General features: G+C 42.3%; 36 protein-coding genes and 4 tRNA genes (1 of these 40 only partly in view). 11 read left to right on the top strand and 29 right to left on the bottom strand.

The features are described from left to right. The 4 genes from AC1EU2_RS12110 to AC1EU2_RS12125 form a co-directional block, all read right to left on the bottom strand. Positions 1–1604: the 5' portion of an ABC transporter permease gene (locus AC1EU2_RS12110; RefSeq protein WP_480298534.1), read on the bottom strand. 34 nt of this gene lie to the left of the window's left edge; only the first 1604 of its 1638 coding nucleotides appear in the window; it begins with the start codon at positions 1602–1604; its stop codon lies off the left edge, out of view. A 117-nt stretch (positions 1605–1721) separates the two neighbouring features. Then, positions 1722–2738 carry an extracellular solute-binding protein gene (locus tag AC1EU2_RS12115; RefSeq protein ID WP_480298535.1) on the bottom strand — a complete coding sequence of 339 codons (1017 nt, stop codon included), beginning with the start codon at positions 2736–2738 and terminating at the stop codon, positions 1722–1724. A gap of 154 nt (positions 2739–2892) precedes the next feature. Next, positions 2893–3471, bottom strand: coding sequence for a YceI family protein (locus AC1EU2_RS12120; RefSeq protein WP_480298537.1), 579 nt, complete (start codon positions 3469–3471; stop codon positions 2893–2895). 22 nt (positions 3472–3493) lie between these two features. After that, on the bottom strand, positions 3494–4036 hold the full coding sequence (locus AC1EU2_RS12125) for a cytochrome b (protein ID WP_480298538.1): 543 nt from the start codon (positions 4034–4036) through the stop codon (positions 3494–3496). A 113-nt stretch (positions 4037–4149) separates the two neighbouring features. On the opposite strand from AC1EU2_RS12125, the gene AC1EU2_RS12130 reads away from it, so the two are divergent. Then, a complete protein-coding gene (locus tag AC1EU2_RS12130) occupies positions 4150–5019 on the top strand; it encodes a LysR family transcriptional regulator (RefSeq protein ID WP_480298539.1) in 870 nt (289 codons plus the stop codon). On the opposite strand, the gene AC1EU2_RS12135 is transcribed toward AC1EU2_RS12130, so the two are convergent. After that, positions 5016–5693: an SDR family NAD(P)-dependent oxidoreductase gene (locus AC1EU2_RS12135; protein ID WP_480298540.1), complete on the bottom strand. Its 678-nt coding sequence runs from the start codon at positions 5691–5693 to the stop codon at positions 5016–5018. The two genes, AC1EU2_RS12130 and AC1EU2_RS12135, sit on opposite strands and share 4 nt — an antisense overlap. A 159-nt stretch (positions 5694–5852) precedes the next feature. On the opposite strand from AC1EU2_RS12135, the gene AC1EU2_RS12140 reads away from it, so the two are divergent. Next, positions 5853–7049: a hypothetical protein gene (locus AC1EU2_RS12140; protein ID WP_480298541.1), complete on the top strand. Its 1197-nt coding sequence runs from the start codon at positions 5853–5855 to the stop codon at positions 7047–7049. 312 nt (positions 7050–7361) lie between these two features. Here AC1EU2_RS12140 and tuf (AC1EU2_RS12145) read toward each other — a convergent pair whose 3' ends face one another. The 4 genes from tuf (AC1EU2_RS12145) to rpsL all read right to left on the bottom strand — a co-directional run bounded on the left by tuf (AC1EU2_RS12145) (position 7362) and on the right by rpsL (position 11742). Next, positions 7362–8546, bottom strand: coding sequence for an elongation factor Tu (gene tuf, locus AC1EU2_RS12145; protein ID WP_480298542.1), 1185 nt, complete (start codon positions 8544–8546; stop codon positions 7362–7364). Positions 8547–8642: 96 nt separating this feature from the next. Then, on the bottom strand, positions 8643–10739 hold the full coding sequence (fusA, locus tag AC1EU2_RS12150) for an elongation factor G (protein ID WP_480298543.1): 2097 nt from the start codon (positions 10737–10739) through the stop codon (positions 8643–8645). A 78-nt stretch (positions 10740–10817) separates the two neighbouring features. After that, entirely contained in the window at positions 10818–11288 is a 471-nt protein-coding gene (rpsG, locus tag AC1EU2_RS12155) for a 30S ribosomal protein S7 (protein WP_205000355.1), read from the bottom strand. Positions 11289–11367: 79 nt separating this feature from the next. Next, positions 11368–11742 (bottom strand): 30S ribosomal protein S12, encoded by a 375-nt coding sequence (gene rpsL / locus AC1EU2_RS12160; protein ID WP_129947986.1) that lies wholly within the window; start codon positions 11740–11742, stop codon positions 11368–11370. 313 nt (positions 11743–12055) lie between these two features. Here rpsL and AC1EU2_RS12165 point away from each other — a divergent pair, with 313 nt between their 5' ends. Further along, entirely contained in the window at positions 12056–12616 is a 561-nt protein-coding gene (locus AC1EU2_RS12165; RefSeq protein WP_480298544.1) for a hypothetical protein, read from the top strand. Between the two features lie 63 nt (positions 12617–12679). Here AC1EU2_RS12165 and rpoC read toward each other — a convergent pair whose 3' ends face one another. The 8 genes from rpoC to secE all read right to left on the bottom strand — a co-directional run bounded on the left by rpoC (position 12680) and on the right by secE (position 24757). Then, positions 12680–16891 carry a DNA-directed RNA polymerase subunit beta' gene (gene rpoC, locus AC1EU2_RS12170; protein ID WP_480298545.1) on the bottom strand — a complete coding sequence of 1404 codons (4212 nt, stop codon included), beginning with the start codon at positions 16889–16891 and terminating at the stop codon, positions 12680–12682. A gap of 77 nt (positions 16892–16968) precedes the next feature. Further along, positions 16969–20991, bottom strand: a complete 4023-nt coding sequence (rpoB, locus tag AC1EU2_RS12175; RefSeq protein ID WP_480298546.1) for a DNA-directed RNA polymerase subunit beta — start codon at positions 20989–20991, stop codon at positions 16969–16971. A gap of 264 nt (positions 20992–21255) precedes the next feature. Continuing rightward, a complete protein-coding gene (rplL, locus tag AC1EU2_RS12180; protein ID WP_480298547.1) occupies positions 21256–21621 on the bottom strand; it encodes a 50S ribosomal protein L7/L12 in 366 nt (121 codons plus the stop codon). 54 nt (positions 21622–21675) lie between these two features. Further along, positions 21676–22173, bottom strand: a complete 498-nt coding sequence (gene rplJ / locus AC1EU2_RS12185; protein WP_480298548.1) for a 50S ribosomal protein L10 — start codon at positions 22171–22173, stop codon at positions 21676–21678. Between the two features lie 372 nt (positions 22174–22545). Further along, positions 22546–23244 (bottom strand): 50S ribosomal protein L1, encoded by a 699-nt coding sequence (gene rplA / locus AC1EU2_RS12190; protein ID WP_480298549.1) that lies wholly within the window; start codon positions 23242–23244, stop codon positions 22546–22548. A gap of 4 nt (positions 23245–23248) precedes the next feature. After that, on the bottom strand, positions 23249–23677 hold the full coding sequence (gene rplK, locus AC1EU2_RS12195) for a 50S ribosomal protein L11 (protein WP_480298550.1): 429 nt from the start codon (positions 23675–23677) through the stop codon (positions 23249–23251). 147 nt (positions 23678–23824) lie between these two features. Next, positions 23825–24376: a transcription termination/antitermination protein NusG gene (gene nusG, locus AC1EU2_RS12200; RefSeq protein WP_480298551.1), complete on the bottom strand. Its 552-nt coding sequence runs from the start codon at positions 24374–24376 to the stop codon at positions 23825–23827. 9 nt (positions 24377–24385) lie between these two features. Continuing rightward, the gene (secE, locus tag AC1EU2_RS12205) at positions 24386–24757 is read right to left on the bottom strand and encodes a preprotein translocase subunit SecE (protein ID WP_480298552.1); all 372 of its coding nucleotides are present in this window, start codon (positions 24755–24757) and stop codon (positions 24386–24388) included. Positions 24758–25360: 603 nt separating this feature from the next. Between secE and AC1EU2_RS12210 the strand changes: the two genes are divergently transcribed. Further along, complete coding sequence (locus AC1EU2_RS12210) at positions 25361–26686, top strand: M28 family metallopeptidase (RefSeq protein WP_480298553.1); 1326 nt, start codon at positions 25361–25363, stop codon at positions 26684–26686. Positions 26687–26790: 104 nt separating this feature from the next. On the opposite strand, the gene AC1EU2_RS12215 is transcribed toward AC1EU2_RS12210, so the two are convergent. Beyond that, entirely contained in the window at positions 26791–28308 is a 1518-nt protein-coding gene (locus tag AC1EU2_RS12215) for a carotenoid oxygenase family protein (RefSeq protein ID WP_480298554.1), read from the bottom strand. A gap of 11 nt (positions 28309–28319) precedes the next feature. After that, on the bottom strand, positions 28320–28787 hold the full coding sequence (locus AC1EU2_RS12220) for a DUF2141 domain-containing protein (RefSeq protein WP_480298555.1): 468 nt from the start codon (positions 28785–28787) through the stop codon (positions 28320–28322). A 142-nt stretch (positions 28788–28929) separates the two neighbouring features. Between AC1EU2_RS12220 and AC1EU2_RS12225 the strand changes: the two genes are divergently transcribed. From AC1EU2_RS12225 to AC1EU2_RS12235, 3 genes are read left to right on the top strand one after another with little or no spacing between them, the layout of a single operon-like run. Continuing rightward, positions 28930–29736 (top strand): LytTR family DNA-binding domain-containing protein, encoded by an 807-nt coding sequence (locus tag AC1EU2_RS12225; protein WP_480298556.1) that lies wholly within the window; start codon positions 28930–28932, stop codon positions 29734–29736. Positions 29737–29753: 17 nt separating this feature from the next. Then, positions 29754–30824: a YjgN family protein gene (locus AC1EU2_RS12230; RefSeq protein WP_480298557.1), complete on the top strand. Its 1071-nt coding sequence runs from the start codon at positions 29754–29756 to the stop codon at positions 30822–30824. A 12-nt stretch (positions 30825–30836) separates the two neighbouring features. After that, entirely contained in the window at positions 30837–31889 is a 1053-nt protein-coding gene (locus AC1EU2_RS12235) for a M48 family metallopeptidase (protein WP_480298558.1), read from the top strand. Positions 31890–32326: 437 nt separating this feature from the next. On the opposite strand, the gene tuf (AC1EU2_RS12240) is transcribed toward AC1EU2_RS12235, so the two are convergent. The 5 genes from tuf (AC1EU2_RS12240) to AC1EU2_RS12260 all read right to left on the bottom strand — a co-directional run bounded on the left by tuf (AC1EU2_RS12240) (position 32327) and on the right by AC1EU2_RS12260 (position 34010). Then, positions 32327–33511 carry an elongation factor Tu gene (gene tuf, locus AC1EU2_RS12240; RefSeq protein WP_480298542.1) on the bottom strand — a complete coding sequence of 395 codons (1185 nt, stop codon included), beginning with the start codon at positions 33509–33511 and terminating at the stop codon, positions 32327–32329. A 131-nt stretch (positions 33512–33642) separates the two neighbouring features. Further along, positions 33643–33718, bottom strand: a tRNA-Thr gene (locus AC1EU2_RS12245). An 8-nt stretch (positions 33719–33726) separates the two neighbouring features. After that, positions 33727–33800: transfer RNA gene (locus tag AC1EU2_RS12250), tRNA-Gly, on the bottom strand. 42 nt (positions 33801–33842) lie between these two features. Further along, a tRNA-Tyr gene (locus tag AC1EU2_RS12255) sits at positions 33843–33927 on the bottom strand. A gap of 7 nt (positions 33928–33934) precedes the next feature. Further along, positions 33935–34010, bottom strand: a tRNA-Thr gene (locus AC1EU2_RS12260). 247 nt (positions 34011–34257) lie between these two features. Between AC1EU2_RS12260 and coaA the strand changes: the two genes are divergently transcribed. Then, on the top strand, positions 34258–35208 hold the full coding sequence (gene coaA / locus AC1EU2_RS12265; protein ID WP_480298559.1) for a type I pantothenate kinase: 951 nt from the start codon (positions 34258–34260) through the stop codon (positions 35206–35208). A gap of 17 nt (positions 35209–35225) precedes the next feature. Here coaA and birA read toward each other — a convergent pair whose 3' ends face one another. The 3 genes from birA to AC1EU2_RS12280 form a co-directional block, all read right to left on the bottom strand. Continuing rightward, the gene (gene birA / locus AC1EU2_RS12270) at positions 35226–36191 is read right to left on the bottom strand and encodes a bifunctional biotin--[acetyl-CoA-carboxylase] ligase/biotin operon repressor BirA (RefSeq protein WP_480298560.1); all 966 of its coding nucleotides are present in this window, start codon (positions 36189–36191) and stop codon (positions 35226–35228) included. Continuing rightward, positions 36184–37209 (bottom strand): UDP-N-acetylmuramate dehydrogenase, encoded by a 1026-nt coding sequence (murB, locus tag AC1EU2_RS12275; protein ID WP_480298562.1) that lies wholly within the window; start codon positions 37207–37209, stop codon positions 36184–36186. Before murB ends, birA begins: the two co-directional genes overlap by 8 nt. Positions 37210–37298: 89 nt before the next feature. After that, positions 37299–37526, bottom strand: coding sequence for a hypothetical protein (locus AC1EU2_RS12280; RefSeq protein WP_480298563.1), 228 nt, complete (start codon positions 37524–37526; stop codon positions 37299–37301). 219 nt (positions 37527–37745) lie between these two features. On the opposite strand from AC1EU2_RS12280, the gene AC1EU2_RS12285 reads away from it, so the two are divergent. Beyond that, entirely contained in the window at positions 37746–38717 is a 972-nt protein-coding gene (locus tag AC1EU2_RS12285; protein WP_480298564.1) for a LysR family transcriptional regulator, read from the top strand. Here AC1EU2_RS12285 and nfsB read toward each other — a convergent pair. Then, positions 38704–39357, bottom strand: coding sequence for an oxygen-insensitive NAD(P)H nitroreductase (gene nfsB, locus AC1EU2_RS12290; protein WP_480298565.1), 654 nt, complete (start codon positions 39355–39357; stop codon positions 38704–38706). The genes AC1EU2_RS12285 and nfsB overlap by 14 nt on opposite strands. 386 nt (positions 39358–39743) lie before the next feature. Here nfsB and AC1EU2_RS12295 point away from each other — a divergent pair, with 386 nt between their 5' ends. Next, the gene (locus AC1EU2_RS12295; RefSeq protein ID WP_480298567.1) at positions 39744–40817 is read left to right on the top strand and encodes a CNNM domain-containing protein; all 1074 of its coding nucleotides are present in this window, start codon (positions 39744–39746) and stop codon (positions 40815–40817) included. Further along, a complete protein-coding gene (locus tag AC1EU2_RS12300) occupies positions 40814–41332 on the top strand; it encodes a flavodoxin family protein (protein ID WP_480298568.1) in 519 nt (172 codons plus the stop codon). The genes AC1EU2_RS12295 and AC1EU2_RS12300 overlap by 4 nt, the downstream gene beginning before the upstream one ends. On the opposite strand, the gene AC1EU2_RS12305 is transcribed toward AC1EU2_RS12300, so the two are convergent. Next, entirely contained in the window at positions 41304–42080 is a 777-nt protein-coding gene (locus AC1EU2_RS12305; RefSeq protein WP_480298569.1) for an MBL fold metallo-hydrolase, read from the bottom strand. The two genes, AC1EU2_RS12300 and AC1EU2_RS12305, sit on opposite strands and share 29 nt — an antisense overlap. Between the last annotated feature and the right edge of the window lie 137 nt (positions 42081–42217).

Consider the following 42217-nt stretch of genomic DNA (forward strand, 5'->3'; position numbering starts at 1 on the left):
ACTGGGGTGAGACTCAATAAAATGATCATTAAGGCGCTTAAAGCTCCCATTTCAAGCTGCTCGTCTGATGCATGCTGATAAACATACGTAGCGAGAGTCTCAAAATCAAACGGCCTAAGCAGCAGTGATGCAGGTAATTCTTTAATACATTCGATAAATACCAATACTAACGCACTCAACAAAGCAGGCTTTAATATTGGCAATTGAATTTGAGTCCATGTCCGCCAGCGAGATGCGCCAAGCGTCATTGCCGCTTCATCAATATTGGTGGGCATTTGTTGATAAGCCGAACTGACTTGACCAATGCTAATTGCAGCAAATCGAATACTGTAAGCTAAAATCAATGCAAAAATGCTACCTGAAAACAATAATCCTAGACGTTCTTCGGTAAGTGAGTAAAACCAAGTATTGACCCACTTATCTAATCCCGTTAGTGGAATGAGCACTGCAATCGCTAACACAGTGCCCGGAACAGCATAACCCAATGAGCTGATATTAAGTAAACTGCGGCTTTGTGCACTTGGTTGAGTCCTGACACTGAAATTAACGATTAATGCCATGATCACTGTAACCACTGCCGCAATAGCCGCTAATTTGAGAGTTTGCAATAAGTATTGCCACTGCTGACTTTCAATATTTTGTTGCCAATAATCAGTGAGGTATTGAATAAGGTGAACAACAGGCAACACAAAGCCAATCGCAATAACAATGAAGCAACTCAACCAAATAACCATTTGTTGCGTCACACTTGCCTTTTCTCTACTACTTTTGCCTTGATAACTTTTTGCAGCAAAGAATTGTTGGCGCCTACGGCTATAGCGCTCCAATATGACGAACAACAGTACAATGATAAGTGTTAATACTGCTATTTTGGCAGCAGAAGCCAATGAACCGTATACCAACCATGTATCATATACTGCTGTCGTTAAGGTACTGACAGCAAATAACTGCACAGTACCAAAGTCGGCTAGCGCCTCCATAGCTACCAGCGTGCATCCCACGGCGATAGCTGGACGTATCATTGGCAATTGTATTTTCCAAAAGATTCGAGACGAAGAAGCTCCTAGTGTTGTGGCAGCGGATGTGAGGCTTTCAGGCAACTGCCTGAATGCGGTGTAAGCAAGTAAGAATAGGTAAGGGTATAGAGCCAAACCCAACACAATCCCTGCCCCCCAGACATTACTAATATTGAGCACCCAATAATCTTGTGCGGTTTGCCAACCAAACCATTCACGTAGTGTCGTCTGAATTGGGCCTGCAAAATCTAACCATTCCGTCAATATGTAACCATTGATATAAGCCGGTATAGCTAAGGGCAGCACCATCAGGACAGTGAGCAGTAAACGCCCTTTAAATTCATAACGGCTACACCACCAGGCTGGTAAAATGGCAATCGCTAACGCAGTAATGACCGCAATGAATGTAACACCAATGCTGTTGCCAATGTAGGTCAATAAGACATTAGCAGGAATGTCATCGAGTGAAGCGCCTGTATCACCGGTGAAAAATGCTTCAGCAACTAATGCCAGTAGCGGAATAAAAACTAAGCTGGCAGTAAGCCAACTTAGAAAATGAGTAGAATTAACTATTTTTCGAATGGACACTATAAAGTCTTTAAACTCGGGTTAGGGCGTTACGCACAGGCATAATAAATGATGTGATCAAAGTTGCAACATATCCAAAGCTGTAACGCCGTAAAGTACTGAAACAGAGTTTAATAATTAAAGATCAAAACCAACTTTGTCGACGAGCTTAAGCGCCTTTGGACGATATTCAGCTACTTTCTCAAGCGGAAGCGCATCTGCTTTATAGTCACCCCAGCTTTTTACTAGCTTTGATGGAGCAACACTTGGATTTACAGGATATTCCATGTTCAGCTCCGCATATAGTGACTGCGCTTTATTGCTCGCTAAGAAATTAATGAGCTTTTGTGCAGCATCCTTATGTGGTGCGTGTTTCGCAATGACTGCTCCTGATACATTAATGTGGGAGCCGCGATCTGTTTGATTCGGGAAATTAAGATTAACGGCGTTGGCCCATGCAATCTGCTTTTTATCGTTAAGCATTTTGCCAAGATAGTAACTGTTTCCTAATGATACATCGCACAATCCTTCTTTGATGGCTTTGACTTGTGCTCTATCGTTTCCTTGTGGTTTACGGGCTAGATTGGCTTTAACACCACGCAACCAGCTTTCAGTTCCTGCTTCACCGTGGTGAGCGATCATAGAAGCAATCAACCCTAGATTATATGGATGCTTACCACTGCGAGTACAAATTTTCCCTGCAAACTCAGGCTTCGCTAAATCTTCATAGCGCATACTTGAAAGATCACCTGCACGAGCTTTAGATGAATACACATTGCGAACACGCTTCGTTAAGGCTAGCCAATGTTGCTCAGAATCGCGGAACTGCGGGGAAATTTGAGATTTAATCTCAGGCGTTATCGCATAGGTTTGAGTTAACTTTTCATCTTTCAACTGCAATAACTTAGAAAAGTTTGAAGTTAGTACTATGTCTGCCGGTGATAGTTCACCTTCACGTTTCAAACGCTGAATTAAGCCTTTTTTGGCAAAAACTACTTTGGTTTTAATGCCCGTTTCTTTCGTAAATTGATCAAGAATCGGATTAATTAAAAAAGGTTGACGAAACGAGTAGATATTTACTTGTTCATCAGCAGCCTGTACTGATGTAGACATAATGCCACCAGCTATCAATAATCCCGTGAGTATTCGCTTCATCTTCTTGTCACCCCTTGCATCTTAATGATAATTATTCGCAATTATATAGGGTATGCGATGCATTTTATAGCATTTCGATCAAAAAAATGCCGCTCATTTGATGAACGGCACTTTCTTAATAAAACCATCGGGTGATGAAGCTTCTTTTGAACAATTACAGACGAATGCCTTCAATAGCGAGCTCAAGCTCGACATGTGTTGATGCTGGACCAAGGTTGTAATCAATTCCATAATCGGCGAGTTTAATGTCGGTAGTACCTACAAAACCGGCACGATAACCACCCCAAGGGTCTTTACCTTCGCCTAATTTTTCAATTGGAAAACTGATCGTTTTTGTCACTCCATGCAGCGTGAACTGGCCTGTTACTGTCCCATGAGTGGCGTCATCAAACTTAATCGACGTGCTTTCGAATTTTGATGTTGGATATTTACTGACATTTAAGAAATCTTTTCCTCGCAAATGCTTATCACGCTCAGCATGGTTAGAATCAATACTTGCGGTATTAATATCAATAATAATTTTAGAGGCATTTGGGTCTGATTTATCCCAATTAAACTTACCATCAAACTGATTAAAGCGGCCGTATAACCAGCTGTAACCTAAATGTTTAATTTTGAAGTTAACAAATGCATGAGCACCACGAACATCAACTTGATAGTCTGCTGCACTTGCGATACCTGAAAAACCAAGTACGCTGGCAAACGTTGCCGCTAATAATGTTACTTTTTTCATATCTTTTCCTTTACCCTTTTTGTTACGGCAATATCCGCTTTAACGTTTCGTCTTTATCGATAAAATGATGTTTTAGTGCTGCTGCGACATGTAATGCAACCAACGAAATCAAAGTCCAAGCCAGTCCCCAATGAATCAATCCAGCAATGTCTTCTTGTTGCTCATGTATACTAGGCAGTGCCATGACTTCAAACGCACCAAAAACGTCGATACTGCGCCCGTCAGCCGTTGAGATCAGATACCCAGAAATTAATAATGCGGCTAGAACCAAATATAAAACTCGGTGAGCCCATTTCGCCGCTTTATTAACAAATGCAGTATTCGTCGCTAATTCTCGAGGTTTCGTAGAATACTTTCGCCAGATTAACCGCAATGCTAGAGCGGCAAACAAAATTATGCCAATCGCTTTATGAAGCTCTAATGATCCTCGATACCACTCGTCATAATAACTAAGCTCAACCATATATAAGCCCAAGCCAAATAAACCAAAAATTGACAGAGCCATTAACCAATGGAGCAAAACTGAAATGAGCCCATAGCGGTCATTAGTATTCGTTAATTGCATACTTACATCTCTACAAATTCAGAGACTTAAGATTAACCAGTTTTTAGTTGGATTAAAATCGACATATATGGAAAACTATTGTTCATAAATAGACAAAACTTTTTGAAGGTAGGATGAACAGTTCTTGGGATGATTTTAAAAGCGCATTCGAAGTTGCTAAAGCAGGAAGCCTAAGTCAAGCTGCAAAACATTTAGGTATTTCCCACTCAACACTCTTAAGGCACATCGATCGTTTAGAGCAAAACCTTACTACGAAATTGTTTATTCGTCATCAAAGAGGTTATCAGCTCACCGAAGCTGGCCAAGTTTTACTTACCCAGTTGCCTTTTATACAACATCAAATCACTAAAATGGAGGCGCTTATCCAAGATACCTCCGATGAACTTTCTGGTGACATAGTGATTACGACGGTTCCCAGTTACGCCACGAGAATGCACAAGGGTTTTAAATTTTTGATGGAGGACTACCCTAAGCTTCATTTAACAATGCTTGCAACCGATGAAGTCATCGACTTAGCAGCAGGCAAAGTTCATGTCGCTATTCGTCCAGGAAATAAACCGAACAGTAATGATCTGATTGTAAAACCACTAACGACTGCAGAGCTTCAGATATATGCCAGTAAAGATTATGAAGAAGCCTATGGTTTACCCACCTGTTTTGATGATTTAAACCAGCATAAATGGATAATGCCAACCGGATTCAAGCGCCATATTCCTGTATTCAAGCCTTTATTCGAACACATTGAACAAACCAATATCATTTACCAATCTAATCACTTTTCCGACATTGCAGGAGCGGTCGCAGAAGGCATGGGCGTAGGAATAGCCTCAACGATTTTCGGGAATGAAAAATCTCTGATAAAAACACCATTCCAAATAAAAGGGCATCAAGAACAAAATTGGTTCATTTATCATAAGGATTTGAGAAATAGCCGTAAAGTGGCTGTTTTGTACGACTATTTATCTAAGTACATCGATAATTAACGGCTTAACGTAACCTCTGAGATATAGCCTTTTTCAGCTTGGGGTAATGCATTAACAATCATTTTTGCAGCATCTTGAGCTGACATAAAACTTTCAGTTGGATAATCAACACCAGTGTTATCCCAAAAACCTGTATTCATCCCTGCTGGATAAATCGAGACAATGCGTAATTTTGAGCCTTTTGCTTCTTCCCTTAGTGACTCAGTAAATCCTCTAACGCCCCACTTAGCTGCGCAATAAATACTTTCACCTGCCTTCCCCTTTAGTGCTGCTGTCGACATAACATTGACGATAGTTCCACCAGCTACCTTCATAGATTTGAATAAAGCTTTGCATGGATTGATTACGGGCAATAGATTATTAGTGAGACTTTTCTCGATATCAACCGGATTGAGTTCATCAAGCTGACCAAACAAACCTGAGCCAGCACAATTTATCAGCAGCTTTGGTGTACCACGATCAATAAGTAGACGGGAAAAAATATGTTCGCACTCAGAATAACGTTCTAAATTGACTTTCTCTATTGAAGCGGTATCGCTGAACTCTACTTTTAATTGTTGTAGTTTGGTGGTGTCTCGACCCAATAAGACAAGATGGTCATCACCTTGAAGCAGAAGATTAATGATAGCTTGAGCCAAGCCACCAGTAGCACCAGTCACGACGATATAAGACATAGGTTAACTCTAGTGATTCACTTATTTTTAGTATCTCATAAATCCATTTTATTTAATCAACATAGATACATGAATGAGAGGTGAAACTTTATTTATTTTTATGCCAGTAGCGGGTGTATAAATTATGATTAAAAACAACATATTTCACTCGGGCTTTTGATGACTGCGTCAATTTCATCAAATAGAACATTATTGAAACCTTTTGCAGCTGAGCATTCAATTACTGCTGAGCGATTGAAACGACTATTTTCTCCTGATTTAGATCAAGCAGCTTCTATGGGCGCCATAGATCAACTTTTACAACTGTGCACTCATAGTGGTAAATCCAAACAAGAATTCCTAACTCAAGCACACATGCTCCTTCATCACAGTGTTTGTTTCATTCATCGTGGAAACTTTGATCTACCTGATGAGCATGAAGCCGTTTTTTTAAGTGAGTCAGTAGATGGCTTATCTGCTTATTCGAATATGGAGATTGGGCTTACACACAAATATGAATGGCTACAAAGCAGGCTTAAGCCGGATGTTTTCGCAAAGCTTAAACTTCATGAGTTTCCTCTTAATGGAGAGCAAGTCATTCTACTTGGAGATGACGCCTTAATGAGCCAAAGCCTTGAGGAGCAATTCTTTACAGCCAGAGTTCAGAATAAAGATCTTTTTTTCCATATTATTACGCTTTCTATCATTCACGCTAAAGTCAATTTAGATCGGTTTAATGCTGAGCTGGCGAAAATGGGAATGAAGCCAACGAACACAGCTGATTTAGATGCTCCAGAAAAGAGAGACGGACCAATACTCATAGCCCTAGTTCAGTTTTATTTCTCAACGTCGACACAAATTGAACCAATTAAAGCTATTCTCAAGCGAATTAACTTGACTGAACATACTGCTCCGAAAATATCAGATCGTTTTGATGCATCAATGGATGCCATCAAAATTCAATGTCAGTTCTACGAAAAACTGAGCCGTCAAACCGCTTCAGAAAGGAGTGACTTTATTGAACAAAGAAAAATGGCGTTTTTGACATTTGTGACCGCTTATTTAGCATACCTTAAAGAAAATCAGACTTTCACTGCTGAAGCCCAAGAGGCAACAACTGAAGTGGTTGCAGTTCAAGAGCGTAAACTTCAAGTTTTAGCTCAAGAGGCGTTAATGAGCTTGCATAGACAAAAGACTTCTATAAGACATGAATCATTAGAGCCAAGTATGCTTTCAAAACCTAATGACTCACTAACGCAATCGACTCAAACCGAATTAACGTCTTCAGAAATTAAAGCACAACTCACCGAACTTAGTATCAGAGAGAATGAAAAACCGATGCGACAGATATCTCGCCAATATCATGAAATTATATAACTCATAAATTATGAAGAGTAGAAAACGAAGGTTACTGCATATTTGTCATTAAGCTAAAAAGCTTAACGTGCTCAGTCCGGCCACTTGTCAGAGCCAAACGGCGTTCGCTTACTATTTTTCAGTCACTGGGCTGAAAAACTTAATGTGCTCAGTCCGGCCACTTGCCAGAGCCAAGCGGCGTTCGCTTACTATTTTTCAGCCATTGGGCTGAAAAACTTAACGTGCTCACCCTTCTCGTGAAGCTGGCCTTTTCTATAGGCACAAAAAAACCGCTCGAAAGCGGCTTTTTTAAGTGTTAACTAAACGTCGATATTACTCAACGATTTTAGCTACAACACCAGCACCAACTGTACGGCCACCTTCACGGATTGCGAAGCGTAAACCTTCGTCCATCGCGATTGGACAGATTAGTGTAACAACCATCTTGATGTTGTCACCAGGCATTACCATTTCAACGCCTTCTGGTAGCTCAATTGTTCCTGTTACGTCAGTTGTACGGAAGTAGAACTGTGGACGGTAACCTTTGAAGAAAGGAGTGTGACGACCACCCTCTTCTTTTGAAAGTACATATACTTCTGATTCGAAAGTAGTGTGTGGAGTGATTGAACCAGGCGCTGCCAATACTTGACCACGCTCAACTTCATCACGCTTAGTACCACGTAGTAGTACACCACAGTTCTCGCCTGCACGACCTTCGTCAAGCAGTTTACGGAACATTTCAACACCAGTACAAGTAGTAACTGTAGTATCTTTGATACCTACGATTTCTACTTCGTCACCAACTTTGATGATACCGCGCTCAACACGACCCGTTACAACTGTACCACGGCCTTGGATTGAGAATACGTCTTCGATTGGTAGAATGAATGCACCGTCGATTGCACGCTCTGGCTCTGGAATGTAAGTGTCTAGAGCGTTAGCTAGCTCAAGAATCTTCTCTTCCCACTGTGCTTCACCGTTTAGTGCGCCTAGTGCTGAACCTTGGATAACTGGTAAGTCATCACCTGGGAATTCATATTCAGATAGAAGTTCACGAACTTCCATTTCTACTAGCTCTAGAAGCTCTTCATCGTCAACCATGTCACATTTGTTCATGAATACGATGATGAATGGTACACCAACCTGACGTGAAAGCAGGATGTGCTCACGTGTTTGTGGCATTGGACCATCTGTAGAAGCTACTACTAGGATAGCGCCGTCCATTTGTGCAGCACCGGTAATCATGTTTTTAACATAATCGGCGTGACCTGGGCAATCTACGTGCGCGTAGTGACGTGTCTCTGTATCGTATTCGATGTGAGATGTATTAATTGTAATACCACGCTCACGCTCTTCTGGTGCATTATCGATTTGTGCGAAATCTTTAACGTCACCACCGAAAGCTTTAGTTAAAACGTGCGAGATAGCTGCTGTTAGAGTAGTTTTACCGTGGTCAACGTGACCGATTGTACCAACGTTAACGTGCGGTTTATTACGTTCAAATTTTTCTTTAGCCACTTTACTATTCCTTTCTTTTCAGGATGTCCGACGGCAAGCCGGACGGCATAAATCAGTTAATATTGTACCTGTAAACAGGTGTCGGAACTCGATAGCTTAGCCTCGAGCTTCCATCATCGCTTTTGCAATGTTTTGCGGCGCCCCGTTGTACTTCAAAAACTCCATAGAGTAAGAAGCACGACCTTGAGTCGCTGATCGCAAGTCGGTCGCATAACCAAACATTTCAGATAGAGGTACTACGGCACGAACGATTTTGATGCCAGCAACGCCGTCATCCATCCCGTCAATCATGCCGCGGCGACGGTTTAGGTCACCTACGACATCACCCATGTACTCTTCTGGGGTAGTCACTTCTACCTTCATGCAGGGTTCGAGCAACACCGGATCCGCTTCAAGCGCACCCTTTTTGAAGCCCATAGAACCAGCAATCTTGAACGCCATTTCATTCGAATCAACTTCATGGAATGAGCCGTCGAATAACGTGACCTTCACGTCCAACACAGGGAAGCCAGCTAAAACGCCACTCTTCATCTGCTCTTGGATACCTTTGTCAACAGATGGGATGTATTCACGAGGAACAGTACCACCCACAATTTCGTTGACGAATTCATAACCCGAGCCTTGCTCTTGAGGCTCAAGTTTCAACCACACATGACCATACTGGCCACGCCCGCCGGACTGTCGAACGAATTTACCTTCGACTTCAACGGTGCTACTGATAGTTTCACGGTAAGCAACCTGAGGTTTACCCACGTTACAATCTACCTTGAACTCGCGGCGCATGCGGTCAACAATAATATCTAGGTGTAATTCACCCATACCAGAAATCAAGGTCTGACCTGACTCTTGGTCGGTTTCTACACGGAACGATGGATCTTCTGCAGCTAGCTTCTGTAGCGCTATCGCCATTTTTTCTTGGTCTGCTTGAGAGCGTGGTTCAACCGCAATCGTGATCACAGGATCTGGGAACTCCATACGTTCCAAAACCACTTTATGTTGTGCATCACACAGGGTATCCCCTGTTGTCACGTCTTTTAGACCAATCAAAGCAGCAATATCACCGGCGCGAACTTCTTTCAGTTCGTTACGGTCATTAGCGTGCATCTGAACAATACGTCCAATCCGTTCTTTTTTCTCTTTTACTGAGTTGTATACCATCGCACCCGCTTGCAGGACGCCTGAATAGACACGTACGAAGGTTAACGTTCCCACGAATGGGTCAGTAGCAATTTTAAAAGCAAGTGCCGAGAATGGCTCACTGTCGTCACTGTGACGCTCAACTTCCTTCTCTCGATCATCAATACCTTTAATTGCAGGGACATCGATTGGTGCTGGTAGATATTCTACCACGGCATCCAATACCGCTTGTACCCCTTTGTTCTTAAATGCACTACCACAAGTTGCTAATACAATTTCATTATCGATAGTACGTTGGCGAAGTGCTGTTTTGATTTCTTCTTCTGACAATTCACCTTCTTCAAGGTACTTGTCCATCAGCTCTTCTGATGCCTCTGCAGCAGCTTCAACTAAGTATTCACGCATTTCTGCGGCTTTATCGGCAAGCTCTGCTGGAATATCTTCATGTGTGAAAGAAGCACCTTGGTCTTCTTCACTCCAGTTAATCGCCTTCATCTTAATCAGGTCGATAACGCCCTTGAAATCTTCTTCGGCGCCAATGTTTAACTGGATAGGTACACAAGTAGCACCTAAACGATTGCGAATTTGTTCAACAACACGGTCATAGTCGGCACCCGCCCTATCCATCTTGTTCACAAATACCAAACGCGGAACAGCGTATTTATCGGCTTGACGCCAAACGGTTTCAGATTGCGGTTCAACACCTGAAGAACCACAGAAAACCACGACGGCACCATCTAATACACGTAATGAACGCTCTACCTCAATGGTAAAGTCTACGTGACCGGGTGTATCGATGATATTAATACGATGTTCGGAAAATTGTGCGTCCATACCACGCCAAAAAGTGGTGGTAGCCGCTGAAGTGATGGTAATACCACGTTCTTGCTCTTGTTCCATCCAGTCCATGGTTGCAGCGCCATCATGAACTTCACCAATCTTATGTGAAAGACCGGTGTAAAACAGAACACGTTCTGTGGTGGTGGTCTTACCTGCATCTACGTGAGCACAAATACCGATATTGCGGTAGCGCTCAATAGGAGTGTTACGAGCCACGAATATACCCTCTTTGCTAAAATTTCCATTTTAGCGGATTTGAAAAAAGCGTGGGTCCGAAGACCCACGCCAAGGCAATTACCAGCGGTAATGAGCGAATGCTTTGTTCGCTTCTGCCATACGATGCACGTCTTCGCGCTTCTTAACAGCAGTACCTTTATTTTCAGACGCATCTAGCATTTCACCTGCTAAACGCAAAGCCATAGATTTTTCACCACGCTTACGTGCAGCTTCAACCAACCAACGCATTGCTAACGCATTACGACGAACTGGACGCACTTCACATGGAACCTGGTAAGTTGAACCACCAACACGACGAGACTTAACCTCGACAGCTGGGCGAACATTTTCCAGAGCAGTTTCAAGGATGTTTAGATGATCTTCGCTTTTCTTTTCAGCAACAACATCTAAAGCCTTGTAGATAATTTTTTCTGCAACCGACTTTTTGCCGTCTTGCATTAGTACGTTGATGAACTTAGCCAGCAACTCACTGTTGAACTTTGGATCTGGTAGGATTTTACGTTGTCCTACAACGCGACGTCTTGGCATAACTTTTCTCCGTATGCTTCAGGTATTTCCAAAACTGGAATACAAATTTATTTAGCTTGGCCTTACTTTAACGGTAAAGTTAAGACTTAGGACGCTTAGCACCGTATTTAGAACGGCCTTGACGACGTGCAGTTACACCTGCACAGTCTAATGCGCCACGAACAGTGTGATAACGAACACCAGGCAAATCTTTAACACGACCGCCACGGATTAGAATCACGCTATGCTCTTGTAGGTTGTGACCTTCACCACCGATGTATGAAGTAACTTCAAAACCGTTAGTTAGACGTACACGCGCTACTTTACGTAGAGCTGAGTTAGGTTTTTTAGGTGTAGTAGTGTAAACACGAGTACAAACACCACGCTTTTGTGGGCACGCATTCAACGCTGGCACATTAGTTTTATCAACTTTTGGCTGGCGTGGCTTACGTACCAACTGGTTAACAGTTGCCATGTAATAGCTCCGATCTTTGTCGATCTATAAATCGACACATAAGGTATGAAAAATCTATTGCCCTACTGACAGACGATCTGACACTAGGACGCGGAATTTTAGAAAGCAATTGAGCAACTGTCAAGATTTAGCCAGTTTTTATCTCAATTTCGTAAGTTTAAGCCTTAATTGACCGGATTTAATCAGCGTTTTTCCCTCTCCTTATAACTAACACGCTCTTTAGAAGATATTTTTATAAGCTATGTTCATTAATCTTTAGTTCAGCAATGAATCATTATTCTGCAGATTAGGGTTATAAACATGAGCATCTAGCATGACAGTTTCTTCTGACACTCCTCAAACATGGGGGCAAGAACTCACCAATTATTCAAAAGATGTATTTTGGCCTACCGTTTCCAGCGGTATCACCTATGGTCCTCTTGGTGGTGGGGTTGCGTTTGCCACATCTTCTGGACTTTATATCTTGAAAAGAAATGGGGAAAACTGTAATCCAGACCTAAAGTCGAGCAATATCTACAAGGGGGTATATCATGGCGCTAATATTGTCCTCCCAGCTTATGCGGCTTTTCATACCGCGCCTCAACAGTGTGCTAAATATGCATTTGACATCGGGTGTCAAGTCATAAAAGGTGTCGTTGCAGTAATCCCTTACGTTGCTGGAAACGGAGCTGGAGCCGTTGTTGATGCATGCACTGACCAAAGTAAACCTGATGATATTGAGGAAGGTACCGATATTAGAGAGGAAGTCCGAAAAGAGAAAAGCACTTCAGCAAGCTCTGCCAAACATTTTACTGTGAGTATGTTCACTCGAATTGGAGCTGGTGCTGTCCCTTCTTCGTTATTTTTTGCTTTGAATGCGATGCTTTATAATTAAGTACGTTTCACTTTAAACAAAAAAGGCGCCAAATTGGCGCCTTTTTAGATTAAGCATTAAAGATTAATCTTGAGTACCCGCTAAATTCAGTAGATCTGCTAAGTTTTGCTCAGCTTCACTTGCCGAAATTGGTGCTACTTCAGTTTCTTCTTCAACCTGTGCTGCGTTGCGTTTCTGATGATACGCATAACCAGTACCCGCAGGAATTAGGCGACCAACGATTACGTTCTCTTTCAAGCCACGTAATGGATCAGACTTACCACCAACTGCCGCTTCGGTAAGAACACGTGTAGTTTCTTGGAACGACGCCGCCGAGATGAATGACTCAGTTGCCAATGACGCTTTGGTGATACCTAATAGGTCACGTTCAAACGTTGCTGGCACTTTGCCTTGTGCTTCGAGTTCACGGTTAGCGATGTTAACGCGTGCTACTTCAGCTTGTTCACCTTCTAAGAAGTCCGTATCACCTGCCGATGTAATAGTACACTTACGCAGCATCTGGCGAACAATCACCTCGATGTGCTTATCGTTAATTTTTACACCTTGCAGACGGTATACGTCTTGCACTTCGTTAGTGATGTAGTTTGCTACATGGTGGATACCACGTAAACGCAGAATGTCGTGTGCCGCTTCTGGACCATCAGCGATCACTTCACCCTTCTCTACTTTTTCACCTTCGAACACGTTCAAGTTACGCCACTTAGGGATCATTTCCTCATACGTATCACCGCCTTCTGTAGGTGTGATTTGTAGACGACGTTTGCCCTTAGTTTCTTTACCGAATGCAATCGTACCTGAGATTTCTGCAAGAATTGCAGGCTCTTTAGGCTTACGTGCTTCGAATAAATCAGCAACTCGAGGTAGACCACCGGTAATATCACGAGTCTTCGAAGACTCTTGTGGAATACGTGCTAATGCGTCACCAACGTTGATGTCTGCGTTATCTTCTAGGTTAACTAATGCTTTACCTGGTAAGAAGTATTGTGCAACAACATCCGTACCTGGGATCATCAAGTCATTACCGTTAGCATCAACAAGACGAACCATTGGACGAAGTTCTTTACCTGAAGTCGTACGTTCAGCAGGGTCAATCACTTCAATTGAAGATAAACCTGTTAACTCATCTGTTTGACGAGTCATGGTTACGCCTTCAATCATGTCCACAAACTTAACTTTACCCGCTACTTCAGAAATAATCGGGTGAGTATGTGGATCCCAGTTCGCGATGATGTTACCCGCTTCAACTGATGCATCTTCTTGTGCTTCAAGAACGGTACCATAAGGTACTTTATAGCGCTCTTTCTCACGGCCCATGTCATCGATGATCGCAAGCTCAGATGAACGAGACACGATAACCAACTTGCCTTCGCTGCTGGTTACGTACTTAGCGTTATGCAGCTTCAGTGTACCTGCATTCTTAACTTGTACGTTGTTTTCAGCAGAAGCTCTCGACGCTGCACCACCAATGTGGAAGGTACGCATCGTAAGCTGTGTTCCTGGCTCACCAATTGACTGAGCAGCAACAACACCGATTGATTCACCGTGGTTAATGATATGACCACGAGCCAAATCACGACCATAACAGTTTGCACACACACCGAAGTCAGTTTCACAAGAGATTACTGAACGAACAATAACTTCATCAACTGATTGCTCTTCTAATAGGTCACACCATGCTTCGTCAAGCAAAGTATTACGAGGAGCAAGTACTTTTTCAGTACCAGGGTAGAATACATCTTGTGCAACAACACGACCCAATACGCGTTCGCGTAATGGTTCAACCACATCACCACCTTCAATCAGTGGTTTCATGGTCACACCTTCGTAGGTACCACAATCATCTTCAACAACCACAAGATCTTGCGCAACGTCTACTAGACGACGAGTTAGGTAACCCGAGTTTGCTGTCTTAAGTGCGGTATCGGCCAAACCTTTACGTGCACCGTGGGTTGAGATGAAGTACTGAAGTACGTTCAGACCTTCACGGAAGTTCGCCACAATCGGCGTTTCGATGATAGAACCATCTGGTTTCGCCATCAGACCACGCATACCAGCTAGCTGACGAATCTGTGCCGCACTACCACGAGCGCCTGAGTCGGCCATCATGTAGATGCTGTTAAACGAAGCTTGAGTTTCTTCTTCACCATCACGGTTGATCACGGTTTCAGAAGATAAGTTCTCCATCATCGCTTTCGAAACTTTTTCGTTCGCACTTGCCCAGATATCGATAACTTTGTTGTATCGCTCACCGGCTGTTACAAGACCAGATTGGAACTGTTCTTGAATTTCACGAACTTCAGCTTCAGCTTCAGCAACTAACGTGTACTTCTCATCTGGGATGACCATGTCATCAATACCAACAGAAGCACCAGATTTGGTTGCGTAACGGAAACCAGCGTACATCAATTGGTCAGCAAAGATAACGGTATCTTTAAGACCTAGTTGACGGTAACAGGTGTTCAACAATTTAGAGATTTGCTTCTTACCCATGTTCTGGTTAACAAGGTCAAAAGACAAACCTTTCGGCAACAATTGTGATAGCAATGCACGACCTACCGTTGTATCAACGATACGAGTGATTTCTGTTGCTTCACCATCTTCACCAAATTCAGTCTCAGTAAGACGAACTTTAATGCGAGCGTGTAATTCCGCTGCGCCTGTAGCATAAGCTTTTTCAACTTCGTCAGTCGAAGCAAATGCCATGCCTTCACCAGTACCATTAACTTTTTCACGGCTGGTGTAGTACAGACCCAATACCACGTCTTGAGAAGGCGTGATTACTGGCTCACCGTTTGCTGGTGACAAAATGTTGTTGGTTGACATCATTAGCGCACGAGCTTCTAATTGAGCTTCAAGCGTTAATGGAACGTGAACCGCCATTTGGTCACCATCGAAGTCGGCGTTATAAGCCGCACAAACGAGTGGATGCAGTTGAATTGCTTTACCTTCAATCAATACTGGTTCAAAGGCTTGAATACCCAGTCTGTGAAGTGTTGGTGCACGGTTAAGTAATACAGGATGCTCACGAATTACTTCGTCTAGCACGTCCCAAACTTCACCTATCTCACGCTCAACCATTTTCTTAGCAGCTTTAATGGTTGTTGCAAGACCACGACCTTCTAGCTTGCCGTAGATGAATGGCTTGAATAGCTCAAGTGCCATTTTCTTAGGCAGACCACATTGGTGCAAACGTAGAGTAGGACCTACAGTAATTACCGAACGACCAGAGTAATCTACACGCTTACCAAGAAGGTTTTGACGGAAACGACCTTGCTTACCTTTGATCATATCGGCCAAAGATTTAAGCGGACGCTTGTTTGAACCAGTGATAGCACGACCACGACGACCGTTATCTAATAGCGCATCAACAGACTCTTGCAACATACGCTTTTCGTTACGTACGATGATGTCCGGTGCAGCTAGGTCAAGAAGACGCTTCAAACGGTTGTTACGGTTGATAACACGACGATATAAGTCGTTCAAATCAGACGTCGCAAAACGGCCACCGTCTAGTGGTACTAATGGACGAAGATCAGGTGGAAGAACAGGAAGTACTTTTAAGATCATCCACTCTGGCTTGTTGCCTGATTGGAAGAATGCTTCAAGTAATTTAAGACGCTTAGTGATCTTCTTACGACGTGTTTCAGAGTTAATTGAAGGCAACTCTTCACGCATTTCTTCGATTTCTTTCTCAACATCGATAGCGCGTAGTAGATCCAGAACTGCTTCTGCACCCATTTTTGCTTCAAACTCGTCACCGTACTCTTCTAAAGAATCAAGGTACGCTTCTTCAGTCAGCATTTGACCGCGCTCAAGGCTAGTCATGCCGCCTTCAGTCACAACGTATGATTCAAAATACAGTACGCGTTCAATATCACGCAGTGTCATGTCCAGCATCAAACCAATACGAGATGGTAATGATTTTAGGAACCAGATATGTGCAACTGGGCTTGCCAGTTCAATGTGACCCATACGCTCACGACGTACTTTAGTCTGCGTTACTTCAACGCCACACTTTTCACAAATTACACCACGGTGCTTAAGACGTTTGTACTTACCACACAAACATTCGTAATCTTTAACTGGGCCAAAGATACGAGCACAGAATAGACCTTCACGCTCAGGCTTGAAGGTACGGTAGTTAATGGTTTCTGGCTTTTTAACTTCACCAAACGACCAAGAGCGGATCAAGTCTGGCGATGCTAAGCCAATTTTGATGCCTTCAAATTCTTCGGTCTTGTTCTGTTGTTTCAGAAACTTTAATAAATCTTTCACGTTTCTCTCCTGAAGGAGTTAAACCGGGTGCCCCGCTATGCGGGACACCATTACTTAGCCAAACACAATAATTGTGTTTATTCCTGATCTAACTCGATATTAATACCAAGCGAACGGATTTCCTTCAGTAATACGTTGAAGGATTCAGGCATACCAGGCTGCATCTGATGGTTACCGTCGACGATGTTCTTATACATCTGAGTACGACCGTTAACGTCATCCGACTTCACAGTTAGCATTTCTTGTAGAGTATATGCAGCACCATATGCTTCAAGTGCCCATACTTCCATCTCACCGAAACGCTGACCACCGAACTGTGCTTTACCACCCAACGGCTGCTGAGTAACCAAGCTGTACGAGCCAGTCGAACGAGCATGCATCTTGTCATCAACCAAGTGGTTCAGTTTCAGCATGTACATGTAACCTACGGTTACAGCACGCTCAAACTTGTCACCGGTACGGCCGTCGAATAAATCAACCTGACCTGACGTAGGTAAGTCAGCAAGTTCAAGCATTTGCTTGATCTCTTTCTCTTTCGCACCGTCAAATGCTGGCGTTGCGATAGGTAGACCACCTTTTAAGTTCTTAGCAAGACGCAGAACTTCGTCATCAGTAAAGCTGTCGATGTCGACTTTTTGTTGGATTTCATCACCAAGTTCGTAAACTTGTTTGATGTAACCACGAACTTCAGCAAGTGCACGTTGTGACTCAAGCATGTCAGCAATCTTGTTACCAACACCTTTCGCTGCCGCACCCATATGAACTTCCAGTACCTGACCGATGTTCATACGTGATGGTACACCTAGAGGGTTAAGTACGATATCAACTGGGTTACCGTGCTCATCGTAAGGCATGTCTTCGATAGGACAGATCTTCGAGATAACACCTTTGTTACCATGACGACCCGCCATCTTATCACCTGGCTGGATTGTACGTTTAACCGCAAGGTAAACCTTAACGATCTTCAATACACCTGGTGCTAAATCATCACCTTTAGAGATCTTGCGACGCTTGATGTCTAAACGGTTTTCAAAATCTGCTTTAACTTCAGCATGCTGATCAGCCAGTTGCTCAAGTTCAGTTTGCTTATCTTCATTGCTCAATACTTGAGTCAATAAATCTTTACCAGCAACACCAGCAACGTTAACGCCTTGCGCAGAAAGTAAGTTACGTGCACGTTCAAAGATGCCTTCTTCAAGGATCTTAAACTCTTCGCTCATATCTTTACGAGCTTGAGCAATATGCATTTCTTCGATTTCAACCGCACGCTTGTCTTTCTCTACGCCATCGCGAGTGAAGACTTGAACGTCAATGATGGTACCTTTAACAGAGTTCGGTACACGCAGTGAACTGTCTTTAACGTCTGAAGCTTTTTCACCGAAGATAGCACGCAATAGCTTTTCTTCTGGTGTAAGCTGGGTTTCACCTTTAGGGGTTACTTTACCCACTAAGATGTCGCCGCCTTTAACTTCAGCACCGATGTAAACGATGCCTGACTCATCTAACTTAGACAGTGCAGACTCACCAACATTTGGAATGTCAGCTGTGATCTCTTCGCTACCCAACTTAGTATCACGAGCAATACAAGACAGCTCTTGAATGTGAATCGTTGAGAAACGGTCTTCTTGCGCAACGCGCTCAGAAATTAAGATCGAATCCTCGAAGTTATAACCGTTCCAAGGCATGAAGGCGATACGCATGTTCTGACCTAGTGCTAAATCACCTAAGTCAGTTGATGGACCGTCAGCCAGTACGTCACCACGAACAATTGGATCACCAACAGAACAACAAGGACGTTGGTTAATACACGTATTTTGGTTTGAACGGGTATACTTAGTCAGGTTGTAGATATCAATACCTGCTTCACCTGGTTGCAGTTCAGATTCATTCACCTTAACTACAATGCGAGAAGCATCTACATAATCAACTTTACCACCACGTTTGGCCGCAACAACAACACCAGAGTCAACCGCAAGCGTACGTTCAATACCAGTACCTACTAGCGGCTTTTCAGCAACTAATGTTGGTACTGCTTGACGTTGCATGTTCGCACCCATCAATGCACGGTTAGCATCATCGTGTTCTAGGAACGGAATTAACGATGCTGCAACAGAAATAATCTGCTGTGGTGATACATCCATATACTGCACTTCGTGTGCTGGCATGAATGTAGACTCGCCACGGTGACGAACAGCAATTTGCTCTTCAACCATGCGACCATCATCATCAACTTCAACGTTTGCCTGTGCAATCACGAAGCGACCTTCTTCAATCGCTGATAGGTATTCCACATCATCAGTGATAACACTATCAACAACTTTACGATAAGGTGTTTCTAGGAAACCGAAAGAGTTAGTACGAGCAAATGACGCTAATGAGTTGATCAGACCAATGTTTGGTCCTTCAGGCGTTTCAATCGGACATAGACGACCATAGTGAGTCGGATGTACGTCACGTACTTCGAAGCCTGCGCGCTCACGAGTCAAACCACCTGGGCCTAATGCAGAAATACGACGCTTATGCGTTACTTCTGATAGCGGGTTGTTTTGATCCATGAACTGAGATAACTGTGAAGAACCAAAGAATTCTTTCACGGCTGCTGAAATTGGCTTAGCGTTGATCAAGTCTTGTGGCATCAGCTCAGCTAAATCGCCAAGGCTTAAACGCTCACGTACTGCACGTTCAACACGTACAAGACCAACACGGAATTGGTTTTCCGCCATTTCACCAACGCTACGAATACGACGGTTACCTAGATGATCGATGTCATCAACTTCGTCGTTACCGTTACGGATTTCAATGATTTTTTTCATTACCGTAACGATGTCTTCTTTAGACAGCGTGCCTGTACCTTCTTCTTCCTCAATCGCCAAACGACGGTTGAACTTCATACGACCTACTTTAGACAGATCATAACGTTCATCAGAGAAGAATAGGTTTTGGAATAAACCTTCAGCCGCATCTTTGGTTGGTGGCTCACCTGGACGCATCATACGGTAGATTTCTACCAATGCTTCCAAACGGTTTGTCGTTGGATCAAGTTTTAGCGTATCAGAAATGTATGCACCATGATCTAAATCATTGATGAATAACGTTGATACTTCTTTGATACCTGCAAGAGATAGATTTGCTAAATCTTCTAAGCTGATTTCAGCGTTCGCAGAAACAAGAACTTCGCCTGTATCTGGATCGATGTAATCCTGTGCTGAAAGTTTGCCAACAATATACTCAACCGGTACTTCAAGGTTTGTTGTGTTAGTTTTTGCAAGCTGGCGGATATGACGTGCAGTAATACGTTTGCCCGCTTCAACTAATACATTACCTTCTGCATCTTTTACATCAAAGCTTGCAGTTTCACCACGTAAACGGTCTGGATTCAGATCCATTACCAGTGAATCTTTTTTCACAGTAAACGTAATGCGGTCAAAGAATATATCTAAGATCTCTTGAGTTGAAAACTCAAGCGCACGCAGCATGATAGTCGCAGGTAATTTACGGCGACGGTCAATACGTACGAATAAAGCATCTTTTGGATCAAATTCGAAATCTAACCATGAACCACGGTAAGGAATAACACGTGCGTTATAAAGCACCTTACCAGAAGAGTGGGTTTTACCACGGTCGTGATCGAAGAAAACACCAGGAGAACGATGTAACTGAGAAACGATAACACGTTCAGTACCGTTAATAACGAAGGTACCGTTACCAGTCATCAATGGGATATCACCCATGTATACATCTTGTTCTTTGATGTCTTTTACTGTGCCTGCAGCCGCTTCACGGTCATAGATTACAAGGCGCAGTTTTACGCGCAATGGCGCTGAGTATGTAACACCACGGATTTGACATTCTTTCACATCAAATTCTGGTTCACCCAGAGTGTAGCTTACATATTGAAGCTCAGAGGTTCCTGAGAAACTCTTGATGGGAAAAACGCTACGGAATGCGGCTTCAAAACCACGTTCACCCGTTGGATCTTGATCGGTGAATTTCTTAAAAGAGTCTAATTGAATAGACAATAGGTACGGAATGTCCAAAACTTGTGGACGTTTACCGAAATCTTTACGAATACGCTTCTTTTCAGAATAGGAGTAAACCATGGGTTTCCTCTGCTAGCAGATGTGACCAACACTGAAGACATTTGTCCACAGCACGTTTGCCCATCACCGTTGATAATACAAGCCAGCCAGTAATCTCTGCTGGTGTATTTTAGTCTGATTATACGAATTAATTAATCAGTACCACTCTGGCGATAAACGGTGAAAATTTCGCCTGCGCTTTAGCGCAAAAAAGGCCAACGGTCAAAAAACCGCCAGCCTCCACTCAATCCTAACTGGGTTGAGTGAGTAAGTCTATAAAAGAGCTTACTTGATTTCTACAGCAGCGCCAGCAGCTTCTAGATCTTTAACTAGAGCTTCAGCTTCTTCTTTAGAAATTGCTTCTTTAACTGCAACTGGTGCAGATTCAGCCATACCTTTAGCTTCTTTCAGGCCTAGACCTGTAGCGCCACGTAGAGCTTTAATTACAGCAACTTTGTTGTCGCCGTGAGAAGTAAGAATTACGTCGAATTCTGTTTTCTCTTCAGCAGCAGCAGCGTCACCACCACCTGAAACTACTGCAGCTGCAGCAGATACGCCGAATTTTTCTTCCATTGCTTCAACTAGTTCAACAACTTCCATTACTGACATTTCAGCAAGTGCTTCTAAGATTTGGTCTTTAGTGATAGACATTAGAAATATTTCCTATTGTTCTGAATTCAATTTTTATAAGTAGCGTACTTAAAATTAAGCTGCTTCTTTTTGATCGCGTAGAGCGGCCAATGTACGTACAAGCTTGCCAGCAGATGCTTCTTTTAGAGTCATCATGAACTGAGCTAGTGCTTCTTCGTAAGTTGGTAATTTCGCTAAACGATCAATATCTGTTGCAGGGATGAAATCTCCCTCAAAGGCTGCACCTTTAACTTCGAAGTTCTCTTGACCTTTAGCGAAGTCTTTTAAAAGACGCGCTGCAGCACCTGGGTGCTCGTTAGAGAATGCAAGCAAAGTTGGACCGGTAAAGCTTTCGCCTAGGCACTCATAATCAGTACCTTCAACTGCGCGACGTGCTAACGTGTTACGAACAACACGAATATAAACACCGTTTTCGCGAGCAGCTTTGCGTAAACCAGTCATGTCACCTACAGTAACGCCGCGTGAATCGGCAACTACAGCTGACAGTGCACCTTTGGCAACTTCGTTGACTTCAGCAACAATTGCTTTTTTGTCTTCGAGATTTAATGCCATTGGCTTTATGCTCCTGGATTCTACCTGAGGGTAATTCCTCAGTATTAACCATACTTAACATCAAAATGATGTTAAGAAACTTACGGTGCAGAATGTCCAGAAGAACCGAATTCTTTCTGGGGCCTGACACCGTCTACGTAGGGGATATTAAGTTCTTCTGCACTCATAACGAGTTTTACCGGAAAAACACCTACGGTCTTGGACGGAAACTTGTATTTTTTATTTTTCATAAAGAAAAACGAAAATAACAAGCTTCAACCCTAATCCCACTTCATCGATTAAAATGAAAATCGGGGCGCAAGATTATAAAACAATCAGTGCGACTTGTATACCCGTAAACCGAGATTCGATTCACGGATATATAGAGATCACTTATGCGATTTCTAAAGAACCCTGTTCAACTGTAACACCTGCACCCATAGTGGTAGAGATGCTAACCTTCTTCATGAACACGCCTTTAGCAGAAGCAGGTTTTGCTTTCTTAAGTGCGGCCAATAAAGATTCTAGGTTTTCTTTCAGTTGAGCTGGTTCAAAGTCCACTTTACCGATAGTAGTGTGGATGATACCGTTCTTATCGTTACGGTAACGGATTTGACCCGCTTTAGCGTTCTTAACTGCTTCTGCAACGTTAGGCGTTACAGTACCAGTTTTAGGGTTAGGCATTAGACCACGTGGACCTAAGATTTGACCTAACTGACCTACAACGCGCATTGCATCTGGAGAAGCAACAACAACATCGAAGTTCATTTCACCCGCTTTAACTTGTGCAGCAAGTTCGTCCATGCCCACAAGTTCAGCACCAGCTTCTTTAGCTGCTTCTGCGTTAGCACCTTGAGTGAACACAGCAACACGTACTTCACGACCAGTACCGTGCGGAAGTACAGTAGCACCACGAACGTTTTGATCTGATTTACGAGCATCAATGCCAAGATTTACAGCAACATCTACACTTTCAACAAATTTAACAGTTGCTAGTTCTTTAAGAAGAGCTACTGCTTCATTGATATCGTATGCTTTAGTTACTTCTACTTTTTCGCGGATCACGCGCATGCGTTTAGTAAGCTTCGCCATTGTATTAACCCTCTACTACCAAACCCATTGAACGTGCAGTACCTTCGATAGAACGCATCATAGCTTCTACGTCAGCACCAGTCATGTCATTCGCTTTCACTTCTACAATTTCTTGTACTTGAGCGCGAGTAACAGTTCCTACTTTCTCTTCGTGTGGACGACCTGAGCCAGATTTGATCTTAGCTGCTTTCTTAAGTAAGAAAGATGCAGGTGGCGTCTTAGTTTCAAAAGTGAAAGAACGGTCGGTATATACTGTAATAACAACAGGAACCGGCATGCCTTTTTCCATCTTTTCTGTACGTGCGTTAAACGCTTTACAGAATTCCATGATGTTCACACCTTTTTGACCTAGAGCAGGACCAACTGGTGGCGATGGATTGGCAGAGCCAGATTTTACTTGTAGCTTGATGTAGCCATCAATTTTCTTAGCCATTTTGACTTTCCTCAGTTTGGGTTCAAACGCTATTCAACAACAGGTTGATAGCTCCCCGTAAAACAACGGATGCGGATTATATAAAAATCCGCATCCGCATACAAATCAATTTTGTGTTAAATTTGAGCGATATCGTTTAATTTAAACTTAGCTCTTTTCAACTTGACTGAAATCCAGCTCAACTGGTGTAGAACGACCAAAGATCATTACCGATACTTTTAGGCGGCTCTTTTCGTAATCCACTTCTTCAACAGTACCGTTGAAGTCAGCAAATGGACCGTCAGTAACGCGAACCACTTCACCTGGCTCGAACATAACGCGATGCGTTGGAGACTCAGTAGTTTCTTGAAGACGAGCAAGAATTTTGTCTGCTTCACGATCAGTGATCGGTGCAGGGCGATCAGATGTACCGCCAATGAAACCCATCACTCTAGGAATACTTTTCACTAAGTGCCAGCTTTCATCGTTCATTTCCATCTGAACTAATACATAACCAGGGAAGAATTTACGTTCACTTTTGCGACGTTGACCCGCACGCATCTCAATGACTTCTTCCGTCGGAACGAGTACTTCACCGAAGTAGTCTTCCATGTTGTGCATTTTGATGTGCTCGATAAGAGATTTACAAACTCGGCCTTCATAGCCTGAGAATGCTTGAACCACATACCATCTCTTTTTAGCTTCAGTAGCTTCTGTCATTGTTAATGCCTATACGCCAGTGATGAAATTGATAACTTTTAATAACCCCATATCCAATAACCATAGTATAACGGCTAGGAATGCGGTGGCTGCTAAGACAATAAACGTCGTATTCAGTGCCTCTTGCCGGGTAGGCCAAATCACTTTACGCACTTCAATCTGCGCTTCACGTGCAAATTCAAGTGCTCTCTTTCCTTTTACGGTTTGCAATGCAATAAAACCTGCAATAGCAAACGCTACAATCACAGCGATAGCACGTATTAATACGCTTTCTTCACTGTAAAACTGATTACCTACTACGGCTGCAGCAACTAAAATTACCGCCACACCCCATTTTACAATATCCAGAGAGTTACCCTGGTCTTCAGTATTCGCTGTCATTGGTTGTTTCCGTTACTCTTTACGACGAGTATATTTGTCTTTAACGCTAACACTTCAATACGTTGTTGTATCAAAATGCCTATTGAAACATGGTTGCCTATCCGAACTACCCCAAAACCATTGATTCGGATTTTTGCATGTAAAATAACACACAAGGTAAAAAATCGGCCATAGATTGTATGCTTTATGGCTGCCGTTATCAAGAAGATCAAATGACATAGCTCACTGAACTCATGACTAAACAATCGAGACTGCAACTCTAAATGTCATATAACATTACAAACCCGATATTGAGTCTATGACAAATAGCTCGCAATATGTATAGTTAAATCAACATACAAATACAGTTTTGAAGCAATCTGTATCGTGCCAAATCGAGATGTATTGATGATGGAGTATCGGTATATCTGAATTAATATCAAAAATGTTGCTAAATTGAAGCTCCGACAAGATCGATTTAAATGAGATATATGGGTTATCGAGATAGCTTTCTGTAGTAGACGACGTGTTAGCTCTTGCCTAAATCTCTTTTAATTCCAGCTAAATATGCCATTCTATGTTGATTTAGCTATGAAATAATAACCAACTATTGGACTCTACTTTATGAATAAGCCAACGTTTACGGCTTGTATTTTTGCTGTTGCAAGTTTAACGACTTCGTTAACGTCTTTCGCTGCTGATATCCCGTTAGCAAGCGTTAAATCTGACGTTTCCATCCTTGCCAGTGATGATATGCAAGGCCGAGCCAGTTTTACCCCTGGTGCTGAAAAAGCAGCAAACTACATCGCTAAGCGCTTTAAAGAAATTGGACTTACACCACTAAAAGATTCATTTAAGCAAACGTTTGATGTGTACGTTCGTCAAGTTGCGAGCAGTTCAATTACTTTAAACAATAAAACTGTACCGATGGAAGACATTGCTGTGATATCAAACAGCCCTGAACTTCAGTGGCAAAAGTCCGACTTTACTCATGTCAGTAATATCGACGCCAAGAGCGATTTACGCAGTTCACTTTCAAAGCTGAATCAACAAGGCGGCAACCACCTAGTGCTTGTTGATCCTTCACATAAAAAGTTATTCAAACGTTATCAAGCCTATTTCGCTCACCCTAAAACCAAGCTTGATGACACTGATGGTGGTTCATTAGTTCTAGTATTGACTCCAGTCCAGCAGCCTGAACATTTCACTGTTTCGGTAAAAACAAAGATTGAAACTAAAAAATTAACCAACATTGTTGGTGTGCTTCCGGGTAAAACCAAAGATGATGAATCTGTTATTTACTCTGCTCACTATGATCACCTTGGAGTAAAAAAACATCCAAAGAAAGGTGAAAAAGACATTATCTTTAATGGTGCCGACGATGATGCCAGCGGTGTAACTGGTGTGATTAACTTGGCGCAATATTTCAAAACCCAAGCCAATAATCAGCGCCGATTAGTGTTTGTTGCGTTCGCCGCCGAAGAGCTGGGTGGTTTTGGCTCTCAGTTTTTCTCGAAAAGTCTAGATGCTGACAAAATAATCGCCATGATCAATATGGAAATGATTGGCAAGCCATCTAAGTTTGGGAAAGGTAAAGTTTGGATGACGGGTTTTGAACGCTCTGATCTGGCTAAAATAATGAATGCGGCCCTGAAACATGAACATAAAGAAATTTATGCAGACCCATATCCAAAGCAACGCTTATTCTACCGCTCAGATAATGCAACTTTGGCTCGCTTAGGCGTACCTGCTCATAGCTTCAGTAGCACTCAGATAGATAAAGATCCTCATTATCATAACGTCTCTGATGAATTGAAGACATTAGATTTGAGATCGATGCAAAAAGTCATCGAAACTATCGCCGATGCCAGCGCACCGCTCGTTTCGGGTAAAGCGACACCAACTCGAATCGATCAATCTAAAGTTAATCAAAGCGGGAAGATCTTCTAACCACTGCGAATAGGTTTGCTCCCGCAATAGCGGGAGCTGACTGAGCGATTCCACCAGCTTTTTACTCAGATCATGTATCCTGCTGATGTTGCCATCTAACTTAACTAGCCTATAAAACTGCCATGAAACCCAATCGGCAGATGATAGGGCAACCACGCTTTTGCAAGAGGCCCATTCGCAACATCCTTGGCATCAAAAACGGTTAGACATGTACGTTTGCTCGGCATGTGTAATGCGGTTCCCATTAGGTATTGCCCTCCTGCTTTCGTTTTTATCGGTACGTGCTCTTCAACAAAGTAATCTCGGCCATAATCATAGTGGCTGATTTCTCGAGTTTGATAGTGCAGTGAGTTAATTGAATGGCTCCATAAACTGTCAGAGTTTCCACTCACATAAAATAACTGCTCACTCTTCTGCCCCACCTCATCAGCAAATACTCTGGGAAATTCAGTACCACTATCCAATATTGCGGTGCTCACCTCGCCTGACAGTTTAAGCGTCACTAAGACTGTCTCAGCCCGAGCGGCATTACGCACCGTCTCACCCGTCATCAAATTCGACATTTGATACAAAACATCGACATCGGCATATAAACTCATATCGAACTGTATCTCTCCCTGCTTACCCTCCCATGCATTACCAAAGTGAAATACAAACCCCGGCGGTAATTCATACTGTCTATTGATGGTTAGTTTATGCTTATCAATCACAAGCACTTTCATCGCTTGATGTGGTGCAAATTCGATCCCCGAAAAATAGCCATCTCCTTTGGCAAACAAGTTTCGCTTTAGAGACGGTAATATCAGTAAAATATGCTTTTGAGTGATTATAAAGTCGTGCAACATACCGCCTTTGTAACGGCTATCAATCACCCCAACATTCTTTACTTTACCGTCTGGGTAGAGGTGGTAAAGCACGACACTGCCTGATGGATGCAAACCAAAATTCCAAATATCGCCATTCGCTTCAACCTTGGGGTGCGCAGAAAATGGTAAACCTGTTAACTTGGAGTCATATCGGGTGCCTTTGCCTAAATCTATCTGTTCAAGATAACCTAATGTTTGTGCATTAATTCGAGTTGCACTTCCGGCTTCCCATAATGCCCACAAATCATTCCCTACCGGAATCACATTGGTGTTTGCGGTATTAATGGCATTACTGGATACTACCGCTTTGCCATTGAAAATTTTTGTCTCGGGGCCAGAATAGACAAACTCGCCAGCGTGCTCTTCTTGCGAAAACTTTGGCGTATGAATAAAGCGCCCTCGATGCGTTACTTTGCCACCAGCAATGCAAAAATGTTGCAACATACCGTCACCTTCAAATAAATGCTGATAACGAATGCCGTTTCGCTCAAGTTTTGCCGGTCCATTTCGATAATACTGCCCTTGTAAATCTTTTGGCAGATGCCCTTCTATTTTTAATTCCTTACATTCAAAATCATTTTTCACATTTTCAAAACCGATCAGCTCTGCATGTAATCTCTTTGCTTGTGCGAATGATTCAGATACCGACTGTTGTTTTATGTTCGATAATTCAGCCATCACCGCAAACGCCGGTTTTGCGGCAACGAGTCCAGCTCCGATAGCTGGGGCCATTTTTAATAATTGACGACGTTCCATCTCACCACTCCCTATGGATAAATGACTTGGCTTTGATTTTGTACTGTGCCATTACTTAATACTTGGAATGTCATCTGCTGATATTTAGCGGGTCCCATGTCGGGCTTCGCATTATTGGAATAGCCGAATCCTTCTGTCGGCATCCCAAACAAATTCAAATCCATTTTTTGATTGCTATTCTGATCATGAAAATAACGAATGACATACTCACCTTCAGGTAATCGATTGAATCCAATAACTGTAGTTTGTGTTGATGGATAAACCCGTTGAGCTCGATAAGGTGAATTATTGCGATAATTTTCTTCACCTTTAAATAACGCCACATAAATATCACCGTCGCTTTGTTTAATCCCGCTTATGGTAAAGTCGACATCTCCTGCATTCACAGAACTGATGGTTGAACATGACAGAATAACGATAGTCATCAGTAGTTTGCTGTTCGCTAAAGGTAAAGTAATTTTATTAGGTGTAGATCTCATCTTTCTTCTCCATTAGATTGCCTCGGGCTAAATAAACGGTAGAATCAGGTGATTATTTTTTAAATGGAATTTACGTGAACCGCACCGATTTCTTCGCAAAAGAAGTACTTAGCGTGGTGGTGTTCAGTTAACGAATCGTGAAATGAACGTTCAAACTATTTTGTTAAAGTCAGAACGACTAAGAACCTCTTTACTGATGGTCGTTATTGGCATCTTTATTGGTTTTCTTGCTCCTTTTGGCATGCATCATTATGGTTTGTTGATCACCATACCTTATTGGTCTGTCACCTGCTTATTGGGTTACTGGATATTCAGCCCACTCCATAACGTTGGAGATGAGTATCTAACAGGCATAATTAGACCAGCATGGCTTAGACAAACTATTGTGTTGCTCTTCAGTTCAGTGATATTCGCCTTGTTTCTCCCGCTATGGAATATTGTCACATTATCACTTTCATTCAGTTATTTTGACGTTGTCATCTATGCTTTTCCTCAGGTCTTAGTTATTGCTACCGCTTTAACACTGTTATCGATTGTCAAGAATCGTTATATTCAGCAGCGACAACAACTGATTGACTTCGACAAGAAGATAACCTCAAAAAATGTCGAACAAACGATTGCAAACCAACAACTGAGCAATTTCTTAATGCTGTTACCGGAAGATAAGCAAGGCCAACTGCTTTGTCTTGAAATGGACGACCATTACTTAAAAGTCCATACCCACCAAGGCCAGCATTTATTACTCATGAGATTTAAAGATGCATTAGAACGCTTATCAGCATATTCAGGGTTTCAAACTCACCGTTCATGGTGGGTAGCTAAAGATGCCATAAGCGAAATCAATAAAGATGGCAGAAAGTACTCAATTACACTCTTAAATCAAATGCAAGTGCCTGTTTCAAAAACATTCGAACCTCAAATTAAAGCGCTTCAACAAAATAATACTTAAAATAACAAGGAAATGTTATGCAAGAAAATACTGCGACGACATTAAACTCTCGACTCGCTAAGGCTGAGTTCACAGGAAAATCTGGCGAGTTTTTCAAAATCTGGATTGTTAATATTCTGCTGACGATACTCACATTAGGCATTTACAGTGCATGGGCAAAAGTGAGAACCAATCAATATCTTCACGGCCATACAAAATTAGAAGGACACAGTTTTAAATACTTAGCAACGCCACTGCAAATATTGAAAGGACGGATACTGGCGGTCATCGTTTTTCTGCTATTTTCGTTTTTATCTACCGTTAATCCTTTATTCAGTGTGTTACTGACATTGCTTTTGCTTTGCGCAACACCATGGTTGATCGTGCAAGGACTCAAGTTTTCAATGCGAATGACAGCATATCGCAACATTCGATTTTCCTTCGAAGGTAAAATCGGTGATGTCGTGATTAACTTTATTCTACTGCCAATTCTGTCTGTATTTACCCTGTACCTCATTTTGCCTTGGGTATTTCAACGTATGGATAAGTTCATCTTTGACAACATTACCTACGGCGGCAAAAAGTTTAACCTGAAAACTGATGTTGGGCAGTATTTCGTTGCGGCTCTAACGGCATTAGCTTTTATCATCATTGCGATAATTGCAATTGCCGTTGTCGGCGGTGTAGCGGCATTTCAAATGATTGGCTTAGGTGAGTCAGAAGAGATCGGCAGTGCGGCTATCATGGCTATCTTTGGACTTTATGCGGTGATGTTTGCGCTCTACTTTGTTGCGTTTTCCATTTACCGAGCCATGATCCTGAAACACATTACCGATTCATTGGAGATTGAGGGCATTGCGAACTTCAACACTGATATGAAAATTGTCGATTATATCTTTCTGTCTATCACGAATAGTCTAATGCTGATTGCTAGCTTTGGTTTAGCTTACCCCGTTACCGTCGTGCGTAAAAATCGCTTTATTGCCTCACATTTGACTGTTGAACTGACCGAAGACGCCGATAAGCTGGTTAATACTGTCGATGGCAAAGATGCAGCCTTTGGTGAAGAAGCTGCTGGCCTATTTGATGCCGATCTATCATTCACATAAGACGACATCATAATGATAGAAATTATTGGTGATTACCATTTATCTGGTTCGGCGCAGTATATCTGCGTCCGAGCTGTATTAAAAAATGATCACAGCATCAGCTTCTTTTCGCATGAATCAGGCGAACTTATCCAACAATATTTTGCTTCTGACTATGAGATTGGTACCGTCATTCCAAGTTTGGCAGTAGATTTAGAGTTTAGTGATGGCAGTTTATTTACACCTGATGAGGCTAATTTTAGATGGCCCCAGCTTACGCCTAAAAATACCTTAGCTTCTTGGTTAGAAACCCATTGGACGTTTGTTATTGGAGCAAGCCTATTTGTTCCTTTCTTCCTATGGATAATGGTCACTAAAGTATTACCTGCCGCTGCTGACGCTAGCGTTCCTTTACTGCCCGACTTTGTGGCTCAACAAACCGGTAAACAAACGCTAGCAGTGCTGGATGAAACCATGCTTGAACCATCCAAGCTGGATCAAGAGCAGCAAGATGAATTACGCAATCAGTGGCAGCACATGATCGTGCAGTTGCAGCTTCCAAATAAGCAACTCCAATTATATTTTAGAGATGCAGATATTGGCGCCAATGCGTTTACTCTACCCGATGGCAGTGTGATTGTAACAGATGACATAGTTGAGCTCATGAAGCATCACCCAAATGCGTTGAAGGCCGTGTTACTTCACGAAATTGGTCACGTAGAGCACCAGCATGGTATGAAACAATTAGCACGCAGCACAGCGATCACCATGCTGTTTGCCTTAATGCTGGGAGATATTGAAGGTGCAGGGGAAATGATCATCGGTGCAGGCAGTAGTTTACTGCAAGCCTCATTCTCACGAGATATGGAACGAGAGGCCGATGAGTACTCCCACCAGCAACTGAAACAATTGGGCATATCGCCTTCTGCGTTTGGGGAAGCTATCAAGCTATTGGAACAATCTCATGGTGGAAAGCTCGATAAAAGTGCTAAAGGGCTGAACCATTGGCTTGAGTATTTGAATAGCCATCCCAGCAGTGAAGAGCGAATAGATAAAGCAAATACTGCCAACGAAAATACACAATGAACAAGTACTCAATATTGGATTGGTCAACATTCAAAGCTGCCTGACTTACAATGGTAAACTTGTAACCATTCAATCTACTGTTGTTTGCTATAAACTCACAAAAGAAATTTGCACTCAGACCGTTGACCCATAATCTTGATCCACTAATGAGAAATCTCTGACTCTTTTGTAGGCATTAAAAAAGGCCGCCTAAGCGACCTTTCTTTGTGTTCACTAAACGTCGATATTACTCAACGATTTTAGCTACAACACCAGCACCAACTGTAAAGCACCGGCCTCCGGCCACTTGTCAGAACCAAGTGGCGTTCGCTTACTATTTTTCAGCCACTGGGCTGAAAAACTTAACGTGCTCACCCTTCTCGTGAAGCTGGCCTTTTCTATAGGCACAAAAAAACCGCTCGAAAGCGGCTTTTTTAAGTGTTAACTAAACGTCGATATTACTCAACGATTTTAGCTACAACACCAGCACCAACTGTACGGCCACCTTCACGGATTGCGAAGCGTAAACCTTCGTCCATCGCGATTGGACAGATTAGTGTAACAACCATCTTGATGTTGTCACCAGGCATTACCATTTCAACGCCTTCTGGTAGCTCAATTGTTCCTGTTACGTCAGTTGTACGGAAGTAGAACTGTGGACGGTAACCTTTGAAGAAAGGAGTGTGACGACCACCCTCTTCTTTTGAAAGTACATATACTTCTGATTCGAAAGTAGTGTGTGGAGTGATTGAACCAGGCGCTGCCAATACTTGACCACGCTCAACTTCATCACGCTTAGTACCACGTAGTAGTACACCACAGTTCTCGCCTGCACGACCTTCGTCAAGCAGTTTACGGAACATTTCAACACCAGTACAAGTAGTAACTGTAGTATCTTTGATACCTACGATTTCTACTTCGTCACCAACTTTGATGATACCGCGCTCAACACGACCCGTTACAACTGTACCACGGCCTTGGATTGAGAATACGTCTTCGATTGGTAGAATGAATGCACCGTCGATTGCACGCTCTGGCTCTGGAATGTAAGTGTCTAGAGCGTTAGCTAGCTCAAGAATCTTCTCTTCCCACTGTGCTTCACCGTTTAGTGCGCCTAGTGCTGAACCTTGGATAACTGGTAAGTCATCACCTGGGAATTCATATTCAGATAGAAGTTCACGAACTTCCATTTCTACTAGCTCTAGAAGCTCTTCATCGTCAACCATGTCACATTTGTTCATGAATACGATGATGAATGGTACACCAACCTGACGTGAAAGCAGGATGTGCTCACGTGTTTGTGGCATTGGACCATCTGTAGAAGCTACTACTAGGATAGCGCCGTCCATTTGTGCAGCACCGGTAATCATGTTTTTAACATAATCGGCGTGACCTGGGCAATCTACGTGCGCGTAGTGACGTGTCTCTGTATCGTATTCGATGTGAGATGTATTAATTGTAATACCACGCTCACGCTCTTCTGGTGCATTATCGATTTGTGCGAAATCTTTAACGTCACCACCGAAAGCTTTAGTTAAAACGTGCGAGATAGCTGCTGTTAGAGTAGTTTTACCGTGGTCAACGTGACCGATTGTACCAACGTTAACGTGCGGTTTATTACGTTCAAATTTTTCTTTAGCCATGGTATGCCTCAGTCCAACCTTTTTATCAGGTAGTGAATGTTATATAGCAAAAAATCGACGCATAAATGCATCGAACAGAAATTTAATTTTACTTAATTAAGATAGTGGGAGCAATTTTAAGGAAGAATTCATGGTGCTGATAGGCAGATTTGAACTGCCGACCTCACCCTTACCAAGGGTGCGCTCTACCAACTGAGCCATATCAGCAACGAAATTGGAGCGGGCGGCGGGAATCGAACCCGCGTTATCAGCTTGGAAGGCTGGAGTAATACCATTATACGACGCCCGCGCAACCTTATTATAGGCTACCTACTACCTATTGAAATGAAGATGGTGGAGGGAGAAGGATTCGAACCTTCGAAGGCAGAGCCGTCAGATTTACAGTCTGATCCCTTTGGCCACTCGGGAACCCCTCCATCATAATGGTGCCGGCACCAAGAGTCGAACTCGGGACCTACTGATTACAAGTCAGTTGCTCTACCAACTGAGCTATGCCGGCGCATCATTTCGGAACGGGATATTAGGTAAATGTGGCAGTAAGTGCAATAGCAAAATGCAAATTATCGAAAAAAAAGTATTAAATGACGTTTTTTTGGGCTTAAATTTAGCATTTTGTTTAAAATTAATGCTAAAGAACAACAAGTTCACACAAACAGTCCTCACTAAAAATTATTCGTTTGAGCTATGTTAATGAATAAGATATGGTGCATTCGATTTAATTTTGTAGTTTGAGAATAAGATAAACGATGATTTCAGCACAATCTGCCCACCAGGCTTTATATATGGCATTTGGTCGTGACCAATGGAGCGACTTGCGAAACTCTGTGCCGTTAACCTTAAATGAAGCCGACTTGGACAACCTAAAAGGTATTAATGAGCGCTTATCCTTATCTGAAGTTACTGATATCTATCTACCTCTAAGTCGTTTACTCAATCTGATTGTTAAATCTAAACAGCAACGCAGTGAAGTACTGGATAAGTTTTTAGTCAACGATGCACCTAAGCCGCCATACATCATCAGTATTTCAGGGAGTGTCGCTGTAGGAAAAAGTACCACTGCACGTATTCTTCAAGCTTTGCTCCGACATTGGCCTGAGCACCCTAAGGTTGAACTTGTTACCACGGATGGTTTTTTGCATCCATTAGAAGCATTAAAAGAGCGTGGCTTAATGCAGCGTAAAGGGTTTCCTGAAAGCTATGATATGAAAATGCTGGTTGATTTCATTTCTGATGTGAAATCAGGTGAACCAGAAGTGCATGCCCCTTTATATTCCCACGTAACTTATGACCGTATTACGGACAAAACCCAAAAGATCAATCAACCTGACATACTAATCCTTGAAGGGTTAAACGTATTACAAACAGGGCTTGATGCTCAATCTTCTACCAATCGACCATTTTTGTCTGATTTTGTGGATTTCTCGATTTTCGTTGATGCCGATTACAACTTGCTGAAGCAATGGTATATCGAGCGTTTTTTACAATTTAGAAGTGTAGCCTTTGCCGATGATAACTCTTACTTTCATCACTATGCTGAACTGAATGATGCTGCGGCGACCGACATTGCCGAGAATATTTGGGATTCAATCAACGGCCCGAATCTGATGGAAAATATCCTTCCAACCCGTGAGCGAGCCAATTTAATACTACGTAAGGGACGAGACCACTTGATGAACCAAGTGTTATTGAGAAAGTAACGCTAAGAAAGCAGGCTCTATGAGCCTGCTCTAACACTGATCTCACCACCAACAAACGCTTTAACTTCGCCGTCAACCTCAAGCAATAAAGCACCTTGAGTATCAATACCTCGACAAACCCCTTCAATGACATTATCTGCCATCAATAACTTGATCGGTTGATCTCGATACAAATCGACTTTTTGCCAACGTTCGACAAAAACGGATAAACCCGACTGCTCAAATTGTTGGATATCAGCTTTTAACTGTTGATGTAATGCAATTGCGAATTCTGTTTTGTCTGGTAAGGCTTGCTGGGACACAATATCTGCCCAAGGTTGGTCAATTTGTTCAGCTGCCGTGGTTGGCATCGACAAATTTACCCCAATTCCAATCACTACATTGCACTCGCCATCCGCTTGCCCTGACATTTCGACTAAAATTCCCGCAAGCTTTTTACCTTCAAGATATACATCATTCGGCCATTTCACCGCTACATCATTGAGCCCGAGCTTTTCTAGTACGCTTGCCAGTGAACAACCAACAACCAAACTCAAGCCCATTGCTTGTGCCATACCTTGTGGAAACTGCCACAACATTGAAGCATATAGGTGGCTGCCATAAGGTGACGCCCACTTACGCCCACGACGACCACGCCCCGCACTTTGATATTCAGCGATGCAAATATCACCCGATTTAAGCTCTTCAGCGTGTTTCAATATAAAGCTGTTGGTTGAATCAATTTCATCAAAATAAAAGCAGCGATCATCGACTTGATGCACTAGCACATCACCATCGATCAAGGGCACTGGCTTTTCCAGCTTATAGCCTTTGCCTTTTACGCTATAGATCCCCACTCCGGCTTGCTCAAGAGCATCAACATGGTTGCTGATGGTTGCCCTCGATACATCCAACTGTTTTGCTAATGCTTCACCTGACAAAAACGAGTCAGTTTGATTTAATGCCGCCAGTATTTGTCGACGACGATGCCATTGCTCAGCCATGAAACTCAATCTCCCCATGTTTTCCGATCAGACGAGGCTCGACTTCAAGCTCAACGCCGAAAGTGTCACGCACTTTCGCAGCCACAAAACTCGCCAATTGAATAATTTGTTTACCTGTTGCACCACCGTGATTAACCAACACTAACGCTTGCTTATCATGCACGCCTACATTCTCGATACGATGCCCTTTTAAGCCTGCTTGATCAATCAGCCACCCTGCAGCTAACTTCATGCCATTATCAACAGAATAAGCGACGATGAGCGGAAAGTGTTTAAGTAATTCTTGATAAACGGCATTTGACACGATTGGATTTTTAAAAAAACTGCCTACATTACCAATGACGTTAGGATCAGGCAGTTTACTTTGCCTGACTTCACACACACGTTTAAAGATGTCGCTTGCCGTTACTGTTTGTGCGCTGAAGTCTTTTAAAGGCCCATAGTTGATTACGGGCTTCCACTGCTTGGGTAGTTTAAATCCTACTCTCAAAATCACGGTTTGGTTCTTTAGCGCATTTTTAAAAATAGAGTCTCGATAGCCAAACTGGCATTCGGCAGCCGTAAGTTGTTTCACGGTGTTATCTGGTAGATGATAAAATTCTACCCAATCACAAAATTTTTCTAGCTCTACGCCATACGCACCAATATTCTGAATCGGCGATGCACCGACAGTGCCAGGAATGAGCGCTAGGTTCTCAAAGCCACCTATGCCTTGATTAACCAAGGTTTCCACGAACCGTGGCCAATCTTCACCTGCCTCTGCACTCAAATGAAAATATTCACTATCTTCAGTAATCTTCACACCTTGAGATTCCACTTTAATTACCTCGCCATCAAAGTCATCGGTGAAAACAAGATTACTGCCGCCGCCAAGTACCAACAATGAATTTGCTTCGCCACCATAAGCGTGGCAAAACTCAATAATGGATTCATAGGAATTCAGCCGAGTAAGTTGCTGACAGTTTTGGGCTACCCCTAATGTGTTGAATTCTGTTAAAGAATGAGAATGACCTGGCATAGTATTCGGATTTAGAGATAAAAAAGTCATTGTACTGAGTAACACAAGTTATTGCAGTACAATGACATAATTTTTAAAGGATCAAGTTATTAAACTTGAAAAAGGGCAAAGGTTACGCTGCTTCCAAGCCCGATACCGATAACCAATATCACAATGAGCATCCAAATTGGGGTTTGAACATTCTCGACATCCACTTCTGCCTCAACGTCAGCAGCCACTAATAATTGCTCAAGTTTCAGTTCTAGTACTGACGCAATGGCCAATGCAGTGTCATTCGATGCCGTACCATAACGCTCAACCCGTTGAATCGTTCGCAAGCTGATTCATCATTTTGTCCTTTGTCGTGAATTTGAATCCACTGTATGCACCTTTCTTAAACCTACATACGACAGTTATCAGCCATGGCACAATTGTGACATTCGACACTCATATGACAACCAAATAAAATCAGTAGGTTACAAATAGCTTCTCTGATACTCACATCAAGCATCATTTTTAGATAAAATGTCAGCAACATTTGTTTAAATCGAGAAAAGATGGATTTTGCCAGCAAGTTAGATTTGTTATGCGACATAGTTCAATGTGGCTCTTTCACTAAAGTGGCCGATTTGCACAATGTTGATCGATCCGTAATTTCAAAGCAAATAAAGGCACTGGAAACAGAGCTAGGTGTACGCTTATTGAATCGTTCTACGCGAGCACTTTCGCTCACTGATGCTGGTAAGAGTATTCATCAACATGCTCTTACTGTTCGAGAAGCGTTAGTTACCACTCAAAAACTTGCAGAGTCATTCCATGATTCCCCAAAGGGCAAACTCACAATTACTGGGCCCACGACGTTTGGTCAGCAATACCTTAGACAAGCGATAAATCGTTTTATGCTGACGTACCCTGAGACTGAAATTGAATTGATTCTGGATGATAAGCGTTTTGATATTATCAATGAAGGCATTGATATCGCCTTCAGAATCGGCCCAACTCGTGATTCAAATTTGATCGCTAGAAAGCTCGCCAAAAACAACCTTGCCATTCTCACATCTGAAGGCTTTATCAACCAATATGGTAAGCCAAAAAACCTTGACGAATTACTTAAGCTCCCAGCGGTTATCTATTCAAACAATGAATACAATTTAGGAAAACTGGAAATCAGCGAATCCGCTACAAGTGCACAGTTGATAAAAAAAACAATGAAGGCTCGCTTTACCGCTAATGACGTCGGCACCATGTTCAGTGCCGTTGCATCTGGAATCGGCTATGCTCAATTTGCAATGTCGACGATTCAACGCCCTATTACAGAAGATAGGCTGGTACCGTTACTGACTGATCATCGGCTGGTAGATGCTGGCGAGATCTACGCACTCTACCCTCACCGAAACCAGACACCGTTAGTGAACCTATTTATTAACACGGTACAAGACATTATTGGTAATCCACCGATTTGGGAAAGCTATATCGAAGGTTTTTCTAAGCTCTACCCTTCACCAACTTTAAAGTCTAAACAACCGTAGAAATAATTTCGGATTCAGGTAGACGAGACTTAGGAAGTCCGGCATTAAAATCACCTTCACTGCGATACCCTAATGCAACGACACCTACAGCTGTAAAGCCCTGCTCTCTGAGTTCAAACTCTTTGTCTAAAGTAGGCATATCGATGCCTTCCATTGGTAGTGCATCAATGCCTAATACTGCGGCACCTGTGAGCAATGAGCCGATATTAAGATAAACTTGTTTCTCTAACCAATGCTGAAGATCTTTGAAATCAAACCGATGCAGATCAACAAACATTTTTCTCGCACCATGCACCATAGCCTTGAACTCAGGAGCATCGTAGCGACCATCTTTATCTTCAGTTTCTGTTAAATGATTTAAAAAATCTTCCGTCATTTCAGTACGAGCACAAAAAACGACAACATGAGAAGCATCAAGAATTTTTTGGGTATTAAAGTCGTACTTTTCAGAACCCTTAGCAACACGTTGCTTCGCAGTTTCAGTTTCAGCAATTAAGAAGTGCCATGGCTGTGAATTGACACTGGATGGGCTAAAACGAAGTAAAGAATGAACCTGATCAAGCATTTCTGGACTGATTTTTTTGCTGGTATCAAACTCTTTGGTTGAGTAGCGAGTTAACATTACATCATTTAAATTCATTTACTGGTGCTCCTAAAAAATAGTCCACCGATTATCAATGAAATGACCATTCAGTACGATAACGTTAACAACAATTCATTGTTGCCTATAAAGCAACAATAAGTAGCGAGTAGACCAAGACAAATCGGATTTTCCGATCTTATCAATAAGAGAACACTGCTATTCATCGGCTTTATATTCATCTCAGGAGTACTCGTTACATAATACATACGCTACAAGATAAGGATAAATCTTAGTCATAGGCTGCACATACTGTATTTATTCAATAGCGGGTAACGGTATACTTCAAGTCAGATATTTTTGTGTACTCAACAAATTTATTTAGGTTTCAGTAATTGTGAGGTTAGATTAAACTGATAAATCAATAACTCTAAAAGGACTCTCAATTGCTGTTATTACTGGTTTACGTTTCCATTGCCATTGGTGTTTCCTTTTTGTGTTCTATTTTGGAAGCGGTGTTGCTCAGCATCACTCCTGGCTATCTCGCCTATTTAAAAAAGCAGGGCAAGCCTTCTTATCAGCAACTTAAAAAACTGAAAGATGACGTTGATAGACCCTTAGCTTCTATTCTGACGCTTAATACAATTGCACACACTATTGGCGCTGCAAGTGCCGGTGCACACGCGACCGTAGTATTCGGCAGTGAGTGGTTAGGTGTATTTTCTGCTGTACTGACCTTAGGTATTTTATTACTTTCAGACATCATCCCAAAAACAATAGGTGCGACTTATTGGCGTCAACTGTCATCGATAACTGGCTACACACTCAATTGGATGGTTTGGGTTTTAAGCCCGTTTATATGGATATCGAGTATCGTTACTCGATTCGTTTCCCACCAAAAACCAGAAGCACTACTTCGTGAAGAGTTGTCTGCGATTGCCACACTTGCAGGCGAAACAGGTGAGCTGGATTCAGGGGAATCTAAATTATTTGAAAATATTCTGACTCTGAAACAAACCACAGTCAGTAAAGTGCTCACACCTCGCACCGTTGTTTTTCGAGTCCCCGACACTTTATCAATTGATGAGTTCTTTGCAAAATATGCCACTAACTCTTTTTCTCGGGCTCTGGTTTATCACGAAAATAAAGATAACATCGTCGGTTTTGTTCACAAACTTGAGCTGTATCGCTACCAGCAACAACATGATGGTGAAGCCAGCATTGGAAGAGTATTAAGACCTGTTAGAGCTTTATTAAAAACGATTTCTTTAGCGACAGCGCTTGAATTAATGTTGAGTCAAAAGCAGCAATTAACCATTGTCGTTGATGAATATGGCAGCTTAAACGGCGTACTATCACTCGAAGACATATTTGAGCATATGGTTGGCGAAGAAATCATGGATGAAGTCGACAACACACCTGATCTTCAACAAGCTGCTCACCTACGTTGGGAGAAATGGAAGCAAGATCACAGTGTGATTGATAACGGAGACGATGAACATAAACAAGGAAAGGAATGAAAACTGTAATCATATTTGGAAGCAGTAATAATGATGGCAATACCAGATCCATTTGTAAGCTGGTTGTTCTCAACACGGATATCGATTTAATTGATTTGAATGAGTTTAATATCCAGCCATTCAACTACGATATAGCTCAACAAGGTGACGACTTCCTGAAGTTGTTCAAGAAAATATTAGATTACGACCAACTCATTTTTGCTACACCTGTATATTGGTATGCACCAAGTGGCCAAATGAAAATATTCATTGATCGATTTTCAGATTTACTACAGCTACACAAACCGCTGGGAAGACAATTAAAAGCGAAAAGTGCAGCTATCATCGCCACTGGTGCAGATACTATTCCCAAAACGTGTTTTGAAGACATGTTTAAGCATACATTTAACTATCTAGGTATGAAATACCATGGGCTGTTATACATAAGCTTTGGTAAAGATGATCATCCGGAAGCAACACAACAGATTAAAATATCCAACTTCAAAGTTAAGCTAGCAATTGATGAGTCAAATTAAAGGGGACAGCAACATCAATTAATTTAGGCAAGGATAATTGTGCGTCTCTGGCAAGTCGTTTTTGCACATATTCTTGCTCTGTCGAGCGTCCATTAAGCATCACATTTTTTTGTTTTTCATCTGCAATCAGTAAATCAATATGAGGTAATTCTTGTTCTTGGGGATAATCATGGCAAAGTTGTACATGATAATCATCAGGGAAGTCATACAATCCTTCAATAGACTCATACAATTCATGAGCACTACCACCAGGAAAATCGACTCTAGAAGTGCCTCGTTGAGGTGAAAAAAGCGTATCACCGACAAATAAATACTCGCCAATCTTATACGTTACTGAGTCTGGAGTGTGACCCGGCGTTTCAATGACCTCAATGACTTCTGTCCCCAACGTCAACCTGGTGTGCTGATCAACAAAAAAATCGAAACGAGCTAAAGGACAGTGGTACAACTTATCTTTCCACTGCTCGAATACTTGTGCAATTTTCTGACAAACAGCAATTTGTCCACCAAGCTTACCTTTGATGTATTTTGCTGCTGATAAATGATCGGCATGTATATGGGTTTCAAGGAGATACTTTAAATTAAGACCCTGACGTCGAATGGTGTTAATAATCTCATCTGCAGAATCAAAACCGATAATACCTTCACGATAATCCAAAACAGTATCAATCAATACTGCTTCACTGCCATCGGAGACTAAATAAGTTAATGTGCCACTTTGACGATGAAAAAAATGTTGAACATTCATAATCTAGAGCTAAATTGGGCTTTTCTTCAAAATAACCAAATTAGCTAATGTCGACAAATTAAAAAAAGTTAATACAATTATTTTCATCATCAGAAACGCAAAAAGCCCTAGCTATTTAGCTAGGGCTTTTTACTTAT

The sequence above is a fragment of the Parashewanella sp. 2304DJ23-3 genome (assembly GCF_056591695.1).

What these genes read in the sequence shown, in the direction of transcription:
- AC1EU2_RS12115 (WP_480298535.1), bottom strand. Translation starts at nt 2,738, where the DNA reads ATGAAGCGAATACTCACGGGATTATTGATAGCTGGTGGCATTATGTCT.
- AC1EU2_RS12120 (WP_480298537.1), bottom strand. Translation starts at nt 3,471, where the DNA reads ATGAAAAAAGTAACATTATTAGCGGCAACGTTTGCCAGCGTACTTGGT.
- AC1EU2_RS12125 (WP_480298538.1), bottom strand. Translation starts at nt 4,036, where the DNA reads ATGCAATTAACGAATACTAATGACCGCTATGGGCTCATTTCAGTTTTG.
- AC1EU2_RS12130 (WP_480298539.1), top strand. Translation starts at nt 4,150, where the DNA reads ATGAACAGTTCTTGGGATGATTTTAAAAGCGCATTCGAAGTTGCTAAA.
- AC1EU2_RS12135 (WP_480298540.1), bottom strand. Translation starts at nt 5,693, where the DNA reads ATGTCTTATATCGTCGTGACTGGTGCTACTGGTGGCTTGGCTCAAGCT.
- AC1EU2_RS12140 (WP_480298541.1), top strand. Translation starts at nt 5,853, where the DNA reads ATGACTGCGTCAATTTCATCAAATAGAACATTATTGAAACCTTTTGCA.
- rpsG (WP_205000355.1), bottom strand. Translation starts at nt 11,288, where the DNA reads ATGCCAAGACGTCGCGTTGTAGGACAACGTAAAATCCTACCAGATCCA.
- rpsL (WP_129947986.1), bottom strand. Translation starts at nt 11,742, where the DNA reads ATGGCAACTGTTAACCAGTTGGTACGTAAGCCACGCCAGCCAAAAGTT.
- AC1EU2_RS12165 (WP_480298544.1), top strand. Translation starts at nt 12,056, where the DNA reads ATGACAGTTTCTTCTGACACTCCTCAAACATGGGGGCAAGAACTCACC.
- rpoB (WP_480298546.1), bottom strand. Translation starts at nt 20,991, where the DNA reads ATGGTTTACTCCTATTCTGAAAAGAAGCGTATTCGTAAAGATTTCGGT.
- rplL (WP_480298547.1), bottom strand. Translation starts at nt 21,621, where the DNA reads ATGTCTATCACTAAAGACCAAATCTTAGAAGCACTTGCTGAAATGTCA.
- rplJ (WP_480298548.1), bottom strand. Translation starts at nt 22,173, where the DNA reads ATGGCATTAAATCTCGAAGACAAAAAAGCAATTGTTGCTGAAGTCAAC.
- rplA (WP_480298549.1), bottom strand. Translation starts at nt 23,244, where the DNA reads ATGGCGAAGCTTACTAAACGCATGCGCGTGATCCGCGAAAAAGTAGAA.
- rplK (WP_480298550.1), bottom strand. Translation starts at nt 23,677, where the DNA reads ATGGCTAAGAAAATTGATGGCTACATCAAGCTACAAGTAAAATCTGGC.
- nusG (WP_480298551.1), bottom strand. Translation starts at nt 24,376, where the DNA reads ATGACAGAAGCTACTGAAGCTAAAAAGAGATGGTATGTGGTTCAAGCA.
- secE (WP_480298552.1), bottom strand. Translation starts at nt 24,757, where the DNA reads ATGACAGCGAATACTGAAGACCAGGGTAACTCTCTGGATATTGTAAAA.
- AC1EU2_RS12210 (WP_480298553.1), top strand. Translation starts at nt 25,361, where the DNA reads ATGAATAAGCCAACGTTTACGGCTTGTATTTTTGCTGTTGCAAGTTTA.
- AC1EU2_RS12215 (WP_480298554.1), bottom strand. Translation starts at nt 28,308, where the DNA reads ATGGAACGTCGTCAATTATTAAAAATGGCCCCAGCTATCGGAGCTGGA.
- AC1EU2_RS12220 (WP_480298555.1), bottom strand. Translation starts at nt 28,787, where the DNA reads ATGAGATCTACACCTAATAAAATTACTTTACCTTTAGCGAACAGCAAA.
- AC1EU2_RS12225 (WP_480298556.1), top strand. Translation starts at nt 28,930, where the DNA reads ATGAACGTTCAAACTATTTTGTTAAAGTCAGAACGACTAAGAACCTCT.
- AC1EU2_RS12230 (WP_480298557.1), top strand. Translation starts at nt 29,754, where the DNA reads ATGCAAGAAAATACTGCGACGACATTAAACTCTCGACTCGCTAAGGCT.
- AC1EU2_RS12235 (WP_480298558.1), top strand. Translation starts at nt 30,837, where the DNA reads ATGATAGAAATTATTGGTGATTACCATTTATCTGGTTCGGCGCAGTAT.
- tuf (WP_480298542.1), bottom strand. Translation starts at nt 33,511, where the DNA reads ATGGCTAAAGAAAAATTTGAACGTAATAAACCGCACGTTAACGTTGGT.
- coaA (WP_480298559.1), top strand. Translation starts at nt 34,258, where the DNA reads ATGATTTCAGCACAATCTGCCCACCAGGCTTTATATATGGCATTTGGT.
- birA (WP_480298560.1), bottom strand. Translation starts at nt 36,191, where the DNA reads ATGGCTGAGCAATGGCATCGTCGTCGACAAATACTGGCGGCATTAAAT.
- murB (WP_480298562.1), bottom strand. Translation starts at nt 37,209, where the DNA reads ATGCCAGGTCATTCTCATTCTTTAACAGAATTCAACACATTAGGGGTA.
- AC1EU2_RS12285 (WP_480298564.1), top strand. Translation starts at nt 37,746, where the DNA reads ATGGATTTTGCCAGCAAGTTAGATTTGTTATGCGACATAGTTCAATGT.
- nfsB (WP_480298565.1), bottom strand. Translation starts at nt 39,357, where the DNA reads ATGAATTTAAATGATGTAATGTTAACTCGCTACTCAACCAAAGAGTTT.
- AC1EU2_RS12300 (WP_480298568.1), top strand. Translation starts at nt 40,814, where the DNA reads ATGAAAACTGTAATCATATTTGGAAGCAGTAATAATGATGGCAATACC.
- AC1EU2_RS12305 (WP_480298569.1), bottom strand. Translation starts at nt 42,080, where the DNA reads ATGAATGTTCAACATTTTTTTCATCGTCAAAGTGGCACATTAACTTAT.